The organism is Alkalihalobacillus sp. NPDC127517, assembly GCF_050276055.1.
Classification (GTDB): Bacteria; Bacillota; Bacilli; order Bacillales; family Bacillaceae_D; genus Alkalicoccobacillus.
Genome location: NZ_JBNNQX010000014.1, coordinates 1 through 55,608, shown reverse-complemented (window position 1 = coordinate 55,608; position 55,608 = coordinate 1). Strand labels below are relative to the sequence as shown.

Below are 55,608 nucleotides of genomic sequence, written 5' to 3'. Positions count from 1 at the left end.
GTGCATCTCCTCGATGTTAATGAGCGAGCGTGTACATTGGCGCGAATCAATGCACGACAAAATCGAGTGGAAAACGTTTTGGTTTTTGAGAGTGATGGGTTTGATGAGGTCCCTCATAAAGAGTATGCCGCGATAATAACCAATCCGCCGATCCGTGCGGGGAAAGCAACAGTATTCTCGATTTATGAACAAGCGCACACACATTTGAAAAATGGGGGAGAGCTTTGGGTAGTAATCCAAAAGAAACAAGGAGCTCCTTCTACGTTAGAGAAATTAGGTCAATTATTTGGTGAAGTAGAAACAATTGAAAAAAACAAGGGATATTTTATTATCCGTGCAAGAAAAAATTGACTCGCAACCTACCTTGTGGTATTATCATTTAATGCGTACAATTGCCTATTTTTCTGGTTGAAGCATGTAAAAGAACGATTTTACAAGGAATACAGCTAGATAAATTTGGTTATACTGCTATAATCAGTTTGTTCTGAATGTAGTAGGGTTGTAAAGTGAGGTCAGTTTTTTTTGAACAATGGTCATTTAATCTTCTGGTTTCAGAGATTGGATAGCCTTTTTAGATACTATAACGCGAGATTTAAGGGGTGAATCAGTTGGCAGGACAACTAATTCAGTATGGACGTCACCGCCAGCGTAGAAGCTACGCGAGAATCAATGAGGTATTGGAACTTCCTAACTTGATTGAGATTCAAACAGCTTCCTACCAATGGTTTCTTGATGTAGGTTTACGTGAGATGTTCCAGGACATTTCACCGATCCAAGATTTCACAGGGAATTTGGTTTTGGAATTTATTGATTACAGCCTGGGAGAGCCTAAGTATCCAGTAGAAGAGTCTAAAGAACGTGATGTAACGTTTGCTGCTCCACTACGGGTTAAGGTTCGTTTGATTAACAAAGAAACAGGTGAAGTCAAAGAGCAGGAAGTATTCATGGGTGACTTCCCTCTTATGACAGATACAGGTACGTTTGTCATTAATGGAGCAGAGCGAGTTATTGTATCGCAGCTGGTTCGTTCCCCAAGCGTATATTACAGTCAAAAAACCGACAAAAACGGAAAAAAAGGGTTTACTGCCACTGTCATTCCTAACCGTGGAGCGTGGCTTGAGCTTGAAACGGACGCGAAGGATATTGTTTACGTCCGGATAGACCGCACAAGAAAAATACCAGTGACGGTTCTTTTGCGTGCACTTGGTTTTGGTTCTGATCAAGAAATGATCGATTTACTTGGTGAAAACGAGTATCTTCGTAATTCTCTTGAAAAAGATAACACAGACAGTACTGAAAAAGCATTGCTTGAAATCTATGAGCGCCTTCGCCCGGGTGAGCCGCCAACAGTTGAAAATGCGAAGAGTCTACTTGATTCTCGTTTCTTTGATCCTAAGCGCTATGACCTAGCGAATGTTGGACGCTACAAGATGAACAAGAAGCTTCATATAAAAAATCGTCTCTTTAACCAACGCCTTGCTGAGACGCTAGTAGACCCTGAAACAGGTGAAATTCTAGCAGAAGAAGGTACGGTTCTTGATCGTCGTACGCTTGATCGCATCATTCCTTACCTTGAGAACAACGTTGGTTTCAAGAAAGTGTATGTAGCCGGCGGAGTAATTGATGACGAAGAAGTGACGATTCAATCAGTCAAAATCTATGCACCAAGCGATCGTGAAGGGGAGCAAGTAATTGATGTGATCGGAAACGGTATGGTTGAACGCGATGTGAAGCATATCGCACCATCAGATATCATTTCTGCAATCAGCTACTTCTTTAATCTATTACACGGTGTGGGCGATACTGATGATATCGATCACCTTGGTAATCGTCGACTACGTTCAGTAGGGGAGTTACTACAAAACCAATTCCGTATTGGATTGTCCCGTATGGAGCGTGTGGTACGTGAGAGAATGTCAATTCAAGATCCGAATATGATTACGCCTCAGGCACTAATTAACATTCGTCCGGTCATTGCGTCTATTAAAGAGTTCTTTGGTAGCTCGCAGTTATCTCAGTTTATGGACCAAACAAACCCATTAGCTGAGCTTACGCATAAGCGTCGTCTATCTGCACTAGGACCGGGTGGTTTAACGAGGGAACGGGCTGGATTTGAAGTTCGTGACGTTCACTACTCTCACTATGGTCGTATGTGTCCGATTGAAACGCCAGAGGGACCAAACATTGGTCTAATCAACTCATTATCTTCTTATGCGAAGGTCAACGAATTTGGATTCATGGAAACTCCGTACCGTAGAGTGGATCCTGAAACAGGAAAAGTAACGGCTCGAATTGATTACTTAACTGCGGATGAAGAAGATAATTATGTTGTCGCACAGGCGAATGCGAAGCTTACAGAAGATGGCTCGTTTGTTGATGATAATATTATTGCTCGTTTCAAGGGAGAAAATACGGCTGTTCCTCGTGACCAGTTAGATTATATGGATGTATCTCCGAAGCAGGTAGTTTCTGCTGCGACATCTTGTATTCCTTTCTTAGAAAACGATGACTCCAACCGTGCCCTAATGGGAGCGAACATGCAACGTCAGGCAGTGCCTTTACTTGTACCTGAGTCTCCAATCGTTGGTACAGGAATGGAGCATGTGTCTGCAAGAGATTCTGGAGCTGCAGTAGTTTCAAAATATCGCGGTGAAGTTGAACGCGTAACAGCTAAAGAAATTTGGGTTCGTCGTATTGAAGAAGTAGACGGCCAAGATGTAAAAGGCGACCTTGATAAATATCGTCTTCAGAAGTTTATCCGTTCTAACCAAGGAACAAGCTACAACCAACGCCCGATCGTTTCAGAGGGTGATATCGTTGATAAGCGCGAAATCTTAGCCGATGGCCCATCAATGGAAAAAGGTGAGATGGCGCTTGGACGTAACGTAATGGTTGGTTTCATGACTTGGGAAGGTTACAACTATGAGGATGCGATTATCCTAAGTGAACGTCTAGTTAAAGATGATGTTTATACATCTATTCACATTGAAGAATATGAATCAGATGCTCGTGATACAAAGCTTGGACCAGAAGAGATTACGCGTGACATTCCAAACGTTGGGGAAGATGCACTACGTAACCTGGATGAGCGTGGAATTATTCGTACAGGTGCAGAAGTAAAAGACGGAGATATTTTAGTTGGTAAGGTTACGCCTAAGGGAGTAACAGAATTAACTGCTGAAGAACGTCTATTACACGCGATCTTTGGTGAGAAAGCACGTGAAGTTCGTGATACTTCACTACGCGCACCTCACGGAGGAGACGGAATTGTTCTTGACGTTAAAATCTTCAATCGTGAAGATGGAGACGAATTACCACCTGGAGTGAATCAGCTTGTGCGTGTGTACATTGTACAAAAACGTAAGATTCATGAAGGGGATAAAATGGCCGGTCGTCACGGTAACAAAGGTGTTATCTCACGTATCCTTCCTGAGGAAGATATGCCTTACCTTCCTGATGGCACGCCAATTGACATTATGTTAAACCCACTAGGGGTACCATCTCGAATGAACATCGGACAAGTGCTTGAGCTACATCTTGGTATGGCGGCTCGTAAGCTTGGTATTCATGTTGCTTCTCCTGTATTTGATGGAGCGCGTGAGGAAGATGTTTGGGGTACTCTTGAAGAAGCGGGAATGGCTCGTGATGGTAAGACTGTCCTTTATGATGGCCGTACTGGGGAACCATTTGATAACCGTATCTCTGTAGGGATTATGTACATGATCAAACTTGCTCACATGGTTGATGATAAGCTACATGCTCGTTCAACTGGACCTTACTCACTTGTTACACAGCAGCCACTAGGTGGTAAAGCACAATTCGGTGGACAGCGTTTTGGTGAGATGGAGGTTTGGGCACTTGAGGCGTATGGTGCTGCTTATACACTTCAGGAAATCCTTACAGTGAAATCAGATGATGTAGTTGGTCGTGTGAAAACATACGAAGCGATTGTAAAAGGGGAGAACGTACCTGAACCAGGTGTTCCTGAATCCTTTAAAGTTCTAATCAAAGAGCTTCAATCACTTGGTATGGACGTGAAAATGCTCTCAAGTAACGAAGAAGAAATCGAGATGAGAGAGCTTGATGATGAAGAAGAACAAGGGAACGATAAGTTGAATTTGAACTTCGAGCCAAGCGCTAAGGCGTAAACGAATAATAAGCAACCGGGAGAGCGATAACGACTCTCCCTGTTGCTTTCATTTTCTGCATTGTCAGGATTTATAGATAGACATTCGTACAGATACGGAAATCAAAAGGGAGGTTGACCCCTTGCTAGATGTAAATAACTTCGAGTATATGAAAATAGGCCTTGCATCACCGAACAAGATTCGTTCTTGGTCTAGAGGTGAAGTAAAGAAGCCGGAAACCATTAACTACCGTACATTAAAACCAGAGAAAGATGGTTTGTTCTGTGAGCGTATCTTTGGTCCAACAAAAGACTGGGAATGTCATTGTGGGAAGTATAAGCGTGTTCGCTATAAAGGCGTTGTTTGTGACCGTTGTGGTGTTGAAGTAACACGTGCTAAGGTACGTCGTGAACGTATGGGTCACATTGAGCTTGCTGCTCCTGTTTCTCACATTTGGTACTTTAAAGGAATTCCGAGTCGTATGGGACTAGTGCTTGATATGTCTCCACGTTCGCTTGAGGAAGTCATTTACTTCGCATCTTATGTGGTTACAGATCCAGGCGATACACCTCTTGAAAAGAAACAACTTCTTTCTGAGAAAGAATATAGAGCGTACTACGATAAATACGGTCGTGGCTTTACTGCACAAATGGGAGCAGAAGCGATCCGCAAACTACTAGCTGATATTGATCTACAAAAAGAAGTGGGTCTTCTTAAAGAAGAGCTGTTAACAGCTCAAGGTCAGCGTCGTACACGTGCGATCAAGCGTTTAGAGGTTCTTGAAGCGTTCCGTCACTCAGGTAACGAGCCTTCTTGGATGGTTCTTGATGTGCTGCCGGTTATTCCACCTGAGCTGCGTCCAATGGTTCAGCTAGATGGTGGCCGTTTTGCTACATCTGACTTAAATGACTTGTATCGTCGTGTTATTAACCGTAACAACCGCTTGAAGCGTCTACTAGACCTTGGAGCACCTAATATTATCGTTCAAAACGAAAAACGTATGCTTCAAGAAGCAGTTGATGCGTTGATTGATAACGGCCGTCGTGGAAGACCTGTTACGGGTCCAGGTAACCGTCCGTTGAAATCTCTTTCTCACATGCTTAAAGGAAAGCAAGGTCGTTTCCGCCAAAACTTACTAGGTAAACGTGTTGACTACTCTGGTCGTTCGGTTATCGTAGTAGGACCTCACTTGAAAATGTATCAGTGTGGACTTCCAAAGGAAATGGCACTTGAGTTATTTAAGCCGTTTGTTATGAAAGAGCTTGTTAGCAAGGGTCTTGCACACAACATTAAGAGTGCAAAACGTAAGGTAGAACGTGTTCAGCCGGAAGTCTGGGATGTCCTAGAAGAAGTCATTCGCGAGCATCCAGTTTTACTTAACCGTGCACCAACACTTCACCGTCTTGGAATTCAAGCGTTTGAACCAATTCTAGTAGAAGGTCGTGCAATTAAGCTTCACCCACTCGTATGTACAGCATATAACGCTGACTTTGATGGTGACCAAATGGCTGTTCACGTACCTCTATCTGCAGAAGCACAAGCAGAAGCTCGTCTACTAATGCTTGCGGCTCAAAACATCTTGAATCCGAAAGATGGTAAGCCAGTTGTTACACCGTCACAGGATATGGTACTAGGTAACTACTACCTAACTCTTGAGCGTGCGGATGCAAAAGGTCAAGGCTCTACATTTAAAGATACGAACGAAGCTATCACTGCTTATCAGAATGGATACGTTCATCTTCATACACGTGTAGCTGTGCCAGTTTCTTCTCTAGGGAAGTCAAACTTCACAGAAGAGCAACAAAGCATGCTGATGTTAACTACAGTAGGTAAGCTAATCTTTAACGAAATTCTACCGGAGTCATTCCCGTATATGAATGAGCCGACAGATTACAACCTAGCCGTAGCTACACCAGCTAAATATATCGTACCAAGCACAACGGATGTGAAAAGTGAGCTAGCTGAACGTGAAGTTATTCTTCCGTTTAAGAAAGGGTTCCTTGGAAACATCATTGCTGAGGTATTTAAGAAATTCAAGATTACAGAAACATCTAAAATGCTTGACCGCATGAAGGATCTTGGATTTAAGTATTCTACTAAAGCTGGTATTACTGTAGGGGTAGCGGATATCGTTGTACTTGCTGAGAAGAAAGTTATTCTAGCTGAAGCAGAAGAAAAGGTTGAACGCATTCTTAAGCAATTCCGTCGTGGTCTAATCACAGAGGAAGAGCGTTATGATCGTGTTATCTCCATCTGGAGTGAGGCGAAGGATGTTATCCAGAACAAGCTAATGGGTACACTTGATCGAAGCAATCCAATCTTCATGATGAGTGACTCAGGAGCGCGTGGTAACGCCTCTAACTTTACGCAGCTTGCGGGTATGCGTGGACTAATGGCGAATCCATCTGGACGTATCATTGAGCTTCCAATCAAATCGAGTTTCCGTGAGGGTCTGACAGTACTTGAGTACTTCATCTCTACACACGGAGCGCGTAAAGGTCTTGCGGATACAGCCCTTAAAACAGCTGACTCAGGTTACCTTACTCGTCGTCTAGTTGACGTAGCACAGGATGTTATTGTCCGTGAAGACGATTGTGGTACGGACCGTGGTCTAGAAGTTGCGGCGATTAAAGAAGGAAACGAAGTCATTGAAGGTTTATACGATCGTTTAGTTGGTCGTCTAGCATTCAAAAAGGTTCGTCATCCAGAATCAAATGAAGTTCTTATTGATAAAAACGAGCTAATCGGTGAAGATACAGCAAAAGCGATTTTAGATGCTGGTGTTGAAGCTGTAACGATTCGTTCTGTATTTACGTGTAACACGCGCCATGGTGTGTGTAAGAAGTGTTACGGCCGCAACCTGGCAACAGGAAGCGACGTTGAAGTGGGAGAAGCAGTTGGAATCATCGCTGCCCAATCAATCGGTGAGCCGGGTACACAGCTTACAATGCGTACGTTCCACACAGGTGGGGTAGCAGGAGACGATATTACACAAGGTCTTCCACGTATCCAGGAGCTATTTGAAGCACGTAATCCGAAGGGTCAAGCGGTTATCTCTGAAGTAGATGGTGAAATCATCGACTTTAAAGATGGAGATAAACGTGAAATCACAATCAAGAGTGAGCTTGAATCAAAAGCATACGCAATTCCTTATGGAGCTCGAATCAGAGTGTCTGTAGGAGATCATGTTGTAGCTGGTGAAAGCATCACTGAAGGTTCTGTAGATCCTAAGGAACTTCTGAAGGTCAAAGGTATGAATGGTGTACAGGAGTATCTTCTTAAAGAAGTACAGAAGGTATACCGTATGCAAGGGGTAGAAATTGGAGACAAACACGTAGAAGTAATGGTACGCCAGATGCTTCGTAAGATCCGTGTGACCGATGCTGGCGATACGAAAGTCCTGCCAGGTGCTCTTATTGAAATTCAGAAATTTAACGACGAGAACAGAAATGTTCTAATCAATGGTGAAAACCCGGCAACTGGCCGCCCTGTTCTACTTGGTATTACCAAAGCATCACTTGAGACAGATTCATTCTTATCGGCTGCATCATTCCAAGAAACAACTCGTGTTCTTACGGATGCTGCAATCAAAGGTAAGCGTGATGAGCTACTTGGTCTTAAAGAGAATGTTATCATTGGTAAGTTGATTCCAGCAGGAACGGGTATGCAACGTTACCGTAACTTAAACATTCATTCTGAGCATACGCAGCAGTCGCAGCAAGAACAAGCGGAAGCAATGCTTGAGGAAATGATTTCACAGGACTAAAAAAATGCTATAGGTGGTTGACACGCATATGCACGGGTGTTAAGATATCAAAGTGTGCCTGAAGACCTGTTGCTTTGGAGGATATCGTATGTCTTATGAAAAAGTTGAACAGGGTTCAAACCCATTTGTTGGTATAAAACAGACACTTAAAGCGCTCGACAATGATCTTGTCAGTGAACTGGTGATTGCCAGTGATGCTGATCCACACATTGTCACTCAGGCTGAGCAGCTTGCTCAGGCAAAGCGCATTCCGATTGTATATGTCGATTCAATGAAGAAGCTTGGAAAAGCTTGTGGAATTGATGTCGGCGCAGCCACTGTAGCGTTAAGGAAGTAATATAATGTTTTTGCCGATCGGTGACTTCCGTTTGGCAAAAACATTACTTTTGCCTAAACATGAACCACCAGGATCAGTGGTCTTATTTTAGAGGGAAGGGGGATCATCATGCCTACTATTAATCAGTTAATCCGTAAAGGCCGTGAAGCAAAAGGGAAGAAATCAGATTCTCCAGCGCTTAACAAAGGATTCAACAGCTTCAAAAAGTCCCAAACAGACGTATCTTCACCACAAAAACGTGGTGTTTGCACACGTGTGGGTACTATGACTCCGAAGAAGCCGAACTCGGCGCTTCGTAAGTATGCGCGTGTTCGTTTAACGAATGGAATTGAAGTTACAGCTTACATTCCTGGTATCGGACACAACCTACAAGAGCACAGTGTAGTACTTATTCGTGGCGGACGTGTGAAAGACTTACCAGGGGTACGTTATCACATCGTTCGTGGCGCACTTGATACAGCTGGTGTACAAAACCGTATGCAAGGACGCTCGAAGTATGGTACGAAAAAGCCAAAAGAAAAGAAATAATCATTTAACTTATTGATAATTTGAAAGGAGGGGAGACTATGCCTCGTAAAGGTCCAGTCCCACGTCGTGACGTATTGCCAGATCCGATCTACAATTCTAAACTTGTTACTCGTCTAATCAACCGTATTATGATTGACGGAAAGAGAGGAATTGCTCAAACCATTCTTTATAATGCGTTTGACACAGTGAAGGAGCGCAGCGGTAACGATCCTATGGAAGTTTTCGACCAAGCTCTTAAGAACATCATGCCAGTTCTTGAAGTTAAAGCCCGCCGTGTTGGTGGTACAAACTATCAAGTACCGATTGAAGTGAAACCAGAGCGTCGTACAACTTTAGGATTACGCTGGTTGGTAAACTATGCACGTCTACGCGGAGAGAAAACCATGGAAGAGCGTCTTGCTAATGAAATCCTAGATGCTGCTAACAACACTGGTTCTTCTGTTAAGAAACGCGAAGACACGCACAAGATGGCTGAAGCAAACAAAGCATTTGCTCACTATCGCTGGTAAGATTAAAACTACTAATAAGGTGTTTCAAAAAGCAGGATTAAAGAGCGTAGCGATTTAACCTGACTTTTTGTACATCATCTAACCGTTGAGGAAGGAGAAATACACTATGGCAAGAGAGTTCTCCTTAAAAGATACGCGTAATATCGGAATCATGGCTCACATTGATGCCGGTAAAACAACTGCAACTGAACGTATCCTGTTTTACACAGGGCGTGTTCATAAAATCGGTGAAACTCACGAAGGTGCTTCTCAAATGGACTGGATGGCGCAAGAGCAAGAGCGTGGTATTACAATCACGTCTGCTGCGACAACAGCTCAATGGAAAGGCCATCGTATTAACATCATCGATACACCAGGACACGTAGACTTCACAGTTGAGGTTGAACGTTCACTTCGCGTATTGGATGGGGCTGTCGCGGTACTAGATGCACAATCAGGTGTTGAACCGCAAACAGAAACTGTATGGCGTCAAGCAACTACTTATGGTGTTCCTCGTGTTGTATTCGTCAATAAGATGGATAAAACCGGTGCAGATTTCATGTACTCTGTTGGAACACTTCGTGACCGTTTACAAGCAAACGCTCACCCGATCCAATTACCAATCGGTGCAGAAGATGATTTCACTGGAATCATCGACCTAATCGAAATGGAAGCTCACATCTACAAAGATGACCTTGGTAAGGAGTGGGAAACAACTGAAATTCCTGCTGAGTATAAAGAACAAGCAGAGAAACTTCATGAATCATTAATCGAAGCAGTAGCTGAGCTTGATGAAGAATTAACGATGAAGTATCTTGAAGGTGAAGAGATTACAAATGAAGAGCTTAAAGCTGCAATCCGTAAAGGAACTTGTAACGTTGAATTCTATCCTGTAATCTGTGGTTCGGCATTTAAGAACAAAGGTGTTCAGCTTATGCTAGATGCTGTTCTTGCTTACCTACCATCACCACTTGATGTTCGTGCGATCACTGGTCACATTCCTGATTCTGAAGAAGAAGTTACTCGTGAGCCAGGCGATGATCAACCGTTCTCTGCACTTGCTTTCAAAGTAATGACGGATCCTTATGTTGGTAAACTAACATTCTTCCGTGTTTACTCTGGTACGCTTGATTCTGGTTCTTATGTTAAGAACTCTACAAAAGACAAGCGTGAGCGCGTAGGTCGTATCCTACAAATGCACGCAAACTCACGTGAGGAAATCTCTACGGTTTACTCTGGTGATATTGCTGCTGCTGTAGGTCTTAAAGATACGACTACTGGTGATACACTATGTGATGAGAAGAACCTTGTTATCCTTGAATCAATGGACTTCCCAGAACCAGTTATTCACCTTTCTGTTGAGCCTAAGTCTAAAGCTGACCAAGATAAAATGGGTATGGCATTAGCTAAACTTGCAGAAGAAGATCCAACATTCAAAACGCACACTGACGAAGAAACGGGTCAAACAATCATCGGTGGTATGGGTGAGCTTCACCTTGATATCATTGTTGACCGTATGAAACGTGAATTCAAAGTAGAAGCGAATGTTGGTGCACCTCAAGTTTCATATCGTGAAACGATTCGCCAATCTGCACAGGTTGAAGGTAAGTTTGTTCGTCAATCTGGTGGACGTGGACAGTTCGGTCACGTATGGGTTGAGTTCTCTCCTAACGAAGAGGGCGCAGGCTTTGAGTTTGTGAATGGAATTGTTGGTGGAGTTGTTCCTCGTGAATACGTACCAGCTGTTCAAGCAGGTATTGAAGAAGCACTTGATAACGGTATGATTGCTGGCTTCCCTGTAATCGACATTAAAGCTCGTCTTTTTGATGGTTCTTACCATGATGTCGATTCCAATGAAATGGCCTTTAAGATTGCTGCATCAATGGCTCTGAAAAATGCCAAAACCAAGTGTAACCCGGTTCTTCTTGAGCCACTTATGAAGGTAGAGATTGTTGTACCTGAAGAGTACATGGGTGACATTATGGGTGATGTTACAGCTCGTCGTGGACGTGTTGAAGGAATGGAAGCGCGCGGTAACGCACAAACCGTTAAAGCGTTTGTACCTCTTGCAGAAATGTTTGGGTATGCAACATCTCTTCGTTCACGCACACAAGGACGCGGTACGTACTCTATGTTCTTTGATCATTATGAAGAAGTACCGAAGAGTGTCGCAGCTGAAATTATCAAGAAACAAACTGGAGAGTAATCGTTCGCGATTGTTTCCAAAACATTTTTGTTGTAAGCTAAGGATGATGTACAACCCTTTACGGGCGAACCATCTTTCTTGTTAAAAAATAAATGAATTGTTCAATTAAAGGGAGGAAATGAATCATGGGTAAAGAAAAATTCGATCGTTCCAAAACACATGCCAATATTGGTACTATTGGACACGTTGACCATGGTAAAACGACACTAACTGCTGCAATTACAACTGTACTTGCTAAGCGTTCTGGTAAAGGTCAAGCAATGGCGTATGACGCTATTGATGGAGCTCCAGAGGAGCGCGAGCGTGGAATCACAATCTCTACTGCTCACGTTGAATACGAAACTGACAGCCGTCACTACGCACACGTAGATTGCCCAGGACACGCTGACTATGTTAAAAACATGATCACTGGTGCTGCACAAATGGACGGAGGAATCTTAGTAGTATCTGCTGCTGACGGTCCAATGCCACAAACTCGTGAGCACATCCTTCTTTCTCGTAACGTAGGTGTACCTGCACTTGTTGTATTCTTAAACAAATGTGACATGGTAGACGACGAAGAACTTCTTGAGCTTGTAGAAATGGAAGTACGTGATCTTCTTTCTGAGTATGACTTCCCTGGTGATGACGTTCCAGTTATCCAAGGTTCTGCACTTAAAGCCCTTCAAGGTGATGCAGACTACGAAGAAAAAATCATCGAGCTTATGAACGCAGTAGATGAGTACATTCCTACTCCTCCACGTGACACTGAAAAACCATTCATGATGCCTGTTGAGGATGTATTCTCAATCACTGGTCGTGGTACGGTTGCTACAGGTCGTGTAGAGCGTGGTCAACTTAACGTTGGTGACGAAGTAGAAATCATCGGTATTGCTGAAGAAGCTAAGAAAACAACTGTAACTGGTGTTGAGATGTTCCGTAAGCTTCTTGACTATGCTGAAGCTGGTGACAACATTGGAGCACTACTTCGTGGTGTATCTCGTGATGATATCCAACGTGGTCAAGTACTTGCTAAGCCAGGTACAATCACTCCACACACAAACTTCACTTCTGAAGTTTATGTATTATCTAAAGATGAGGGTGGACGTCACACTCCATTCTTCACAAACTACCGTCCTCAGTTCTACTTCCGTACAACTGACGTAACGGGTGTTGTACACCTTCCAGAAGGCGTTGAAATGGTAATGCCTGGTGATAACACAGAAATGACTGTTGAGCTTATCGCTCCAATCGCGATCGAAGAAGGAACTCGTTTCTCTATTCGTGAAGGTGGACGTACAGTTGGATCTGGTGTTGTAGCTTCTATCCAGAAGTAATTTCACTAAAGAACAAAGCATCCCTCTAAGGGGTGCTTTTTCTTTTCTCTAAAATACGTTTGAATAGATTCCGTTTCGTCCATCATTACAATAGAAGAAACACGGATTTACATCTAACCAAATCTCTACTATAATACGTAGAATTGAACGATCGAGCAGAGTAAAAAATCAATACAGGCTATAGATACTCTGCAGCAAAAGAGCGGAGATAAATCAACTTTCGCAAAGCTGGTATTGTTCATTCTTCTTCTTAACTGTTAATGTAACTCTATCTAAATCATACTAATGAAGTTCTTATCAAGATGACGTTTCTTCTATATATAACGTAAAGCACAAAAACAAAGCGAACGGGAAGGGAGGCCGACTCCTGTGGGACAAAAAGGTGAGGTTGAAATAAGGCTGGCGTTAGCCAGTTTAGTTCAACGCCTCCCACGGATAGCGTGCCCCCATCCCGGTAGTGAATGTCTGGTCTGCCCACTCTTTTTAATCAATTGACAGCAATGATCATACGTATTCAGAAAAACCCTGCTCTATCAACAAATTTCTTTTTAAAAAGCCTTGCAATTACAAGTCTTAGTCTTTATAATAGTAGAAGTGTGCCCAAACTATATTTATCTTGTTCGGTTGAAGAAGAGAAGAAAGTGTAAGTGCATTGACATCGATGATGCGGAAGGTTGCTGATACACCCGGCCCCATTGCCATGGCAGAGTGTATGAAATTTTCGCGGAGTATGTCTGTTTATAAAAATGGACGAAAAAGGAGGGGCTATAATGGCAAAGCAAAAGATTCGTATTCGTTTAAAAGCTTATGATCACCGTGTTTTGGACCAATCAGCAGAGAAAATCGTAGAAACGGCTAAACGTTCGGGTGCAAGTGTATCAGGACCGATTCCGCTTCCAACTGAGAGATCAGTGTACACGGTTCTTCGTGCTGTTCATAAGTACAAAGATTCTCGTGAACAATTCGAGATGCGTACACATAAGCGTTTGATTGATATCGTTGAACCAACACCACAAACTGTGGATGCGTTAATGCGTTTAGACTTACCGTCTGGCGTAGACATCGAAATCAAACTATAATAGCTAACTTGCTTTTTGGCGGCTAGGTCGCTCTTGATAAATGGCAAACTAATAAAATGATTTAATTATATAGGAGGTGTAACGGATGACCAAAGGAATCTTAGGTAGAAAAATCGGTATGACTCAGGTATTTGCTGAGAATGGCGAAGTCATCCCAGTAACAGTAATTGAAGCTGAACCAAACGTGGTTCTGCAAAAGAAAACAGTTGATTCTGATGGTTACGAAGCAATCCAACTTGGATTTGCTGACCAGAAGAAAAACAACACTACAAAACCGTCTGAAGGGCATGCAGCAAAAGCTCAAACGACTCCTAAGCGCTACATCAAGGAAATCCGTAACGTTACTCTAGATGACTATGAAGTCGGACAAGAGCTTAGCGTAACAACTTTTGCAGAAGGCGATGTAGTAGACGTAACAGGAACATCTAAAGGGAAAGGTTTCCAAGGTGCTATTAAGCGTCATAACCAATCTCGCGGACCGATGTCCCATGGTTCACGTTACCACCGTCGTCCTGGTTCAATGGGTCCTGTTGCTCCAAACCGTGTATTCAAAGGGAAACTTCTTCCTGGACGTATGGGTGGAGAAACAATCACGATTCAGAACTTGGAAATCGTAAAAGTAGACGCTGAACGTAATCTTTTACTAGTAAAAGGAAATGTTCCTGGAGCAAGAAAAGGTTATGTAGCAATTCAGTCCGGAGTTAAAGCTAACTAATCGATTTATAGAAGAAAGGAGGCCACATCATGCCGAAAGTTACAGTATTTAATCAAACTGGTTCAGAAGTTGGCGATATCGAGCTTGCTGATTCCGTTTTCGGAATTGAACCAAATGAGAGTGTGTTACATGACGCAGTAGTAATGCAACAAGCATCTCTACGTCAAGGAACTCACAAAACAAAAGGACGCTCTGAAGTTCGCGGAGGCGGTCGTAAACCATGGCGCCAAAAGGGTACAGGACGTGCTCGTCAAGGTTCTATCCGTTCACCACAATGGGTTGGCGGTGGAGTTGTTTTCGGACCTACACCACGCAGCTACAGCTTCAAACTTCCTAAGAAGGTTCGTCGCCTAGCGATCAAATCTGCGCTATCAAGCAAAGTTCAAGCTTCTGAGGTTGTTGTACTTGAAGATCTTAAATTTGACGCAATCAAAACTAAAGACATGGCAGCTGTCCTGTCTGGACTTTCTATTGCGAAAAAAGCTCTAGTTGTTGTTTCTGACTACAACGAGAACGTAGAACTTTCAAGTCGTAATCTTCCAAATGTAACAGTCTTAACTGCTGACGCTGTTAACGTACTTGATGTGCTTAAGCACGACAAGCTAGTTCTAACAAAAGCGGCTGTTGAAAAGGTAGAGGAGGTGCTTGCATAATGTCAAACGCTCGTGATATCTTAAAGCGCCCTATCATTACTGAACGTTCAACTGATTTGATGGAAGAAAAGAAATACACTTTCGAAGTTGATGTTCGTGCGAACAAAACTCAAATCAAATCAGCTGTAGAGGAAATCTTCGAAGTTAAGGTTTCTAACGTAAATACAATTAACTCCAAAGGGAAGTCAAAACGTTTCGGACGTTACACTGGCTACACGGCTCGCCGTAAAAAAGCTATTGTTACATTAACGCCTGAAAGTAAAGAACTAGACTTCTTTGAAGGGTAACATTAACAAAGAAGGAGGGAATTAAAGATGGCTATTAAAAAGTATAAACCAACCAGTGCCGGTCGTCGTGGCATGTCAGTTTCTGATTTCGCTGAACTAACGACGGATAAGCCGGAAAAGTCGTTACTAGCTCCTTTACACAAAAAAGGCGGCCGTAACAACCAAGGTAAATTGACTGTACGTCATCAAGGTGGCGGACACAAACGTCAATACCGTATCATCGATTTCAAACGTAATAAAGATGGTATTCCAGGACGCGTTGCTACGATCGAATACGATCCAAACCGTTCTGCTAACATTGCGTTACTTCACTATGCAGATGGTGAAAAACGTTACATCTTAGCTCCAAAAGGCCTTAAGGTCGGAACTGTTGTTGAATCGGGTGTTGAAGCGGATATCAAAGTAGGTAACACATTACCACTTAGCAATATTCCAGTAGGTACTATCATTCACAACATCGAGCTTCGTCCTGGTAAAGGTGGTCAGCTTGTTCGTTCTGCTGGTGCAGAAGCTCAACTTCTTGGTAAAGAAGGTCAATATGTACTTGTTCGTCTGAACTCAGGTGAAACTCGTTACATCCTATCTACTTGCCGCGCTACAATCGGTCAAGTTGGTAACCTTGAGCACGAACTTGTGAACATCGGTAAAGCCGGTCGTTCTAGATGGTTAGGTAAACGTCCTACGGTTCGTGGATCTGTAATGAACCCGAACGATCACCCACACGGTGGTGGTGAAGGTAGATCTCCAATCGGACGTAAATCTCCAATGTCTCCTTGGGGTAAACCAACTCTTGGATACAAAACACGTAAGAAGAACAACCCATCTGACAAGTACATTGTACGTCGTCGCAAAAAATAACGCGATATGGCTTCGGTTCTCAAACCAGGGAGCCGGTTGCCAATCACGGAAGGAGGAAATCTCATGAGCCGTAGTTTAAAAAAGGGACCTTTTGTTGATGATCACTTGATGAAAAAAGTTGAAGCTCTTAACGAGACTAACGATAAGAAAGTTATCAAGACATGGTCTCGCCGTTCAACGATCTTTCCTGATTTCGTCGGTCACACATTTGCAATTTATGATGGTCGTAAGCACGTACCGGTATACGTATCCGAGGATATGGTAGGACACAAGCTTGGCGAATTCGCACCAAGCCGTACTTACAAAGGTCACGCTGCTGACGATAGAAAAACTAGACGTTAAGGATTGAAGAGAGGAGGTTTAAGACCATGCAAGCTAAAGCTGTAGCAAAACAAATTCGTATTGCTCCTCGTAAAGTGCGTTTGGTTATAGACTTGATTCGTGGCAAAAATGTTGGAGAAGCAGTGGCTATTTTACGTCATACTCCAAAAGCTGCCTCGCCGGTAGTAGAAAAGCTATTGAATTCAGCTATTGCTAATGCAGAACACAATTACGAGATGGAGCCTAATAATCTTGTTATTAGTGAAGCCTTTGTTGATGAAGGTGTAACTCTTAAACGTTTCCGCCCTCGTGCGATGGGACGTGCAAGCAAAATTAACAAACGTAGTAGCCATATTACGATTGTTGTAACTGAGAAGAAGGAGGGATAACGCATGGGTCAAAAAATTAATCCGATAGGTCTTCGGGTTGGTGTTATTCGTGACTGGGAGTCTAAATGGTACGCAGATAAAGACTATGCAAACCTACTTCACGAAGATATTAAAATCCGTGATTATATCGAAACTCGTTTAAAAGAAGCATCCGTTTCTAAAGTAGAAATCGAGCGTGCTGCTAATCGTGTGAATATCACAATCTCTACTGCAAAGCCAGGAATGGTAATCGGTAAAGGTGGATCAGAGGTTGAAGCTCTTCGTAAAGCGCTAAACGACCTAACTGGTAAAAGAGTTCACATTAACATCTTTGAAATCAAGCAAGCTGATCTTGATGCGAAGCTTGTTGCTGAAAATATTGCTCGTCAACTTGAGAACCGTATCTCATTCCGTCGTGCAATGAAACAATCTATCCAACGTACTATGCGTTCTGGAGCAAAAGGTATTAAAACGCAAGTATCTGGCCGTCTTGGTGGAGCAGATATCGCGCGTGCTGAGCACTACAACGAAGGAACAGTTCCACTTCATACTCTTCGTGCTGACATCGACTACGGTACAGCTGAAGCAGATACTACTTATGGTAAAATCGGTGTGAAAATCTGGATTTACCGTGGTGAAGTCCTTCCAACGAAAGGAACTAAAAAAGAGGAAGGAGGCAACTAATCATGTTATTACCTAAACGTGTTAAATATCGTCGCGAACATCGCGGAAAAATGCGTGGACGTGCAAAAGGTGGTACTGAAGTTCATTTCGGTGAATTCGGACTACAAGCTACGGAAGCTTCTTGGGTGACTAACCGTCAAATCGAAGCTGCTCGTATTGCAATGACTCGTTACATGAAACGTGGTGGTAAGGTTTGGATTAAGATCTTCCCTTCTAAACCATACACTGCTAAGCCTTTAGAAGTACGAATGGGTTCTGGTAAAGGGGCACCTGAAGGATGGGTTGCCGTTGTGAAACCGGGTAAGGTTATGTTTGAAATTTCTGGAGTATCTGAAGAAGTTGCTCGTGAAGCTCTTCGTCTTGCCTCTCACAAATTACCGCTCAAAACTAAGTTTGTAAAACGTGAAGAACTGGGTGGTGACGCAAATGAAAGCTAATGATATCCGTAATTTAACCACTGCTGAGATTGAAAAACAGACTCAAACATTGAAAGAGGAGTTATTTAACCTTCGCTTTCAACTAGCAACTGGTCAATTAGACAATCCTTCTCGTATCCGTGAGGTACGTAAAGGCATTGCTCGTACAAAGACCGTTTTGCGTGAGCGTGAGCTTGGAATTAATAACGGCTAAAGAGGAGGTTTGCTAAATGGAACGCAACCAGCGTAAAGTATATCAAGGTCGCGTTGTTTCCGACAAAATGGATAAAACCATTACGGTACTTGTTGAAACATACAAGAAAGATCGTTTGTACGGAAAACGTGTTAAGTACTCAAAGAAAATGAAAGCCCATGATGAAGAGAACACTGCGAAAACTGGTGATATCGTTAGAATCATGGAAACTCGTCCGCTTTCAAAGGACAAACGTTTTCGTCTAGTAGAAATCGTGGAAGAAGCGGTTATTATTTAATAAAAGCTTTTGATTTGAAGGGAGGTAAACTCATATGATTCAACAAGAATCCCGTTTAAAGGTTGCAGATAACTCTGGTGCTCGTGAAGTACTATGTATTAAAGTACTAGGTGGATCAGGCCGCAAAACAGCTAACATCGGTGACGTTATCGTTTGCTCGGTAAAACAAGCAACACCAGGTGGCGTTGTCAAAAAAGGTGAAGTTGTTAAAGCTGTAATCGTACGTACAAAAACTGGTGCTCGTCGTGCTGATGGTTCATACATCAAATTTGATGAGAACGCAGCTGTAATCGTACGTGATGATAAGAGCCCACGTGGAACTCGTATCTTTGGACCAGTTGCTCGTGAACTTCGTGATAACCAATTCATGAAGATCGTATCTCTTGCTCCAGAAGTTCTATAAGTAACGATTATCGCAAGATCCAGGGAGGTGCAAATATGTCAAACATGCATGTCAAAAAAGGTGACACAGTTATCGTGATCGCTGGTAAAGACAAAGGTAAGCAAGGAGTTGTTCTTGAAGCTTTTCCTAAGAAGAGTCGTGTGCTTGTTGAAGGTGTAAACCTTGTTAAGAAACACGCGAAGCCATCTCAGGATAATCCACAAGGCGGCATCCTTAACCAAGAAGCATCAATTCACTCATCTAACGTGATGCACGTTGATCCTAAATCAGGAGAGCGCACACGTGTCGGATATAAAGAAGAGAACGGTAAAAAAGTACGGGTTGCAAAACGTTCTGGCGAAGCGCTAGACAAGTAATCAACACGTCTGAAAGGAGGACCTTTAAATGAGTCGTTTAAAAGAAAAGTACTCTCAGGAAATCGCTCCATCTCTAGTTGAGAAGTTCAAATACAGCTCAACTATGGCGGTTCCGAAACTTGATAAGATTGTCATCAACATGGGTGTTGGTGAAGCTGTTTCAAATGCAAAAGCACTTGATAAAGCTGTTGAAGAACTAACTGAGATTGCTGGTCAAAAGCCAGTTATCACAAAAGCAAAGAAATCTATTGCTGGATTTAAACTACGTGAAGGTATGCCAATCGGCGCTAAAGTTACACTTCGCGGACAACGCATGTATGATTTCCTTGATAAATTAGTTAGTGTTTCTCTTCCACGTGTACGTGACTTCCGTGGGATCTCAAAGAAAGCATTTGATGGTCGTGGTAACTACACACTTGGAGTTAAAGAACAACTAATTTTCCCTGAAATTAACTACGATAAAGTAGATAAAGTGCGTGGAATGGATATCGTCATCGTAACGACAGCTCAAACAGATGAGGAAGCACGTGAGTTGCTAACTCAAATGGGTATGCCGTTTCAAAAGTAATTAAGTCTTCTTGATTAGGAGGGAACACATTGGCGAAAAAATCAATGATCGCAAAACAAAAGCGTAAGCCAAAATTCAAAGTGCAGGAATATACACGTTGTGAAAAATGTGGACGTCCGCATTCAGTTATTCAGAAATTTAGACTTTGCCGTATTTGCTTTAAAGAACTCGCTTATAAAGGTCAAATTCCTGGCGTTAAAAAAGCAAGCTGGTAATACCTAGAACGGGAAGGAGGTAATTAAACATGGTTATGACAGATCCTATCGCAGATATGCTTACTCGTATTCGTAACGCGAACCTAGTTCGTCATGAGAAGCTTGAGCTGCCTGCTTCAACAATCAAGAAAGAAATTGCCGATATCTTGAAGCGTGAAGGTTTCATTCGCGATTTTGAATATATCGAAGACAGCAAACAAGGTGTGATTCGTATTTTCCTTAAATACGGTTCGACTAACGAGCGTGTAATCACAGGCCTTAAACGTATCAGCAAGCCAGGACTTCGTGTTTATGCTAAAGCTGAGGAACTTCCTCGCGTACTTGGCGGACTTGGTATTGCGCTTGTTTCAACATCAAAAGGCATTATGACAGACAAAGATGCTCGTCAACAGCAAGTCGGTGGAGAAGTACTGGCTTACGTTTGGTAAGAGTGTGTTTGAATCGAATGGAGGTGTAATGTATGTCCCGAGTTGGTAGAAAACCAATTGAAGTTCCTGGTGATGTTACAGTTACACTAGAAGGTACTTTTATTAAAGTAAAAGGTCCTAAAGGTGAACTGAGCCGCGATTTGCACCCGGACATGAAAGTAAATGTTGAAGAAAAAGAGATCACGGTTGAACGTCCGTCTGATCAAAAAGAGCACCGTGCTCTTCACGGAACGACTCGTAGCCTAATCAACAACATGGTTGAAGGAGTTACTAAAGGCTTCGAGCGTGGGCTTGAGCTTGTAGGTGTAGGTTACCGTGCATCTAAATCAGGAAACAAACTTGTTCTTAACGTTGGTTACTCTCACCCAGTTGAGATCGTACCAGCTGAAGGTATCGAAGTTGAAGTTCCTTCTAACACAAAAGTAGTTGTCAAAGGGATCGATAAGCAAGCTGTTGGAGCACTCGCTTCTAACATCCGTGCTGTTCGTCTACCTGAGCCTTACAAAGGTAAAGGAATTCGCTATGAAGGTGAAAATGTTCGCCGCAAAGAAGGAAAAACTGGTAAATAATTAATTAGCTAGCGAAAGGAATGACGTTTAATGATTACGAAGCCGAACAAAAATCAGGCACGTAAGAAAAGACACGCTCACGTTCGTCGCGCCATCACTGGTACGTCTGAACGTCCACGTCTTAACGTTTTCCGTTCTTCTAAACACATTTACGCTCAATTAATTGACGATGTAAATGGTGTGACAGTGGCTCAAGCTTCTTCTCTTGATAAAGAACTTGGCCTAGAGAACGGTGCGAACAAAGAAGCAGCTGAAAAAGTTGGTTCTCTAGTAGCAAAACGTGCAGTGGAAAAAGGACACGAGACAATCGTCTTTGACCGTGGCGGATATATCTATCACGGACGTGTACAAACTCTTGCAGATGCAGCGCGTGAAGCTGGTCTGAAATTCTAAGAAACAGATAAGGAGGGAAAATAAATGCGTCGTATTGACCCTAATACGTTAGAGCTTGAAGAAAAAGTCGTTACGGTTAACCGTGTAGCGAAAGTTGTAAAAGGCGGACGTCGTTTTCGCTTTGCTGCACTTGTTGTAGTTGGCGACAAAAACGGACACGTTGGTTTTGGTATGGGTAAAGCTCAGGAGGTTCCTGAAGCAATCCGTAAAGCTGTTGAGGACGCAAAAAAGAACCTTATCGAGGTTCCAGTTGTAGGTACAACAATTCCTCACCAAATTCTAGGACATTTCGGAGCGGGTAAAGTATTCCTTAAACCAGCTTCTGAAGGTACTGGAGTTATCGCTGGTGGTCCTGTACGTGCAGTACTTGAACTTGCTGGTGTAGGCGATATCCTATCTAAATCATTGGGATCTAACAACCCAATTAACATGGTACGTGCTACAATCCAAGGGCTATCAAACCTAAAACGTGCTGAAGAAGTTGCAAAACTTCGTGGCAAATCCGTAGAAGAACTCTTAGGATAAGGAGGGACATTAAATGGCTAAGCAATTAGAAATTACCCTCACGCGTAGTTTGATTGGTCGCCCTGAAGATCAGCGCGTTACCGTTAACACGCTAGGCTTACGTAAAATGCACCAAACGGTTGTTCAACGAGATAACGTTGCAATCCGTGGTATGGTTAACAAAGTAAGTCACTTGGTAACTGTTAAAGAAATCGAAGCATAATTAGCAATTTTTGAAAGAGGAGGTGTCGACATTGAAACTTCATGAGTTGAAGCCTGCAGAAGGTTCTCGTAAAGTTCGTAATCGCGTGGGCCGAGGAATTGGTTCTGGAAATGGTAAAACATCTGGTAGAGGCCATAAAGGTCAAAATTCACGTTCTGGTGGCGGAGTTCGTCCAGGATTTGAGGGTGGACAAAATCCACTTTACCGTCGTTTACCGAAACGCGGATTTACTAACCGTACTCGTAAAGAGTACTCAGTAATCAGTCTTGATGTACTTAATCGTTTTGACGCTGGTACAGAAGTTACTCCGGAACTTCTTATCGAGTCTAAAACAGTTAAGAACGTAAAAGACGGAATTAAAGTACTAGGTAATGGTACGCTAGATAAAAAGCTAACTGTGAAAGCAAACAAGTTTTCAGCATCAGCAGTTGAAGCGATTGAGGCAGCTGGCGGAAAAACCGAGGTGGTTTAATGTTCCGGACGATCTCCAACATTTTCCGAGTGGGTGATCTGCGCCGTAAGGTTATTTTCACCCTTCTTATGCTCATCGTTTTTCGTATCGGAAGCTTCATTCCAATCCCAGGTTCAAATAGTGACGTATTAACCTTCTTTGATGAAGCAAATGCGTTTGGCTTTTTGAACACCTTCGGGGGAGGGGCTTTAGGAAACTTCTCGATCTTTGCAATGGGCATTATGCCATATATTACAGCATCCATCGTTGTACAATTGTTACAAATGGACGTGGTACCTAAATTCACCGAGTGGGCAAAACAAGGTGAAGCGGGCCGCCGTAAGCTGGCACAGGTAACTCGTTATGGAACGATCGTTTTAGGTTTTGTTCAAGCACTAGGGATGTCAATTGGATTCAACTCGCTTGCACCTGGTTTGATTGAGAATCCAGGCATGACGACATATCTGTTTATTGCTTTGGTTCTTACAGCAGGTACAGCCTTTCTTATGTGGCTGGGTGAGCAAATCACCGCAAATGGTGTTGGAAATGGAATCTCTATTATTATATTTGCAGGTATTGCAGCAGGGATTCCAAATGGTCTTAACCAGTTATATACATCACAGATCGAGGGTGCGGGCGATGGATTATTCCTAAGCATTATCACACTTCTTGTTCTGGCAATTGCAGTTCTTTTGATTATCGTAGGAGTTATTTATATTCAACAGGCTCTTCGTAAAGTTCCTGTTCAATATGCAAAACGTCAAGTGAATAATCGTGCGACTACAGGTGGCCAATCGACTCACTTACCATTAAAGGTAAATGCGTCAGGGGTTATTCCAGTTATCTTTGCATCCGCACTTTTCTACTTCCCTGGAACCATTGCTGGTTTCTTTGGAGGAGAGAATGAGTTTGCAAGATCGGTAGTGAATATTTTTAAACCTAGTAACCCGTATGGTGCGATTGTTTTCGTGGTGTTAATTATTGCTTTTACGTACTTCTATACATTCATTCAGGTTAATCCAGAAAAAATGGCAGAAAATCTTAAGAAGCAAGGTGGATATATCCCTGGAATTCGTCCTGGAAAAACCACACAAAATTACTTAACACGCATCTTATATCGTTTGACTTTTGTTGGTTCATTGTTCCTTGCTGCAGTTGCAATTATCCCTGTTATTTTCATTCAAGTAATGAATCTGCCTGAAGCAATTCAAATTGGCGGTACAGGTTTACTGATTGTTGTTGGTGTAGCACTAGATACAATGAAACAGATAGAAGGGCAGTTAATCAAACGCTCATATAGAGGCTTCATTAAGTAAACATGCATCGGGGGTTAAACCCCGTTCGCTTGTTGTCGGGAGAACGGATGAGAGGGGACTCGTAATGAATCTAATGTTAATGGGACTGCCGGGTGCTGGTAAAGGGACTCAGGCAGAAAAAATCTCTAAGAAATATGAGATTCCTCATATTTCAACGGGAGATATGTTCCGAGCTGCGATCAAAGATCAGACTGAACTGGGAATGGAAGCTAAGTCCTTCATGGATGCAGGCAACCTTGTACCAGATGAAGTCACAATCGGTATAGTACGCGAGCGATTATCTCAGGATGATTGCAAAAAAGGGTTTCTATTAGACGGTTTCCCAAGAACAGTCGCTCAAGCAGAAGCGCTTGAAAACATTTTAGCTGAACAAGGACGTACGTTGGATTACGTACTATATGTTCACGTTCCTGAGCAATTGCTTATGGATCGTCTTACAGGACGTAGAGTGTCTACTTCTGGCCGCACATATCATGTTCTTTTTAACCCACCAAAGGTTGAAGGCAAAGATGATGTGGACGGTAGTGAACTGATTCAACGGGAAGACGACAAACCAGAAACTGTTAAAAAGCGTCTAGAGGTAAATATTGCGCAAACACAGCCGCTTATTGACTTCTATACTGAGAAAGAGTATCTTCAAACGATACACGGTGATCAAGAGATTGATCTTGTGTTTGAAGAGATTGATTCCCTGATTAAGGGACTCCATGCATGATTATTCTAAAAACCGAAAGGGAAATAGAAATTATGCGCGAAGCTGGTCGAATTGTGGCACTGACTCATCAAGAGCTTAAGCCACATATTAAGCCAGGAGTTACTACAGGTGAACTCGATCAAATTGCTGAGAGATTCATTCGCTCTCACGGAGCAACTCCTTCATTTTTGGACTATAACGGATTTAAAGGCAGTGTATGTGCTTCAGTAAATGAGGAACTGGTACATGGTATTCCCGGTGAGCGGGTCTTAAAAGATGGCGATATAATCAGTCTGGATATTGGTGCCTACCATAATGGATATCATGGTGACTCAGCATGGACATATGCCGTTGGCTCTGTTAGTGCTGAAGATTCGCAGTTATGTGATGTAACGGAGGCTGCACTTTATAAGGGCTTAGAACAAGCAAAGCCCGGTGCAAGAATTTCGGATATCTCACATGCTATTCAGAATTATGCCGAACCTCTTGGATTTCAGATTGTAAGGGAGTATGTCGGACACGGAGTCGGGCAAAACTTACATGAAGATCCACAAATTCCGAACTACGGACCTCCTGGAAAAGGCATTCGTCTTAAGAAGGGAATGGTACTAGCAATTGAACCAATGATTAACGCGGGTTCGAGATATGTTCGAACACTTGAAGATAATTGGACGGTTGTGACTGTAGATGGCAAAAAGTGCGCTCATTACGAGCACACCATTGCAATAACAGAAACAGGCTATGAAATTTTGACAAAAGCTTGATTTTATCAGTGAATAGTCGATTTTAATAGGCTTTAATGTTATTATAGGAATGTTAGGGGTTTTTTGTTTCAAGGAGCAAAACCCTCTTTTGATGAAACGTGCAATTCTAGGAATGACGTGCTAGTTGATATAGAACGATTTACTGAAGGGAGGAACCTTAGTACATGGCTAAAGAGGATGTTATTGAAGTAGAAGGAACGGTTATTGAACCACTTCCTAATGCAATGTTTCGTGTAGAACTTGAGAATGGTCACAAAATCCTCGCTCACGTATCAGGTAAGATTCGGATGCACTTCATCCGTATTCTTCCAGGAGATAAGGTCACAATCGAGCTGTCTCCATATGATCTGTCACGTGGACGAATCACTTATAGGTATAAATAACATCAAACAAGCACTGGCTTAACAAATGTTACAGCTGTGCGCTTCCTTACAGGAGGGGGTTATCTGTTATGAAGGTCAGTCCATCGGTAAAACCAATTTGCGAAAAATGCAAAGTCATTAAGCGCAAAGGTGTCGTAATGGTTATTTGCGAAAATCCGAAACACAAGCAAAAACAAGGTTAATTTATAAGGAGGTGCAGAACGTATGGCACGTGTTGCAGGTATTGATATTCCTCGCGATAAGCGAGTAGTAATCTCTCTTACTTACGTTTTTGGAATTGGTAAAGCGAAAGCTTCTCAAGTTCTAGCACAAGCTGGCGTATCAGAAGATACTCGAGTTCGTGATCTAACGGAAGAAGAGCTTGGTAAAATCCGTGAAGCATTAGAAGCTCATCAGGTTGAAGGGGATCTTCGTCGTGAAGTTTCACTAAACATTAAACGTTTAATTGAAATTGGTTCATATCGAGGCATTCGCCACCGTCGTAGTTTGCCAGTACGTGGGCAAAACTCTAAAAACAACGCTCGTACACGCAAAGGTCCACGTCGGACTGTAGCGAACAAGAAGAAATAAGTAAAGGAGGTCGAGGATAACTATGGCTAAGAAAACGAATACTCGTCCAAAGCGCCGGCAGAAGAAAAATATTGAATCTGGTGTGGCTCATATCCGCTCTACATTCAATAACACAATTGTGACTATCACAGATACGCAAGGTAACGCGATTTCATGGGCTAGTTCAGGAGCTCTTGGATTCAAGGGATCTCGTAAATCTACTCCATTCGCTGCTCAAATGGCTGCAGAAGCTGCTGCTAAAACGGCAATGGAACACGGAATGAAAACAATTGAGGTTTCTGTTAAAGGTCCTGGAGCTGGACGTGAAGCAGCAATTCGTTCTTTACAGGCAATTGGACTTGAAGTTAACATGATTAAAGATGTTACTCCAGTTCCACACAACGGCTGCCGTCCACCAAAACGTCGCAGAGTGTAACAGAATCACTCATTTGTATAGATTTCCTGTAAGTGTCAATAATGGATGAGACGATCACAATCCGATTGACCTGAAGGTGAAAGTTTGGATTTGCCTATGGGAGACCATTTAGGCAATCCATGCGGTCTACCGGAGTTCGACGTTTTGAAGGAGGGTTTGTTTAATGATCGAAATTGAAAAGCCAAATATTGAAACGGTTGAAGTTAGCGAAGACGCAAAATACGGTAAGTTTGTAGTAGAGCCCCTTGAAAGAGGATATGGTACAACACTAGGTAACTCTTTGCGCCGTATTCTATTATCATCTCTTCCGGGAGCAGCAGTTACAGCTGTTCAGATCGATGGTGTGTTACATGAATTCTCAACGATTGAAGGCGTTGTGGAAGACGTAACAACGATCATTCTGAACCTGAAAAAGCTTGCTCTTAAGATCTACTCTGAAGAAGAGAAGACGTTAGAGATTGATATTCAAGGTGAAGGAGTTGTCACTGCTGGTGATTTAACTCACGATAGTGATGTTGAAGTACTAAACCCAGATCTTCATATTGCTACATTGACAAAAGGTGCAAACCTGCACATGCGTCTATTAGCTAAACGTGGTCGTGGGTACGTATTGGCTGAAGGAAACAAGAATGACGATCAGCCAATTGGTGTTCTTCCAATCGACTCTATTTACACACCTGTTGCACGTGTAAACTATCAAGTTGAAAATACACGTGTGGGTCAAGTAACTAACTATGATAAACTAACCCTTGATGTTTGGACAGATGGAAGCACTCGTCCCGAGGAAGCTGTTTCTCTTGGTGCTAAAATCTTGAATGAACATCTCAATATTTTTGTAGGATTAACTGATCAAGCGCAAAATGCTGAAATCATGGTTGAAAAAGAAGAAGACCAGAAGGAAAAAGTACTTGAGATGACGATCGAAGAACTTGACCTATCTGTTCGTTCTTATAACTGTTTAAAACGTGCTGGCATTAACACGGTTCAAGAGCTAACACACAAAACAGAAGAAGACATGATGAAGGTACGTAACCTTGGTCGTAAATCATTAGAAGAAGTGCAAGAAAAGTTGGGTGAGCTAGGTTTAGGTCTTCGTAACGAAGAATAAGCCAGCCCCGGCCGTTTCTTTTACGGCTTCTATCTTTAATAAGCAACCGATACAATGGCAGTGATATGCTGTTGTTAGGTGATTTTTTCATGTTAAGGACTCTGCTCCAACGAGCAGGCTAAGGGAGGGAAATACACATGGCATACGCAAAACTTGGACGTGATAGTGCTGGTCGTAAAGCATTATTCCGTGATCTTGCTACAGATCTAATTATCAACGAGCGCATCGAAACAACGGAAGCAAAAGCGAAGGAGCTTCGTTCAATCGTTGAGAAAATGATTACTCTTGGTAAGCGTGGAGACTTGCATGCTCGTCGTCAGGCAGCTGCATTTGTTCGTCGTGAGGTAGCTGATACAGAAACGAATCAGGATGCAATCCAAAAGTTATTCGCTGATATCGCACCACGCTACGAGGAACGTCAAGGTGGATACACTCGTATTCTTAAAATTGGACCGCGTCGTGGAGACGGTGCACCAATGGTATACATTGAGCTTGTATAACTTGTAACGTTTATATGAGGCGACTAAGGGCAGAAGAGACTGTGAGCATTATTGCTCTGACTCTATTGCCCTTTTTTGTATTCAAAAAAGGGAGTTGAGTGGATGGCTGTACTCATTGATATCCAAGATCTGCACTTTCAGTACCCCGGGGCGAAGAGTCCTGTGATATCCGGTCTAGATCTAACGATTGAAGAAGGTGAGTTTGTTGCACTTGCCGGGCGAAATGGTTCTGGAAAATCAACGTTGGCACGTATCTTAAATGGGCAACTTCAAGGTACGGGTGGTTCCATTCTACTCGGTGGGGAACCACTCACTCCCACATCAGACAAGCAAGCCCAGCGACGGCGTATTGGCTACGTTTTTCAAAACCCTGATCATCAGTTTATTGGGGCAACCGTCTGGGATGATTTAGCATTTGGACTAGAGAATCACTCTGTTTCTCGTGAAAAGATGATTCAGCGTATGAATCACTATGTGAGTTTGCTCCGCTTAGAGGACTTACTTCATAAGGCTCCTCATCAGCTATCGGGGGGACAGAAACAGCGTGTCGGTCTGGCGGGAATTCTTGTTCTGAAACCAGCCATCATTATTTTAGATGAAGCGACAAGTATGCTTGATCCTAAAGGACGTCATGAGGTCATGGGGGCATTAAAAGAGATCTCTAATCAAGGCATCACGATTTTAATGATTACTCATGATATGGAAGAAGTCCTGGAAGCGGATCGGTTTGTTGTAATGGATCAAGGGGGAATTGTCGCTGACGACATTCCACTTGCGGTGTTTGATGATGAATCCTTACTTGAAACCACAGGTTTGAAACGACCGTTTGTTGTGGAGTTGCAACAAGAGCTTAGGAAGGCTGGTATACCATTCGATCGAGCCTGTCACTCTGAAAAGGAGTTGATTGATAGCCTATGCAGATTCAATTTACCGGTGTAAATCATCTGTACATGCCCAAAACACCTTTTCAGCACCTTGCCTTGAAACAAGTAAACCTGGAAATTCCTTCAGGTAGCTTTACCGTAGTAGTGGGTCCAACTGGCTCAGGTAAATCTACGCTCGTGCAGCATGTGAATGGGTTGCTCCATCCAACAGCAGGCGACGTTCAAGTAGGGGAACACCGATTAACATCTAAAAAAGATAAACGCTCTCTTCGCGCACTAAGGGAATCAATCGGCTTTCTTTTTCAATATCCAGAGCATCAGTTATTCGAAGAGACGGTTGAAAAAGAAATAATATTTGGTCCGATGAATTTCGGTGTGTTAAAAGAGGAGGCTGAAATCCGGGCAAGAGAGGTCTTGCCACAGGTTGGCCTTTCGACTGAGTTGCTTGCAGATTCCCCACTGAATCTATCAGGTGGGCAAATGCGTCGAGTTGCCATCGCATCGATTCTAGCGCAGCATCCTGAGGTTTTAATCCTAGATGAACCAGCAGCGGGACTTGATCCGGAAGGCAGGCAGCTCATACTAGATATGCTCTATACCTATCATACAAAGCATTCCCTTACCTCCATACTCGTTACACACCATATGGAAGACGCTCTACGATTCGCAGAGTATATGGTTGTCATGAATAAGGGATCAGTTTACTTGAGTGGCAAGCCAGAAGATGTATTCGGGCAGGCCTCTGCAATTAAGTCGATTGGGCTCGAACTGCCTGAAACCATTCGATTTATGCAGCAATTTAAACTGGCTACGAATCAACAAGAAGTCCCTTTTTTAAAAACGAGGGGTGAGGTCGTTGATTATATCGCTGAGTGCAGGGGGCGTGTGAAGTAGTGGCTTATTCAATTATTGGTCAATACGTACCAACTGAATCCTTTATTCATCGTCTTGATCCTCGTTCAAAGATTATTAGTGTCTTCACATTGGCGATCGTATTATTTTTAGCAGGAACGTTCCCGACCTTACTTTTTATGGCAGGGGTTAGCTTGATCCTAGCTTATCTTACACGTATACCATTCTATTACTATGTAAAAAGTATAAAACCGATTCTCGTCCTTATTAGCTTCTTTTTCCTCTTTCATTTGGTTTTTACTCGTGTTGGGACAGAGTGGTTTTCACTAGGAGCAATTGGGATTTACTCAGGCGGGGCAGTAAAAGGAGCGTTTGTTGCTTTGCGGATCCTGACGTTGTTAATGTTTGCCTCTTTTCTGACGTTAACAACAAAGGTTACCGACCTGACAGATGGGTTAGAATGGTTACTTTCTCCTCTGACACGACTGAAGATCCCTGTTCATGAAATGGTTTTGATGATGTCGATTGCCTTACGTTATATTCCGATCTTAACAGAGGAAACCGATAAGCTGACAAGAGCACAAGCAGCAAGGGGAGCTGATATTAAATCTGGACCGATTGTATCAAGACTTAAAGCATTACAGCCTTTGCTTCTGCCCCTTATCATTCAGTCGTTTAAGCGTGCGGATACAATGGCTCATGCGATGGAGGCACGTGGCTATCAACTTGGTGGGAAGAGAACATCACTAAGGGAGTTAACGTGGAAACGGCTTGATACGTGGACTCTCGGCTTCACTTTTTTTGCGGCAATTGGAATTATTTTATGGAAGTAAGGAGCAGGACTTATGCAACGGATTGCGTGTAAGGTTGAATACATTGGAACATCTTTTGCTGGGTATCAGGTGCAGCCAAATGGACGGACGGTGCAGGAAGAGCTTGAGCGTGCTCTTACGAAGCTTCATCGAGGCACACAGGTTAAGGTAGTCGCATCTGGTCGAACGGATGCAGGCGTCCATGCGGTGGGTCAGGTGATTCACTTTGACAGTCCAATGAGGATCCCAGGGGATCGGTGGTCAAAGGCCCTTAACCCATTGCTTCCTGCAGATATTCGTATCGCAGCAAGTCAACATGTCCCAGAGTCCTTTCATGCTCGATTCACCACAACGGGGAAACAGTACCGATACAAGGTCATCACTCGCGAAGACGTATTTATGAGAAACCGTGCGACGTATGTACCTGTACCTCTTGATCTTAACGCGATGAGAGAGGCTGCCGAACAGATTGTCGGGACCTATGACTTTAGTTCATTTTGTGCTGCAAACACATCTGTTCAGGACAAAGTTCGTTCTGTGACAAGATGTGAGATCATCCAAAGTGGACGCGAGCTTGAATTTATTCTCGAAGGTAATGGCTTTCTATACAACATGGTTCGAATTGCAGTTGGGACGTTACTTGAGGTTGGGGAAGGAAAGAGGAGTTCTGCTGATATGGAAGGAATCATTGCAGCAAAGGATCGAAATGCAGCAGGGAAAACCGCATCAGCGGACGGACTTTACTTATGGTCTGTAACGTATGCGGAGCCTTTGTTTCAACAGACTCACAAATAATGAAACACCCGGCAGAGTTTTTACAAGATGGTATTGACTTTGCCCGCTAGATATTATATGATGTTAAATGGTAATTCTTAAGACCCACTAGCCCCGGGTTACGGAATGGTAAGTAACCAATATACATTCAATGAACAACGAATAAAGAAAAATACGTTCTTAGGAGGGACAATCCATGCGTACAACATATATGGCAAAGCCAGGTCAAGTCGAGCGCAAATGGTATATCGTAGATGCAGAAGGACAAACACTTGGTCGTTTGGCTTCTGAAGTAGCATCAATTCTACGTGGTAAAAACAAACCAACTTTCACACCTCACATCGATACAGGTGATTTCGTGATCGTTATCAATGCTTCAAAGATTGAACTAACAGGTAACAAACTAAACGGTAAGATCTACTACCGCCACACAAACCACCCAGGTGGTCTTAAGCAGACAACTGCTAACGACATGCGTAACAACAAACCAGAGCGTATGATCGAACTAGCTGTTAAAGGAATGCTTCCGAAAAATACTCTTGGCCGTGCTCAAGGTATGAAGCTTCACGTTTATGCAGGTAACGAACACAAACATCAAGCTCAAAAACCAGAAGTTTACACACTTCGCGGTTAATCGATAGGAGGGTATTACATTGGCTCAAGTACAATATTATGGTACAGGTCGCCGCAAGCACTCTACTGCTCGTGTACGCCTTGTTCCCGGTGATGGAAATATCGTAGTAAACGGACGTTCTCTAGATGAGTATTTTGGTCTTGAAACACTAAAGCTTATCGTTAAACAACCACTTAACGAGATCGACGTAGTAGGACAATATGATGTACACGTAAACGTAGACGGCGGTGGATTCACTGGTCAAGCTGGTGCAATTCGTCACGGTATCTCACGTGCACTTCTAAAAGTTGATCCTGACAACCGTCCAGCTCTTAAAGCAGCAGGATTCTTAACTCGTGACGCACGTATGAAAGAACGTAAAAAATACGGTCTTAAAGCAGCACGTCGCGCACCTCAGTTCTCAAAACGTTAATATACTTGTTATATCAATGTTTACCCTCTTTGCTCATTGGAGCAGAGAGGGTTTTTTGTTTGTCTAGGAATAGAGTAGTTCTAGCATTAAAATAGATTACTTACTATGAAAACATAATAATCGATTAATAATCTTAATACTCATATATCTCATCTCTTATTTGATTAATAATCTCTACTTCATCTTTCTCAAACCAACCTTCTCTTATAACATGAGTTTTTACTGCTTCCGGATTAGATGAATAAGCGACAATTGCAAGACTTTTTTTTGCACGGCTGCATGTGACGTAAAATAATCGCCTTGTTCTATCAATACCAGTATCTTTTCCTTCACTTTCGTTTTTAATATCTGTCTCTGTTTTTTCTTTTACTCCAAATAGTTTTTCGTAACTGAATAAGAAGCCACGTGCACTGTTATCGTCGATTATTACCATTACTCTTGAAAACTCCGACCCCTTTACACCTTGGTGTGTCATAAAATTTGATTTTCCGTTTACGTATTCATCATATTTAACAATTTGACTAAATGGCACTTTTAAACTTTCACTCCAAGTCTTATATAACTCTTTATTATCATTAACTAAATCTTCTTTTTCATCTAGGGTATCCTCTAAAAGAGAAATAGGGTATAAACTATCTGGGATATCAAAGAGGTTTAACTTTGCTACACAACGCAAAACATCTGAACAAAGGGGATCCTCTTCTTTATCCCATAAAGAAAAAAATTCGCTTACACATTCTTGAGTTTTTTTAAATTGCAGTAATTGATCTTTTTCGTCTCTTATTGAATTTATTAAAGGAGAGTACTTTCGTATAATCCTAGTGATTTTAAACGTATCTTTATTTTTGTAAGCATTCAACATCGGCAAAATAATCTTTGTGAAGAAATTTATTTCCCTAAGTGAACCTTCTAATAAACCAGTTTTTAATTGCTCTACTTCATAAATTGGCCTGAATAAATCAGAAAACCCTAACCTATCTGCAGCCATGTGATGTTCTAGAATTAATGACGTATAATTTGCAGCGGGACCAGTCCAATCAAGATCTTTAGTATAGTCAGCCATCAGCTTTGCTGCTATAGCTTCTGCACTTCTCTGATTAGTTGTTGTAGGAAAGATAAACATACGTACAAAACCATCTTCTTTGTCAGTTCTTTCTTTCTGTCTTTGGTCATCAATATTGGAACGAATTTTATTAATTAACTTAACAACTCTTGGTGGGCAACGATGATTCATAACTTTAGCTGGCTTAACCCAACGTGCAGGTAAATCAATACCTAAGTCTTCTTTGCCATCGGAATAAATTCTTTGCATTGTATCACCAAATAATCCTAATATAAATGAGGTGCTGTGCTCATTTTCAACTTTAAAAAGTGCATTAATAAGATTCTTGTTAGTATCTTGACTCTCATCAATTAAAAGAACTGGATATTTCTTTATTAATATCTTTTGCATTAGAGGTTTTAAAGCTAAAAAATAAGTTCCGATGCTAATGACCTCATGATGGCTTAATGAATCTCTTCTTATGTTTTCTCCATTTGGATTATAGGTAAATTTATTTATTTCTTTTAGAGAATTCAAACGTCTAGCTTTTTTCTCAATGCTTCTTTTTCTATTTGCAAATGCTTGTGTACCTAGTCGTCCGGTTAATTGTTTTTTTTCTAATTCTTCTATTTGCTCTCGAAGAGTGTTATATAACCAGTCTTTAATATCTTTATTAAAATCCCTAATTAAATCCCATACAAACGAATGTATTGTAGAAACAGAAAAAAGGGGATCAAAGTCTAGACGACTTTCAATTTCGTTGCATGCATTATTTGTGTAAGTGATAATTGCAACTCTTTGACCTTTATTTTGCAGTTGTTTGTAATTTTCATTTCGAAACTTACTTAATACGGTTACTAAAGAGCTTGTTTTTCCTGAACCAGCACCAGCAAATAAGAAAAAGCTTTTAGGATTCTGTAAATTTAAGCAATTAATAATCTCATCATCTACATGAGCGTCTATTAAATCATTAGTATTTTCATCTGAATTTCCCATTAAACTTTCACCTCATCTGCAACATCATCATAAGTATTAGAGTCTTGGATAACATAATCTGCTTGTCCAGACTTTAACTTCTCATCTAACCAAGACAGTCCTTCTTTAATATATTCTGGCATTTTTAATTTTTTTGGATCCTCTAAGTAAATTAATTCTAGAGCAAATTCTGCTTTCTTTCCGCCTCTTAAATCATCGAAAAATTGTCTTCCTAAGTCAGATATAGAGCCTTTATTGTTAATTGCATTATTAAATTTTTTTATTAAACCATTCCCCTTAAGGTTCTTAAAGAGAGATAAATTCTCATAAACTATTGCATCTTCAAAGGTATAAGGAATTACTTCTACTTTGTCTTGATTTAAGAATGAGATTTTCTGTGGATATTGATAAGCTACTCTAACAAGAAAAGTACCATTAGAGTAGTTCTCAACTTTTTTTTCATATTCTAAGTTCAGTAAATCATCAAGATTAGTTTTTTTTGGTAACCAGCTTTTTAATGTATCGTTTGCCGTTATATAACCCTTATTCCTATCAGGGAATATAGCTTTATTACTGTTAGTTGGATCCGCTGAATCTATATCAGTTATTATTAGAGTAGTTAAGCCTAGATGTTCAATTAATGATCTTAAAGTGTGAGCATGACTTCCACCAATTTCGAGTAACGAAATATATTTTTGATTTAATTCATTAAAATGATTTCGAATAAAGTGGGGAACCAACATTCTTTCTGCAGGACCTTCTACAAGGATCGCGGCATCTGCAAAAAACAGGTCACAATGAGTTGATTGAAGATATCTTGTTACAAATCGCTCTGTAACATTACCTTCTCCAAAGACTTTTGAAAGGTTAACAACTGTAGATGTTGGTATTTCGGTCTGACTTGTTGATTGTTTTCTTCGGAAATATCTCAAACAAGAAAAAGGCATTTCATGAGCAATATGACCTGAATGCGTACTAACAATTAATTGAGTTTGAAGATTCTTTGAATCCCCTAGATCAGGGTGGTTTCTTAAGACTGTGTAAGCTTGGCGTATAAAAACTTGTTGTACTTGAATGTGTAAGTGAGCTTCAGGTTCTTCTACTAACACAAGATGTAGCGGGGGCATGTAGAATTCTTCTAAATTACTTGGCATTTCCCTTGAGACCTTTCCTACTTGCATCCATTCATCTCTAAATCGCATTAGTTTAAAAATCATAGAGATTAAATTTTGATAACCTAATCCATTATAATTTTCAGGTAATCTCAATTTTGGATTATTTAACGAACTATTATACGGCATTAAGTCAAATTGAACAGCTGAGCTATGATTAAGTCCATCTACGGGCTTTATCTTAGTTGATATGGTTATTTTAGGATTTGAAAACCCAGGATAACCTAATGTTTCAAGTTCATCTAACGACTTTTTAAATCCTTGCTCTAATTTAGTATCAAAACTTTTCTGAGCCGCTTCTATAGCTTGTAGAGCTCCTAAATCAGTAGATTCTGGAGATCTCTCTGGATTTAAATGGACATTATAGTACCGTCTCAACTGTGACGAGAGATTTCCTGCTAAAATACTTGAATTTTCGTCTTCGTCTGCTTTATTTACCGAGTCTGAAAAACCTCTTTGTGCATTTATATGATGTACAAGGAATAATTTTTTAAATGGATCGCCTTCTATAGGTTCACTTCCTAAAGGTAAAACTTGCGGATAAGCATAACCATCTATAGGAGAATTACATTTTTGGGGATCAAGTATATATGCTTTAACTGTGAAATGAGAATGAAATTTTCGGTTCAGGTAATCTTGTAAATCTTTCGGCCATAAGGTTAATTTGCTTCCTGATGTTAACTCCGCTTTTCCTAATAGATCTGCTATAGATTTTTTATTATCTTTGAAACTTCTATAAAGTTCTTTAATATCTTTAGGCTCAAGCTTTAAACGAACACCAAGGAGCCCTCCTTCCCAATCTAATGAAGGGATCAGGTTGGTAACGTAATGTACTTCATCTTCTTCAACATGTAACCAAACATCCATAGTTGGTGATAAACATCCTAATTCGTCATTAGACAATTCATAATTGGTTTCTGAATCAGTAAGCCACCTTTCTCCTATTTTATTAATTTCAATCCAATTTGATAATGTGAAGTCATTAATAGTGAATTGATTTTTTTCATCTAAAAATTTTACTAGAGCATTCATAGCGGTGGTTTTTCCACTATTATTTGCACCAACAAACAATGTTGTTTGATTAGTAAATTCAATTCGACAGGACTTTAATCTTCTGTAGTTTTGAACTTCCACAAAATTAATTTTCATTTCTTGGCCTCCTGAAATAAATTAATCGATAGAGTATAATGTGGTTAACTATTCTAATTATATAAACCATGTAATTTACTTATTTACCTCTAGAACTTTCTAAAATATATAATTCGACTGTGATTAATAAAATCCTACAAAAATTTATAATTTTATCTAGGGTTTTTAGTTTATTGAAACAGTTTCTAACTCGGTTTTCAGTCGACTTTCGACATAGACTTACATACTTTTAACATCATCCCTACATTCCATTTACATACAGTCTCTAAACTTTATAGTGGATAAACGTATTCATTATAAAAGGAGAGATAATCAAAGGATATGAAATCAACTAAAAAAAGATCGGCGCTCTTTCTACTTTCAGTCTTAACAATGGGATCGTTTGGGCTCACAGCCGAGGCCAGCGCTCAATTCGCAAAACCTTCAAAACCACAGGGAACATCGGATGAGTGGAAAACCGATGCACTGGAAGAAGAACAAGCATTATCAGCAGTAGATCACGGAGGAAATGCGGACGATGATCAATTAAAGAATATTGCTGCGACTAACCCTTTTATACATATTTTAGATGGCTTTGAGCATGTTTGGTCTATGAACCAGCCAGCTTGGAGAGACGGTACAGCTTTAACTGAACCAGGTGAAAATGGTGAGGTTGCTGATTATGGTGATGGACCAACAGTTTATTTTGATGGGTACAAAAATGATCAGTCAAAGGTAGTAGCAGATAAGAAAACCTTTGCGAACACTGAAATTAGAGATGCAGCTACGTGGGAAGCGAATATTCGTTATGTTGAGCAAGTAACGAATAATCGAACGACTGAGGAAGCGTTAGCGGCGTATTATGATGATCAACGAGATAAGATCTACAGTATGATGGATGGGTTTGGACCTTTAGCCAATACATATGTCGATATTGTTAACCCAAAAACAAATGTAATCCGGTCAGCTGAAGAGATGGATAAGCTGTTGGAGGAAACAACAGTTGAAGATGAATCCCAGGGGATGGGCATATGGGAAGGGACTAAGCTAGAAGATACATTGGATCTAGTAGATTTAATTCGATTTAGGAACCCTTCATCTTCTAACCCTTCTAAATACTTTTACTCCTCTCCAAGACCATACAGAATGAATTCAAATGGTGAAGTCATTGAGGTCGTTGATGAAAATGGTTTGGCTGTGTGGGACACAATCGGTAGTGGGGAAGGCTCGGAGGAAGAGCTCCCATCTGGCGGTAAAAAAGAGACAGGGGAACGACACTACCAGCAGTATGAGACCAAGGTAAACGTCATTCCCGCACTTGAATATGTGAAGAGAATTGCAGAGGACGGAATTGGCAAAGATGGAGCCTTTCCGAGTGGACATACGAGTGCCGCTTATTTATCATCCTTTGGATTTGCGTACTCAACACCAGAACGATATGCGGAGTTTTTAACAAGAGCAGCTCAAATGGGAGAAAATCGAATTGTGACTGGTATGCATTCTCCTCTTGATGTCATCGGAGGAAGAATTCAATCGACCGCAATGACTGCGTATGCCTATAATCTAGAGGAGAACCAAGAGGTATTGGATAAGGCATATCAAAATACAGGTGACGTATTCGGAGCATTAGCTGAATCAAACGATGTGAGTCTTTACGAATATGCGCATACTGTTACAGAGGATTATACGTTTGAAAATGCATACGATGAAGAGGCTTGGGAGGATCATGAAGCCAATAAAGCATTTTATCGTGAGAAGCTAACATACGGGTTACCTCAAACGGGTACAAAAGGATTAGATCCTGTTGTACCTAAAGGGGCAGAAGTATTACTTGAAACCCGTCAGCCTTATTTAGATGATCAACAACGTAGAGAAGTGTTGTATACAACAGAAATAGATTCAGGCTATCCAGTACTAGATGAATCCTATGGTTGGGGTCGAATAGATTTGGTTACAGCGTCTGATGGTTATGGTGCATTTCTCGGCAACGTAACTGTAGACATGGATGCAACAAAAGGAAGATTTCATGCGCAGGATTGGTGGAGAAATGACATCACTGGCGACGGGATGCTCACTAAAAAAGGAACTGGAACCCTCACATTAACAGGAGATAACAGCTATGCTGGAGGAACATTACTGCAGGGAGGAACCCTCGAAGCTACTTCTGAGGCAGCTTTTGGTGCGGGCGACCTTTATATTGAGGATGGGACGGTTTTAGTGAATGGAGAGAAGCCTCTGAATGTAGCGGGGAATGTAACCATGGACGCTGGAAACTTAGAAATCGTAATGGATGATAATACAACGCCACTCACTGTAGATGAAGTGTTATATCTTGATGGTGGAGATCTAGAACTCAACCTAGCTAATTATGAAGCAGGTCACGACACTAAGGTGACATTAATTACTGCTGATAAAGTAGAAGGTTCATTTGATCAAGTAGTAGCACCTGGATATAGTGTTACTGTAATGTATGAAGAAGATCGAGTGATTGCTCATCTGTTAGCAGACGATAGTAACAAACTCCCTGACACGGCCACAACAGTTCCAACGTATTTGCTAGTAGGAATTTTGATTACGTTAAGTGGTGGATTCTTACTCATTACAAGAAGAAGAACAGCATAACGTTTAGTCTAAAGCATCGGTTTCTTGCCGGTGCTTTTTTCTAATATGATTCTTGCTATAATAATAAGAAATGATTTTTTCTAGAAGTAAGGAGTTGTATTAAATGGATATCCAAAAAAGCTCATCAAATGCAGAAACCATTCTATCTCAAATCAATGACCAGACAAAGCTTGGCGATCTACGAAAGATGGCAAAGGATATTAAAAAAGACCATGGATTAGCAATGGAGCTATGGTCATCTGGAAGGTTTTCAGCCAGACTGTTAGCTGTTTTAATCATGGATAAGAAGCTCCTTTCACAGGATGTGCTCGATAAGCTTGATACGGATATGCAGACTCATCCCTTAGATGAACGAAATAACTTAGTGGATTGGTTAATGGCGAATCAGCTTTCAAAAGACAAGAAGACTATAGCTTTGATGGAATCATGGGAGCATAGTCCTTCTGCTCTTCAAAGGAGGATCTTCTGGTATTATCAAGCGCGATTAAGGTGGACTGGTAAAACGCCACCGGATAACACCGAAGAGTTACTTTCTGCAATCGAAGCAAATATGGAAGAGGAAGAGCTGGAAGTACAGTGGGCGATGAATTTCACTGCAGGCTGGATCGGCATTTATGATGAAACGTACAGAGAACGTTGTATAAAAATAGGCGAGCAAACAGGTCTATATAAGGGTGACGTGGTTTCAAAAGGATGTACGCCTAATTATTTGCCGGAGTTCATATCGATTGAAGTGGATAAACGAATGAATAAATGACGTTTACGAAAAACCTTCTTTGCGTGTTAGAAAAAGGAGGATTTTTTGTATAGCAAAAAATTTTATAAAAAAAGATGAACGATTCCCCAAAGCTATTCGTATTACAACTAGACTATGAGTGTATGGAGTAGATCTGATGGATGAAAAGGACTTGATACAAAAGGCGAAAAAGGGAGATTCACTGGCACTCTCAACCTTATTGCAGCAAAATTACTCGTTTCTCTTAAAGTATTTAATGAAAGTGACCCTTCATCCACAAATGGCCGAGGACCTAACACAGGAAACGATGATGAAGAGTGTGGAGAAGATTCACCTCTATAACGGTGAGTCCAAATTCTCTTCCTGGCTTATGACCATCGCGTCCAACCTGTTCATTGATCTCAAACGAAGGAAAAAGCGTGAGAGGCAATGGCTTGAACAGGAGCAGGTGATTCGGCAAATGAAATGGAATGCGGCTAACCAAAATGACGAGTGGACGGACGTTCTTGATGTTCTTGCCGAGCTTAGTGGAGAGATCCGTATGCCGATTGTGTTAAAGCATTACTATGGATATTCCTATGAGGAGATTGGAAAGATGATGGGTATTGCAGAGGGGACCGTTAAATCGAGGGTGTCCAATGGGTTAAAGCGTGTGCGAAAGGAGTTGGATCGTCTTGAAGAATGATAAGAATAGCCAGGAACCATACGAGAGCGAAGAGGCCAAGATGGCTAAGCAAGTGAATGATGGCTTGGAGAAAGTAGACAAGTGGCATACCGTATCCACGCCAAATCTTCAGTGGTTTCAGCAACAAGTGGAACTCGAGAAAAAAAGAGTTCACAAAAAACGATGGAAAGAGTTAATTGTGTTTATCTTTATCGCCATCTTTATTTTGTCAGTTGGAATGGCCGTTGTCTATCGTGAGCCAATCGTCTTTCTGTATGTGCAGCTGATTGGACTGATTCTCTTACCGATTGCTCTGTACAAGCCAAGAAGGAAGGTTAGTCACGAATGAATACGAATGAATTAAGTAGTATCCCGCCGTGGTTAGCCATTCTTATCGCACTCACTCTCATCTGCCAGGGTTCCTGGATGTTTTGGGATGCAAGGAAGAGGGGTCACAATGCATGGCTTTGGGGCTTTTTGGGTCTGATTCAATTTCCAACGTATCTTGTGATTTACCTTATTTTCGTACGAAAGCTATTAAAAAGAAAGACTTCAGGACCTGGATCCTGAAGTCTTTTTTGTTGCTAGTGAACGATTCCCTTGATCTATTCGTATTAAAGGTAACAAAACAAGATGGAGGGATTACATGAATGAGCTATTGAATGGAATACCGTGGGGAGCAATTGTACCAATCATCGTTTTACAATTTGTATTGATGGTCATTGCACTCGTGTCATGTAGTAAGGATGCGAACACAAATGGACCCAAGTGGATATGGGTTTTAGTTATTATCTTTGTTAACCTTATCGGTCCCGTTCTTTATTTCGTTATTGGAAGGAGAGCAGAGTAATGGAATTAATGAGAATAAGAGATCTGACAAAAAGGTTTGGACGTATGGATGCGGTGAAAGGCATTGATTTTGAACTGCAAGAAGGCAATTGTGTCTCTTTACTTGGTCCAAACGGGGCAGGGAAAACAACAACGTTAAAAATGCTATCAGGACTGCTCGCGCCAACAGCAGGCAACATCACCTTCAAAGGTGACAAGGTTTCTGACTTAAGACCGTTTATTGGCTATTTGCCTCAGTATCCTACGTTTTTTCCATGGATGACTGGTAAGGAATTTTTAGTATTTGCAGGTCAGTTAGCTAAGTTGAACCGGAAAGAAGCAGAAAGGAGAAGTGCTGAGTTACTTGAACGAGTTGGACTCACTCATGCAATGAAACGAAGGATTGGTGGGTATTCGGGAGGAATGAAGCAGCGACTTGGTTTAGCACAAGCGCTAATTCATCGGCCAAGCTTACTCATCTTAGACGAACCTGTTTCAGCACTTGATCCACTTGGGAGGCGTGAGGTGTTGGACATGATGAGAGAGATTAAAAAGGATACAACCATCCTATTTTCCACTCATGTTCTTCATGATGCAGAAGAAATAAGCGATCATATTCTAATCATGCATGATGGAGACATTGCAGTATCAGGAGAATTACGTGAGGTCATGAATTCGCACCGGCAGCCAATGATCGAAGTCGAGTTTGAATCTCAAGAATCCGAATGGCTAACAAGTATTGAGGAATATAGCTTTGTGTCTGAGGTGAATAGCCAGGGAAACACAGCGACCATTCTCTTGAACGATCTAATAAAAGGAAAACAGATTTTACTAAAAGAGATTGTGGAGCGAAATCTTCCTGTTCGTAAATTCGAAACAGCTCACACGACACTAGAAGACCTGTTTATGAAAGTGGTGAAGGCATGAGGCAAGGGATCGTTCTTTACCAAAAAGAAATGCTTGAGATGGTACGCAATTATAAGATGATTTGGATCCCCATTGTTTTTATCTTACTTGGTGTGATGCAGCCAATCAGTTCGTATTTCATGCCTGAGCTGTTAGATACCTTTGGGGGACTACCGGAGGGAACGGTTCTTCGGATGCCGACCCCCACTGGTGCAGAGGTGTTTATCCAAGTTGTATCAAATTATGGCCTGCTTGGGGTGCTCATTCTTGTCTTAAGTGCGATGGGTGTGGTTTCTGCGGAAAAACAGTCGGGAGCTGCAGCGATGGTTATGATCAAACCCGTCTCCTATACAGCCTACATCTTGTCTAAGTGGGCAGGGTTAATCACGATTACGTTGGTCTCATTAATGATTGGATCGATTGCCTCCTGGTATTATACAAATCTCCTGATAGGAACAGTTCCTTTTGATCGGATGGCTCAAAGTGTCCTAATCTATAGTCTATGGCTTGTTTTTGTTGTAACCCTTACACTCTTTTTTAGTACAGTCATGAAAGGGAACGGCAGTGTGGCGTTCTTAACGATTCTGGTTGTCTTTACCCTGTCAGCACTCACTTCGTTTATGGGGGAAAAGATGAGCTGGAGTCCGGCTGCAATGACAGAGCACTCAGGAAAGATTCTATTAGTGGGAGAATTAGGATCCACGTTTATCCCCGCTCTTCTAGTTACGCTGATCGTTATGATCCTCATTCTATTCTTATCCGTGCAATTCTTTAAGAAAAAAGAGCTATTACAATAAAAGTGTCGATTAATTTAGCTTTTACCCACTAAATGGGTAGGAGCTTTTTTGTTTGCAGATTGGCATAACCCTTTATATATTTTGGAAAAGTAGTAAGGAGTCTAAAAGCCCTACCTTAAGCGCAGCAAGCGACGGCTTTAGAAAAACGTCACTAAAATGACCGTTGCAACGGTCAGAAAACAAGGAAGCGTTTTCTTCGGAGTCCATTATGATGAATACAAGGGAGGCGTGACTGTGAGTACTAAAGATAATCGCGAACAAGATCTCATTTTGTTCCTGTCCAAAAGCCAGGGTTACGTTACCTCAGAGGAGCTTGTAGCAGCACTCGATGTTTCTCAGAAAACCGTGTATCGGTTGATCAAGAAAATTAATGATGAATATCGGGATCACCCTTTAATCCGATCAGAGAGAGGGAGAGGATATACACTCGATTATGAGACATTCATCAATTATAAGAAAAGCAATACCAACTATAGAGGCAACCAGATCACTCCCAGTGAGCGTCGCAGTCGTGTAATGGAGGAGTTGTTGCTTTCTTCACCTAAGCCAATTCCAATCTATGATTTGTTTAGTGATTATTATATCGGGGATTCCGTCATTTCAAATGACGAACAAGTGATGAGTGAAGAGCTTAAAGCATTTAATGTGACGCTTGAACGGAAAGACCGGAAGCTCGCTGTGCTAGGCGAGGAAGCAGATATTCGAAAAGCCATTAAGCAGACGAATCCAATCTTCCATACGATTGACCTGGATGATCTGAAGAGCAATGAGGAACTTCATTTTAATAAGTATGATGTGTTGTTTATCTTAGGGCAGCTGAGAACAATTGAAAAGGAATTGGACATTACGATCCCTTATCCGTATAACGTGAACATTTTCTCTCATGTGTACATCTTGCTGAGTCGATCAAGAAAGGCCCCAGCCTTATTCTTTAGTGACAAGGTGTCTGTGATCGAGAAAGACAACATGAAAAAGGATGCCATTCTTTATCCGGTAGCAAGAGACGTTGTTCACAACATTGAGATCTACTTAAACAGCTCTTTACCAGAGATTGAGATCTACTTTTTGTATCAATATCTCGTTTCCTCAAGGATGCAGGGCTCGCTCGCCATTACCTCAACCTTTTCACCAAATGTTGTAGAGGTGACGCAAGCTTACATTGATGGAATGAGTGCGTATCTTGGAATCGACATTGAGAGCCAGTCCATTTTTGTTGATCTGGCTAACCATATCAAACCGATGCTGAATCGATTGGATTACAAGATACGAGTGAAAAATGGCTTGTTAAGTCAAATTAAAGTGACGTATGAAGATGTATTTAAAGGAGTAACAGATGTATCAGCATCTGTTAGCAGGCGGTTTGGATTACCTGAGATTAATGAAGATGAGAATGCATTTATCACTCTTTACTTTGCAAAAGTGATAGTCACGGGTCAACATCAACGCCCCATTAAAACACTGATTATGTGTACAACCGGAATCGGAACGTCGGAGCTGTTAAAAGCAAAGGTGGCCAGGAAGTTTCCGGAGCTCGACATTGTTGGACTTGTTGGTTCTCACGACATGCAACTGGTAAAGGACACGTATCCGAATGCTGAATTAATTCTGAGTACCATTCGAATCAAAGAGGAAGTGCCGATTCACCAGCTACTTGTTAGTGCGATGTTTACGTTTGATGATCAGAAGCGACTTCAAAGTAAGATTGAGGCGATCTACCATGAGTCGTAATCTTCCCATTCGCACATACGTCGATTGTACGTTGAATAATCGTGGCGAGGTCTTTAGCTTTATTGCTGATCTTGTAAGTGAGACATCCACTGGTGTCGAACAGATTATTAAGCAGTTAGAACAAAGAGAAGAGCTTGGTAGCACGATGATTGCGGAACATGTTTTGCTTCCACACATTGAAAGTTCATACGTGAGGCAGAGTGAAATTATGTTTATCCGCTTAGCTGAGCCAATCCAGAATTGGGACGAGACAACAAAAGACATTCAGTTACTGATTGTCATCTCCCTTGCCGAAAATGAAAGCGTTCAAGTAAAAAAAGACATCGCGAGGTTCACTCGGACCTTGGCCGATGAAGAGTTTGTTCAACAACTCATAACTATGAGCGAGCAGGACATTCTAAAGACAGTTAACCAAAACTAGGAGGAATACATCATGAAAATCGTTGGAGTAGCAGCTTGTACAGTAGGGATTGCACACACATATATCGCACAGGAGAAATTAGAGAACGCAGGTAAAAAGGCGGGGCACGAGATTCACATTGAAACCCAAGGAACAATTGGAACAGAAAATGAATTATCGCAGGAACAAATTGATGCAGCCGATATCGTTATTATTGCAGCAGACGTGAAGATTGCAGGCAAAGAACGCTTTGAAGGAAAACGCATGATTGAAGTAACGACTGAAATTGCAGTGAAATCACCAAACAAGCTAATTGCAAAAGCCGCTGAGGTTATCGAACAGAAATAATCATTGTGAATGGGAGTGGGAGACATGCAAGTAAAAGATATTGTCGATGTAAATACGATTAAAACAGACCTAGATGTAAAAACAAAGGATGAAGCGATACGATCACTTGCGGAGGTTCTTTTAAAAAATAACTATATCACTGATGTGGATGAATTTCTAAAGGACATTTACGAGAGAGAAGCGCAAGGGCAGACTGGGATTGGAAACTATATTGCCATTCCTCACGGAAACAGCGCAACAGTGAAAAAGATTGGTGTTGCGATTGGTATTACAAATGAAGAAATACCGTGGGAAACACTTGATGGTAAAGGGGTAAAAGGAATTATCTTATTCGCTGTTGGCAAAGAGAATGAAGGGGCGCAAACGCATCTTAAGTTACTATCCCTGTTTGCACGAAAGTTAGGAAACGATGAAGTGATTGAGGCGATGCTTCAGTCAAACAATGCAGAAGACGTGCAAGCGGCTTTATGCAACTAACATCTAAGTAGCGACCTAGGAGGATAGATTATGGGCCTTATGAAACAGTTAAATCTTAAAGGGCATTTATTGACAGCGATTTCTTATTTAATACCAATCGTTTGTGGAGCTGGTTTCCTTATCGCCATCGGTATGGCATTTGGAGGAACGAGCCAGGGTGAATTAGTTCAAGGACAATTTTCAATTTGGGATGCCCTAGCAACAATGGGTGGGGCCGGACTCGGTCTATTGCCTGTTGTTATCGCTACAGGGATTTCCTACTCCATTGCTGGAAAGCCGGGTATCGCTCCAGGTTTTATCGTTGGTCTTACGGCTAACGCAATCGGTGCCGGTTTCATCGGAGGAATTTTAGGCGGGTATATTGCCGGGTTCTTAGCACTCGCCGTGTTAAAACGAGTAATTGTTCCGAAATGGGCAAAAGGCTTAATGCCAACCCTAATTGTTCCATTCATCACATCCATCCTTGGTGGATTAATCATGGTTTACATTATTGGTGTACCAATTACAGCTCTTACTAGTTTATTGACCGGTGCTCTAAATAGTCTTGGTTCCTCATCCTTACTTGTATTTGGTGGGATTGTCGGGATTTTAAGTGGAGTAGACTTTGGTGGTCCAATTAACAAAACAGTATTTGCTTTTGTTCTGACCATGCAGGCGGAAGGCATCAACGGCCCGATCACAGCCTTGCAGCTCGTGAATACGGCGACACCAATTGGATTTGGACTCGCATACTTTTTAGCTAAAGTCTTTGGTAAAAACATCTACACACCAATGGAAAGAGAAACGTTAAAGTCTGCGGTGCCAATGGGTGTTGTGAATATCGTTGAAGGGGTTATCCCAATTGTTATGAATGACATCGTTCGTTGTGTGATCGCCGTTGCAATTGGTGGTGCAGCGGGTGGAGCTACTTCCATGGTACTTGGAGCCGATGCGACCGTACCATTTGGAGGCGTATTGATGCTACCAACCATGTCACAGCCTTGGACCGGTGCTGTAGCAATCCTAGTGAACGTTGTCGTAACAGGTGTTGCCCTAGCGCTTATTAAGAAGAACGTATCTCAAGAAGAGATGGATACACCGAAAGAAGTGGAAGAAGACGATATCGATTTTGATGACATCAAGATTACCTGATACGGATTTTTAGGAGGCTACACCAGATGAAAAAAGTTGAATTTTCCCCATCACTCATGACCATGGATTTAGATAAATTTAAAGAACAAATTACGTTTTTGAATGACCATGTGGATTCGTACCATATTGATATTATGGACGGTCATTATGTTCCGAATATCACGCTATCCCCCTGGTTTATTGAAGAAGTACGAAAAATAAGCAGATTGCCTATGTCCGCGCACCTTATGGTAACGGACCCGAGCTTCTGGGTGAACCAGCTAGTTGATCTGAAATGTGAGTGGATCTGCATGCACGCAGAAGTATTAGATGGTCTTGCGTTCCGTTTGATTGACCAGATCCATGATGCAGGTCTAAAAGCAGGAATCGTTTTAAATCCAGAAACGCCGATTGAAACGATTTTCCCTTACATTGAGCTCGTTGATAAAGTTACCATCATGACCGTAGATCCTGGATTTGCTGGTCAACGTTTTATCGAAAGCACACTTGATAAGATTGTTGCTTTGCGTGAATTACGTGAAGAAAAAGACTATCAGTATGTGATCGAGATGGATGGCTCCTCAAACCGCAAGTCATTTAAGAAAATTGATGCAGCAGGACCTGACATTTATATCGTTGGACGCAGTGGATTATTCGGATTAGATGACTCCATTGAAAAATCATGGGGAATCATGAAGAAGGATTATGAAGAAACAACAGGAAAAGCGTTAGTGTAAGGCAAAGTGGTATAGCCGCTCCGGGAGAATCCCTCCCTTTCCACGGGTACGGCCTCAGCCCCTTCCGCGGGAAAAGCGCCGCTACAGTGTCTTCACCACGCACTGTTTCCGTAGGAGTGTCGGGTTCTCCCTTCGCTAGTTTGATAAACAAACAACAGATGATTCAGCAATTGAATCATCTGTTGTTTTTGTTTTGTTTTATCAATAAAAATATATCAATTATCATAAAATGTTTATTGATAATCGATAAATGGCATGATACATTCTTAACAGATCTAATTGAACGAGGTGGATACGTTATGAAACGCGAGACTTTATTTTTAAAAATAGCGATCTTTGTGATTGGGAGTCCGATTCTTGCACTTTGTCTGTTTTGGGTGCCTGGTATCATTGGGGAGAACTCCATCATTCATCATGATTTGAGTTTGTGGAGAGCGCCAATGATGATTGGACTGTACGTCACAGCCATCGCTTTTTTTATCGCATTGTATCAGGCTTTTACGCTTTTACGGTTAATTGATAAGGAAGAAGCATTTTCAGAGGAATCGGTGGGTGCCTTGCGGGTCATTATGATCTGTGCCATAACGATCAGTGTGTTTTACGTTCTGGTCTCGCCACTGCTATATGCAATGGCGCAGCTTGAGGATGCACCTGGACTGCTGGCAATTGGATTGGTCATTTTATTTGCATCCACTGTCATTGCAGGGTTCGCCGCTGTGCTCAAAAAGCTTCTGCATCAAGCAATCGAGATCAAATCAGAAAATGACTTAACGGTTTGAGGTGAACAACATGGCAATTATTATTCATATTGATGTGATGCTCGCTAAGCGAAAGATGAGCGTAACAGAGCTAACGGAAAAGGTCGGTATTACAATGGCTAATCTGTCCGTCCTGAAAAACGGCAAAGCGAAAGCAATCAGATTCTCTACACTTGAAGCCATTTGTGAGGCGCTTGATTGTCAGCCAGGGGATATTCTTGAATATAAGAGTGACAAATAAACCTGTGGAGGAGAGGACAGGATGAACGCAACCTTTCAAAAGGTCGAGACTCAGATGCTAAAAGGTACACTTCAGCTCACCCGTTTTGGTTTTGAACAAGCGATGTCCTGTTTGTTTCCTGTTGTGATCTTTGCATCTCTTGCCTTAACACAAGTCATTCCGCTTCCATTTTTGCCTCGCTACGACTGGTTGCTTCTGATTTGTTTAGGGATGCAATGGTGGATGGTGCGAAGTGGGCTTGAAACCATGGATGAACTGAAGGTTATTACATTATTTCATCTGATTGGCCTAGCTCTAGAAGTATTTAAGGTACACATGGGCTCCTGGGCTTACCCGGAGGAAGGATTCTTTAAAGTGTTTGGTGTTCCTCTCTACAGTGGCTTTATGTACGCGAGTGTCGCGAGTTATCTTTGTCAGGCGTGGAGAAGACACGATATCCAATTAATGAACTGGCCGAAGTTCTGGCTGGTTGTTCCGCTTGCTGCGGGTATTTATTTTAACTTTTTTACACATCATTTTTGGATAGATTTGCGCTGGTGGTTATCCGGATGTGTTGTCATTCTGTTCTGGAAATCTTGGGTTACATATAAGGTAGGAGATTCCATCTACAAGATGCCGATCTCGTTATCCTTTGTCTTGATTGGTTTCTTTATCTGGGTCGCAGAGAATATTGCCACCTTTTTTGGCGCCTGGCAATATCCAAACCAAGCAGATATGTGGAGTTTAGTCCATCTTGGCAAAATCAGTTCGTGGTTATTATTAGTCATCGTCAGCTTTCTAATCGTAGCGACTTTAAAGCTCGTTAAACAAAAACAACCAGAATAAAACTGGAATGATTTCCTCTGCATGTGAAAAACCAACCCATCAAATACTAAATGTATGAGAGGGGTTATAAACAGTGGAGATTATCACAACATTGGCAGATAAACGGCGTGAGAAACGCTGGAACTTTGAACGGAAGCTCCTTCAAGAGATCTCATTGAAGGAAATTGAAAAACAATTTCACGAAACATTTGCTAGTCTCATTCCAACTGAGCATTCTAAAAGACCATTTTTAATTGATCCAAGCCTGGATATAGGCATTGATTCGTACTTACTTGGTGCAAACTATAGCCGTTTTCTTCAATATGGAGAAAGTGAACAACAAGCAAAGTCCCGCGCGGAAGATGAATTAACGGATCTGTCCTTTGATATGTTCAACCTGTTAACGTGCTGGGTGCACCAGGGTGAGAGACATGGGGATGCATTAGGGATTGCAAGTGATGTCTACGTGGATTCGTTATGGCAGCGCGGCTTTCATGCAGGGATGAAGCGCTATCGTTTAAAATTACATTAATTCCTTTGAACTCATGCTCATAATTTGATTCTTGTCCCAATATACTTTTACGGAACGGGACAAGGAGGATGAGGCATGCAGGTAAAGTGGATGAAAGTGATTATTGGATCGTTGTTCGCAGCGGCCCTCTTTTATATGATACAGGATCAGCTTCAAAGTGATCGTTCTATTGGATGGCATATGCCCCTATCACAGAGAGTTATTGTGATTGATGCAGGTCATGGTGGAATGGACGGTGGAGCTGTATCTGAATCAGGATTACTCGAGAAAGAAGCCACACTTGAGATTGCCAAAAAGGTTCGTGACTATTTGCAGGAAGCTGGGGCCATTGTTCTCTTAACGAGGGAAGAGGATACAGACTTAGCAGACGAAGGAACGAAAAAAATTCGGACACGAAAGACTGAGGACTTAAAACGTAGAGTAGAGATCGTAAATGAATCAGATGCGGACTTATTTATCAGCATTCACATGAACGCGATTCCTTCTCCTAAATGGAGAGGCGCGCAGACGTTTTATCATTTATCTAACCCACAAAATCAAGTGGTTGCGAAGCTCATCCAGGATGAGCTAGTGCGAAATCTTGAAAATACAAACCGAATAGCCAAGCCGATTCAGCATGTCTACTTGTTGAAGGAAGCAGAAGTTCCAGGCGCACTAGTTGAAGCCGGATTCCTGTCAAACCCGGAGGAAGCTGAACTTCTAAACACAGAGGAATATCAGGAAAGTGTGGCAGCATCCATTTACCAAGGAATTCTGCGTTACTATTCTGGTGAGGAAGCCCCGAAATAGAGAGCCAAATTGGTTTAAGCCACTTTGGCTTCTATGCTATACTGTGTCTAGAGACAGGTATTAGGAGAGGGGATCAATCATGTTAACAGAATCAGCAATTATGGAAGCGCTAAACCGCGTGAGAGATCGCGATCTGAATAAAAGCATTGTTGAAACAGGCGGCGTTAAAGAAGTCACGATAAAAGAAAATAATGTCAGTTTGAAAATTGCCTTAGCTCGAACAGGAACATCGGACCAGATGGAGATCCAGCAAGAGGTTGTCGGAATCCTAAAAGGAGAGGGCGCAGATTCTGTTGGCTTGCGATTTACTGAACTAACGGAAGAGGAAATCCAGGCACAGGGCGGATTTGGTGAAGAGGCGTTTGAAGGCCCAGCTTTGCTTTCACCTGGTAGTAAAACGACGTTCATTTCCGTAACAAGTGGAAAAGGCGGAGTTGGAAAATCAACCGTTTCTGTTAACTTAGCTGTGTCCCTTACTCGTCTAGGGAAGAAAGTCGGCATTATTGATGCGGACATCTATGGCTTTAGTGTGCCCGACATGATGGGAATTGAAGAGCGTCCCGTTGTACATAACGAACGTATTTTCCCGGTTGAACGATTTGGCGTTAAGGTCATCTCGATGGGATTCTTTGTAGAAGATAATGCTCCAGTCATTTGGCGTGGACCAATGCTTGGGAAAATGATCAACCAATTCTTTAGCGAGGTTGAATGGGGAGAACTCGATTATCTCATTATGGACTTACCACCAGGTACAGGGGATGTAGCTCTTGACTTGCATACAATGATTCCACAATCAAAAGAGATTCTTGTCACGACTCCTCATGCTACAGCTGCGTTTGTTGCAGCGCGTGCTGGAACGATGGCGATTAAGACAAACCATCAAATCTTTGGTGTCGTTGAAAATATGGCATACTTTGAAAGCCAGACAACAGGTGAAAGAGAATATGTCTTTGGCCGTGGTGGGGGAACAAGACTTGCTGAAGAACTAAAAACTGAGGTTCTTGGGCATGTACCACTTGGACAACCGGACATTGATGAGAATGATTTTGCCCCATCAATCTATGGACCGGAGCATCCAATTGGAATTATCTATACTGAGATTGCTAAAAAGGTATTAGACAAGCCGCTGCGTTAATAGGAAAAGCAACAAAATCGCTAATGATTTTGTTGCTTTTTTATTATCCTTTTGACTCATTATTGCCTTCTTTTTCGGATGCTTTATTTTCTTCAGCAATCTTTTTAAGCATTTCATTCAGCTTTTCTTGAAAATAAGGACTATCAAAATTCTCCTGCATCACGGTATTCAATTGCTCACGATATTCCTTTGTTTTCATTAGTTCTAAGCTCGCTTTTTCCATTTCAGGATCTTTTAATATATCAATGAGCATCGTTTGGTACTCAGGATCTTTCATAAGAGCTTTAAGTATTTTCTCGTTTTCTTGCTGCATGCTTTGGGCGAAGGTTTTAGCAAACTCAGGATCCTTCAAGATCTCCTGCCAGTACTTTCTTCCTTCTTCTGACGTTAATGTATCCTGGATCGTTTTTTTGACCATGTCCTGATCCATGACAAATTCCTCGCGCATATCTTCTTCTGTCATTAACTCATGAATCGCTTCTTTTCCTTCATCGGTTTTAAGCATATCCACCATCATTTTTTTCGTTCCATCATAGCTGGGTTGTGATCCTTCACTATTTTGTTGGGCGCAGCCAGAAAAAAGTAGAAGGATACCAAGTCCAAGCGCCATGTATCGTATTCTCATCACACATATCTCTCCCTTTTAGGATCTACTATGCTTAATGTGAGGAAAAACAAAAAAGATTATGCATTGGTTCCGGATTAGATGTGGAAACAATCAAAGGTCGTTGGTACAATTAAAGGAGAGGAGCAACATAGACATTGGGGGATATCGAGTGAATAGCCGTAAAGTTGTTTTTTTATTTTGGAGTACACTGCTAGTTGGAAGTTTAACCGGAGGTATTGTTGGTAGTATCTTAAACGCCGATCGCTTACTTGGCGGAGGATTTGCGAACTTCTTTTGGGGAGCAGTCTGGGCTATTGGAATCAGTGCAGCCTTTAGTTTAATTTCACAAATGGGGTTCTTTGCATATTTAACCTTACATCGATTTGGACTCGGTATTTTTAAATCAGTCCGTTTATGGAACCGGATTCAAATGATTGTTATTGCATTTGTTGTTTTTGATTTATTTTATTTGCGTTATGCAGCCTTTGCGGAAGCCGGGGAAAGTATATGGTCCTATATGATCATTCCAGTCCTGCTTCTTCTATATGGAATGGCCATTGCCGCACTGAAAGCAAAGGCGACAAACCGCCAAGCGTTTATCCCTGCACTATTTTTTATCGTTGTGGTCACAACCATTGAGTGGGTACCTGCACTCACGGCAAACGATCCGAAGTGGTTATGGATTTATTTCACGCCGCTTCTTGCAGCAAATACATGGCAGCTATTGATCTTGCATCGACTGACTGGGACAGACCAAAAAGCATAAGGAGTTAACAGATAAGCCCGCTTCCCCGTGTGAAATTGGAGAAGCGGGCTTTTTATTATTCTACTTCTTCACTATCAGGCTCTGCACCAGTCATTAAGGTTTCAACGGAGGAGAAAGTGAATCCGCTGTTTCTTAGCCCTTTAATAATATCCGGTAGCGCATTCTCCGTTTGTTTTGCAGAATCCGAAGCATGGAGGAGAATCACATCACCAGCTTCTGTTTCTTCTAAGACATTTTTAATGATTTGATCTGTTCCCGGGTTTTGATAATCCTTAGAATCTACACTCCAATGAATAATGCTTAACCCCTGCTTATCTGCAATACCTAATACCTCTTGATTAAATGCTCCATTCGGAGGACGAAGAAGAACCGGTCTTTCCTCAGCGAATTCAGTTAACACTTGCTGACCTCTCTGAATGTCCTGACTTACCTTTGTCGCATCCCATGTATCATAGCTTTTGTATTGGTAGCCATGATTTCCGATCGTATAACCGCTCTCATGAATGCTGCTAGCAAGCTCCGGATAGCGTTCTGCCCAAGAAGCAGAGAGGAAGAAGGTAGCTTCTTCTACCTTTTCATTTTTAAGTGTCTCAAGTATAGGAAGGAGTCGTTCCTCCCCCCAACTAACATTAAACGTTAGAGCGACGTTCTTTTCATCTGTTTCTGATTTGTAAAAAGCTTGTGGTCCGTTGTCTGTTGTAAAGACACTCATGGTGTGTCGTTCTAGATAAATCCAACCAGCTGCAAAAAAAGCAGCGACTAATATAATAGATAAAGACTTCCACTTTCTCGCTTGAATAACCCAGATTCCCCTCACCAACCTCGCTCCTTCTCGTCGTTTATACTCAATTTATGCGGAGCGGGACAAGATATGAATAAAAAGCGAAGAAATAGAAAAGACTGAATGCTATTGTGTAAGAAGTTATGTCAATGGGTGAGGTGCTGTTTTATGCTGGGTGTTGTATTGCAGAGTAAGGAAGCTCAAGAAGTTGAATACTTACTAAAGAGAGAGATGGAAGAAATTCTATTAGATCTATCAGATCCTCGGATTGATGATATCGTCAAACATGTGATGAGAGAAAAGTACCAGCTCATCTATGGTTTATATAAACGGTTTGTCTCACCAAAAGACCGTATTAAATATGCATTAGCCATTGCTGAACGAAAATAATAATATGTTTTTAAAATAATTTTTTGAAAAAACATTGACGGTTTTAATCGGACCGTGTTATATTCTTAACTACCGCCACTGAGACACACATTGTTGGCAAAAACATTTCGAAAAAAGATGTTGACTTTCAAAGTGAGTTGCGGTAAAGTATTAAAGGTCGCCACAAGCGATCACAAGTTCTTTGAAAACTGAACAAAAGCCAAGCGTACGAAGAGATACACGATATCTCATAAGTATAAAAAAGTCGTAGTGTAAGCTACGCAATTG

The 55,608-nt window shown here is 41.7% G+C and carries 70 protein-coding genes (1 of these 70 only partly in view); 66 read left to right on the top strand and 4 right to left on the bottom strand.

The features are described 5' to 3' along the window. The 44 genes from ACQKKO_RS17700 to rpsI form a co-directional block, all read left to right on the top strand. Positions 1-351, top strand: the 3' portion of a protein-coding gene (locus ACQKKO_RS17700) for a class I SAM-dependent methyltransferase (RefSeq protein WP_498649524.1). Its footprint begins 252 nt before the window's first position; the window shows 351 of its 603 coding nt (coding positions 253-603); the start codon falls outside the window, past its left edge; it ends in the stop codon at positions 349-351. Positions 352-608: 257 nt separating this feature from the next. Then, complete coding sequence (gene rpoB, locus ACQKKO_RS17695; RefSeq protein WP_498649523.1) at positions 609-4,148, top strand: DNA-directed RNA polymerase subunit beta; 3,540 nt, start codon at positions 609-611, stop codon at positions 4,146-4,148. Positions 4,149-4,269: 121 nt separating this feature from the next. After that, positions 4,270-7,893 (top strand): DNA-directed RNA polymerase subunit beta', encoded by a 3,624-nt coding sequence (gene rpoC, locus ACQKKO_RS17690; protein WP_498649519.1) that lies wholly within the window; start codon positions 4,270-4,272, stop codon positions 7,891-7,893. Positions 7,894-7,981: 88 nt separating this feature from the next. After that, a complete protein-coding gene (locus tag ACQKKO_RS17685; RefSeq protein ID WP_498649517.1) occupies positions 7,982-8,230 on the top strand; it encodes a 50S ribosomal protein L7ae-like protein in 249 nt (82 codons plus the stop codon). Positions 8,231-8,338: 108 nt separating this feature from the next. Next, entirely contained in the window at positions 8,339-8,758 is a 420-nt protein-coding gene (gene rpsL, locus ACQKKO_RS17680; protein WP_203090881.1) for a 30S ribosomal protein S12, read from the top strand. A 38-nt stretch (positions 8,759-8,796) separates the two neighbouring features. Further along, a complete protein-coding gene (gene rpsG, locus ACQKKO_RS17675) occupies positions 8,797-9,267 on the top strand; it encodes a 30S ribosomal protein S7 (RefSeq protein ID WP_498649514.1) in 471 nt (156 codons plus the stop codon). 106 nt (positions 9,268-9,373) lie between these two features. Beyond that, positions 9,374-11,452, top strand: coding sequence for an elongation factor G (fusA, locus tag ACQKKO_RS17670; RefSeq protein ID WP_498649512.1), 2,079 nt, complete (start codon positions 9,374-9,376; stop codon positions 11,450-11,452). 125 nt (positions 11,453-11,577) lie between these two features. Continuing rightward, positions 11,578-12,768: an elongation factor Tu gene (gene tuf / locus ACQKKO_RS17665; RefSeq protein WP_440162164.1), complete on the top strand. Its 1,191-nt coding sequence runs from the start codon at positions 11,578-11,580 to the stop codon at positions 12,766-12,768. A 770-nt stretch (positions 12,769-13,538) separates the two neighbouring features. After that, complete coding sequence (rpsJ, locus tag ACQKKO_RS17660) at positions 13,539-13,847, top strand: 30S ribosomal protein S10 (RefSeq protein WP_479826963.1); 309 nt, start codon at positions 13,539-13,541, stop codon at positions 13,845-13,847. Between the two features lie 85 nt (positions 13,848-13,932). Further along, entirely contained in the window at positions 13,933-14,562 is a 630-nt protein-coding gene (rplC, locus tag ACQKKO_RS17655; RefSeq protein ID WP_479826965.1) for a 50S ribosomal protein L3, read from the top strand. 29 nt (positions 14,563-14,591) lie between these two features. Next, positions 14,592-15,215 carry a 50S ribosomal protein L4 gene (rplD, locus tag ACQKKO_RS17650; protein ID WP_498649510.1) on the top strand — a complete coding sequence of 208 codons (624 nt, stop codon included), beginning with the start codon at positions 14,592-14,594 and terminating at the stop codon, positions 15,213-15,215. Further along, positions 15,215-15,502, top strand: a complete 288-nt coding sequence (gene rplW / locus ACQKKO_RS17645; RefSeq protein WP_203090888.1) for a 50S ribosomal protein L23 — start codon at positions 15,215-15,217, stop codon at positions 15,500-15,502. The genes rplD and rplW overlap by 1 nt, the downstream gene beginning before the upstream one ends. A 27-nt stretch (positions 15,503-15,529) precedes the next feature. After that, entirely contained in the window at positions 15,530-16,360 is an 831-nt protein-coding gene (gene rplB / locus ACQKKO_RS17640) for a 50S ribosomal protein L2 (protein WP_498649509.1), read from the top strand. Between the two features lie 63 nt (positions 16,361-16,423). Beyond that, on the top strand, positions 16,424-16,702 hold the full coding sequence (gene rpsS, locus ACQKKO_RS17635) for a 30S ribosomal protein S19 (protein WP_203090890.1): 279 nt from the start codon (positions 16,424-16,426) through the stop codon (positions 16,700-16,702). A gap of 26 nt (positions 16,703-16,728) precedes the next feature. Then, entirely contained in the window at positions 16,729-17,070 is a 342-nt protein-coding gene (gene rplV, locus ACQKKO_RS17630; protein ID WP_251611488.1) for a 50S ribosomal protein L22, read from the top strand. A gap of 3 nt (positions 17,071-17,073) precedes the next feature. Next, positions 17,074-17,733, top strand: coding sequence for a 30S ribosomal protein S3 (gene rpsC, locus ACQKKO_RS17625; protein ID WP_203090891.1), 660 nt, complete (start codon positions 17,074-17,076; stop codon positions 17,731-17,733). A 2-nt stretch (positions 17,734-17,735) separates the two neighbouring features. Beyond that, on the top strand, positions 17,736-18,170 hold the full coding sequence (gene rplP / locus ACQKKO_RS17620) for a 50S ribosomal protein L16 (RefSeq protein WP_203090892.1): 435 nt from the start codon (positions 17,736-17,738) through the stop codon (positions 18,168-18,170). After that, entirely contained in the window at positions 18,160-18,363 is a 204-nt protein-coding gene (gene rpmC / locus ACQKKO_RS17615) for a 50S ribosomal protein L29 (protein ID WP_203090893.1), read from the top strand. The genes rplP and rpmC overlap by 11 nt, the downstream gene beginning before the upstream one ends. Before the next feature lie 16 nt (positions 18,364-18,379). Beyond that, positions 18,380-18,640 (top strand): 30S ribosomal protein S17, encoded by a 261-nt coding sequence (gene rpsQ / locus ACQKKO_RS17610; RefSeq protein ID WP_203090894.1) that lies wholly within the window; start codon positions 18,380-18,382, stop codon positions 18,638-18,640. Between the two features lie 34 nt (positions 18,641-18,674). Continuing rightward, positions 18,675-19,043: a 50S ribosomal protein L14 gene (gene rplN / locus ACQKKO_RS17605; RefSeq protein WP_498649505.1), complete on the top strand. Its 369-nt coding sequence runs from the start codon at positions 18,675-18,677 to the stop codon at positions 19,041-19,043. A gap of 44 nt (positions 19,044-19,087) precedes the next feature. Continuing rightward, a complete protein-coding gene (rplX, locus tag ACQKKO_RS17600) occupies positions 19,088-19,399 on the top strand; it encodes a 50S ribosomal protein L24 (RefSeq protein WP_343132048.1) in 312 nt (103 codons plus the stop codon). 28 nt (positions 19,400-19,427) lie between these two features. Then, on the top strand, positions 19,428-19,967 hold the full coding sequence (gene rplE / locus ACQKKO_RS17595; protein ID WP_203090896.1) for a 50S ribosomal protein L5: 540 nt from the start codon (positions 19,428-19,430) through the stop codon (positions 19,965-19,967). A gap of 29 nt (positions 19,968-19,996) precedes the next feature. Beyond that, positions 19,997-20,182: a type Z 30S ribosomal protein S14 gene (locus ACQKKO_RS17590; RefSeq protein WP_498649500.1), complete on the top strand. Its 186-nt coding sequence runs from the start codon at positions 19,997-19,999 to the stop codon at positions 20,180-20,182. A 29-nt stretch (positions 20,183-20,211) separates the two neighbouring features. Continuing rightward, complete coding sequence (gene rpsH / locus ACQKKO_RS17585; RefSeq protein ID WP_203090898.1) at positions 20,212-20,610, top strand: 30S ribosomal protein S8; 399 nt, start codon at positions 20,212-20,214, stop codon at positions 20,608-20,610. 32 nt (positions 20,611-20,642) lie between these two features. Continuing rightward, positions 20,643-21,179, top strand: a complete 537-nt coding sequence (gene rplF / locus ACQKKO_RS17580; protein ID WP_497939171.1) for a 50S ribosomal protein L6 — start codon at positions 20,643-20,645, stop codon at positions 21,177-21,179. Between the two features lie 30 nt (positions 21,180-21,209). Next, positions 21,210-21,572 (top strand): 50S ribosomal protein L18, encoded by a 363-nt coding sequence (gene rplR / locus ACQKKO_RS17575; RefSeq protein WP_498649497.1) that lies wholly within the window; start codon positions 21,210-21,212, stop codon positions 21,570-21,572. Between the two features lie 24 nt (positions 21,573-21,596). Next, the gene (gene rpsE, locus ACQKKO_RS17570; protein WP_498649495.1) at positions 21,597-22,097 is read left to right on the top strand and encodes a 30S ribosomal protein S5; all 501 of its coding nucleotides are present in this window, start codon (positions 21,597-21,599) and stop codon (positions 22,095-22,097) included. A gap of 13 nt (positions 22,098-22,110) precedes the next feature. Continuing rightward, positions 22,111-22,299: a 50S ribosomal protein L30 gene (gene rpmD, locus ACQKKO_RS17565; protein WP_203090902.1), complete on the top strand. Its 189-nt coding sequence runs from the start codon at positions 22,111-22,113 to the stop codon at positions 22,297-22,299. 31 nt (positions 22,300-22,330) lie between these two features. Next, positions 22,331-22,771, top strand: a complete 441-nt coding sequence (rplO, locus tag ACQKKO_RS17560) for a 50S ribosomal protein L15 (RefSeq protein ID WP_343128931.1) — start codon at positions 22,331-22,333, stop codon at positions 22,769-22,771. After that, positions 22,771-24,066 (top strand): preprotein translocase subunit SecY, encoded by a 1,296-nt coding sequence (gene secY, locus ACQKKO_RS17555; RefSeq protein ID WP_498649492.1) that lies wholly within the window; start codon positions 22,771-22,773, stop codon positions 24,064-24,066. The genes rplO and secY overlap by 1 nt, the downstream gene beginning before the upstream one ends. Before the next feature lie 64 nt (positions 24,067-24,130). After that, positions 24,131-24,781 carry an adenylate kinase gene (locus ACQKKO_RS17550; protein WP_498649490.1) on the top strand — a complete coding sequence of 217 codons (651 nt, stop codon included), beginning with the start codon at positions 24,131-24,133 and terminating at the stop codon, positions 24,779-24,781. Then, the gene (gene map, locus ACQKKO_RS17545) at positions 24,778-25,524 is read left to right on the top strand and encodes a type I methionyl aminopeptidase (protein WP_498649488.1); all 747 of its coding nucleotides are present in this window, start codon (positions 24,778-24,780) and stop codon (positions 25,522-25,524) included. Before ACQKKO_RS17550 ends, map begins: the two co-directional genes overlap by 4 nt. Before the next feature lie 164 nt (positions 25,525-25,688). Next, entirely contained in the window at positions 25,689-25,907 is a 219-nt protein-coding gene (gene infA / locus ACQKKO_RS17540; protein WP_498649486.1) for a translation initiation factor IF-1, read from the top strand. Between the two features lie 68 nt (positions 25,908-25,975). Continuing rightward, positions 25,976-26,089: a 50S ribosomal protein L36 gene (gene rpmJ, locus ACQKKO_RS17535; RefSeq protein WP_143850501.1), complete on the top strand. Its 114-nt coding sequence runs from the start codon at positions 25,976-25,978 to the stop codon at positions 26,087-26,089. A gap of 22 nt (positions 26,090-26,111) precedes the next feature. Then, positions 26,112-26,477: a 30S ribosomal protein S13 gene (gene rpsM, locus ACQKKO_RS17530; protein WP_203090907.1), complete on the top strand. Its 366-nt coding sequence runs from the start codon at positions 26,112-26,114 to the stop codon at positions 26,475-26,477. 22 nt (positions 26,478-26,499) lie between these two features. Then, complete coding sequence (rpsK, locus tag ACQKKO_RS17525; protein WP_203090908.1) at positions 26,500-26,892, top strand: 30S ribosomal protein S11; 393 nt, start codon at positions 26,500-26,502, stop codon at positions 26,890-26,892. Between the two features lie 163 nt (positions 26,893-27,055). Further along, positions 27,056-28,000 carry a DNA-directed RNA polymerase subunit alpha gene (locus tag ACQKKO_RS17520; RefSeq protein ID WP_203090909.1) on the top strand — a complete coding sequence of 315 codons (945 nt, stop codon included), beginning with the start codon at positions 27,056-27,058 and terminating at the stop codon, positions 27,998-28,000. 137 nt (positions 28,001-28,137) lie between these two features. Then, the gene (rplQ, locus tag ACQKKO_RS17515; RefSeq protein ID WP_343128935.1) at positions 28,138-28,500 is read left to right on the top strand and encodes a 50S ribosomal protein L17; all 363 of its coding nucleotides are present in this window, start codon (positions 28,138-28,140) and stop codon (positions 28,498-28,500) included. A gap of 102 nt (positions 28,501-28,602) precedes the next feature. Then, entirely contained in the window at positions 28,603-29,439 is an 837-nt protein-coding gene (locus tag ACQKKO_RS17510; protein ID WP_498649483.1) for an energy-coupling factor transporter ATPase, read from the top strand. Further along, the gene (locus ACQKKO_RS17505; protein WP_498649481.1) at positions 29,415-30,278 is read left to right on the top strand and encodes an energy-coupling factor transporter ATPase; all 864 of its coding nucleotides are present in this window, start codon (positions 29,415-29,417) and stop codon (positions 30,276-30,278) included. Before ACQKKO_RS17510 ends, ACQKKO_RS17505 begins: the two co-directional genes overlap by 25 nt. After that, the gene (locus ACQKKO_RS17500) at positions 30,278-31,069 is read left to right on the top strand and encodes an energy-coupling factor transporter transmembrane component T family protein (protein WP_498649479.1); all 792 of its coding nucleotides are present in this window, start codon (positions 30,278-30,280) and stop codon (positions 31,067-31,069) included. The genes ACQKKO_RS17505 and ACQKKO_RS17500 overlap by 1 nt, the downstream gene beginning before the upstream one ends. A gap of 12 nt (positions 31,070-31,081) precedes the next feature. Then, positions 31,082-31,843: a tRNA pseudouridine(38-40) synthase TruA gene (truA, locus tag ACQKKO_RS17495; protein ID WP_498649477.1), complete on the top strand. Its 762-nt coding sequence runs from the start codon at positions 31,082-31,084 to the stop codon at positions 31,841-31,843. 175 nt (positions 31,844-32,018) lie between these two features. Next, positions 32,019-32,456, top strand: a complete 438-nt coding sequence (gene rplM / locus ACQKKO_RS17490) for a 50S ribosomal protein L13 (RefSeq protein ID WP_203090915.1) — start codon at positions 32,019-32,021, stop codon at positions 32,454-32,456. A 19-nt stretch (positions 32,457-32,475) separates the two neighbouring features. Beyond that, complete coding sequence (gene rpsI / locus ACQKKO_RS17485) at positions 32,476-32,868, top strand: 30S ribosomal protein S9 (protein WP_498649474.1); 393 nt, start codon at positions 32,476-32,478, stop codon at positions 32,866-32,868. A 133-nt stretch (positions 32,869-33,001) separates the two neighbouring features. Here the strand turns inward: rpsI and ACQKKO_RS17480 are convergent, their stop codons facing one another. Together ACQKKO_RS17480 and ACQKKO_RS17475 are read right to left on the bottom strand one after the other, a co-directional pair. Next, positions 33,002-34,906, bottom strand: coding sequence for a UvrD-helicase domain-containing protein (locus tag ACQKKO_RS17480; RefSeq protein ID WP_498649472.1), 1,905 nt, complete (start codon positions 34,904-34,906; stop codon positions 33,002-33,004). Next, entirely contained in the window at positions 34,906-37,206 is a 2,301-nt protein-coding gene (locus ACQKKO_RS17475; protein ID WP_498649470.1) for an AAA family ATPase, read from the bottom strand. The genes ACQKKO_RS17480 and ACQKKO_RS17475 overlap by 1 nt, the downstream gene beginning before the upstream one ends. 321 nt (positions 37,207-37,527) lie before the next feature. Here ACQKKO_RS17475 and ACQKKO_RS17470 point away from each other — a divergent pair, with 321 nt between their 5' ends. From ACQKKO_RS17470 to salA, 20 genes are all read left to right on the top strand, one after another. Continuing rightward, positions 37,528-39,807: a phosphatase PAP2 family protein gene (locus tag ACQKKO_RS17470; RefSeq protein ID WP_498649469.1), complete on the top strand. Its 2,280-nt coding sequence runs from the start codon at positions 37,528-37,530 to the stop codon at positions 39,805-39,807. Positions 39,808-39,910: 103 nt separating this feature from the next. Then, positions 39,911-40,564: a DNA alkylation repair protein gene (locus tag ACQKKO_RS17465; protein ID WP_498649467.1), complete on the top strand. Its 654-nt coding sequence runs from the start codon at positions 39,911-39,913 to the stop codon at positions 40,562-40,564. 136 nt (positions 40,565-40,700) lie between these two features. Continuing rightward, a complete protein-coding gene (gene sigY, locus ACQKKO_RS17460; RefSeq protein WP_498649466.1) occupies positions 40,701-41,228 on the top strand; it encodes an RNA polymerase sigma factor SigY in 528 nt (175 codons plus the stop codon). Beyond that, the gene (locus tag ACQKKO_RS17455) at positions 41,218-41,556 is read left to right on the top strand and encodes a YxlC family protein (RefSeq protein ID WP_498649464.1); all 339 of its coding nucleotides are present in this window, start codon (positions 41,218-41,220) and stop codon (positions 41,554-41,556) included. The genes sigY and ACQKKO_RS17455 overlap by 11 nt, the downstream gene beginning before the upstream one ends. Then, positions 41,553-41,777 (top strand): sigma-Y antisigma factor component, encoded by a 225-nt coding sequence (locus ACQKKO_RS17450; RefSeq protein ID WP_498649462.1) that lies wholly within the window; start codon positions 41,553-41,555, stop codon positions 41,775-41,777. The genes ACQKKO_RS17455 and ACQKKO_RS17450 overlap by 4 nt, the downstream gene beginning before the upstream one ends. Before the next feature lie 76 nt (positions 41,778-41,853). Then, positions 41,854-42,057, top strand: coding sequence for a PLD nuclease N-terminal domain-containing protein (locus ACQKKO_RS17445; protein WP_498649460.1), 204 nt, complete (start codon positions 41,854-41,856; stop codon positions 42,055-42,057). Beyond that, positions 42,057-42,962: an ABC transporter ATP-binding protein gene (locus tag ACQKKO_RS17440; protein WP_498649458.1), complete on the top strand. Its 906-nt coding sequence runs from the start codon at positions 42,057-42,059 to the stop codon at positions 42,960-42,962. Before ACQKKO_RS17445 ends, ACQKKO_RS17440 begins: the two co-directional genes overlap by 1 nt. Beyond that, positions 42,959-43,738, top strand: a complete 780-nt coding sequence (locus ACQKKO_RS17435) for an ABC transporter permease (protein ID WP_498649456.1) — start codon at positions 42,959-42,961, stop codon at positions 43,736-43,738. The genes ACQKKO_RS17440 and ACQKKO_RS17435 overlap by 4 nt, the downstream gene beginning before the upstream one ends. 234 nt (positions 43,739-43,972) lie before the next feature. Next, positions 43,973-45,466, top strand: coding sequence for a BglG family transcription antiterminator (locus tag ACQKKO_RS17430; RefSeq protein WP_498649454.1), 1,494 nt, complete (start codon positions 43,973-43,975; stop codon positions 45,464-45,466). Beyond that, a complete protein-coding gene (locus tag ACQKKO_RS17425) occupies positions 45,456-45,887 on the top strand; it encodes a PTS sugar transporter subunit IIA (protein ID WP_498649452.1) in 432 nt (143 codons plus the stop codon). Before ACQKKO_RS17430 ends, ACQKKO_RS17425 begins: the two co-directional genes overlap by 11 nt. A 12-nt stretch (positions 45,888-45,899) precedes the next feature. Continuing rightward, complete coding sequence (locus ACQKKO_RS17420) at positions 45,900-46,214, top strand: PTS fructose transporter subunit IIB (RefSeq protein WP_203090927.1); 315 nt, start codon at positions 45,900-45,902, stop codon at positions 46,212-46,214. A gap of 24 nt (positions 46,215-46,238) precedes the next feature. After that, positions 46,239-46,691 (top strand): PTS sugar transporter subunit IIA, encoded by a 453-nt coding sequence (locus tag ACQKKO_RS17415; protein ID WP_498649450.1) that lies wholly within the window; start codon positions 46,239-46,241, stop codon positions 46,689-46,691. A 30-nt stretch (positions 46,692-46,721) separates the two neighbouring features. Further along, positions 46,722-47,822 carry a PTS fructose transporter subunit IIC gene (locus ACQKKO_RS17410; RefSeq protein ID WP_498649449.1) on the top strand — a complete coding sequence of 367 codons (1,101 nt, stop codon included), beginning with the start codon at positions 46,722-46,724 and terminating at the stop codon, positions 47,820-47,822. Positions 47,823-47,848: 26 nt separating this feature from the next. Beyond that, positions 47,849-48,538, top strand: a complete 690-nt coding sequence (gene alsE, locus ACQKKO_RS17405; RefSeq protein WP_498649447.1) for a D-allulose 6-phosphate 3-epimerase — start codon at positions 47,849-47,851, stop codon at positions 48,536-48,538. 299 nt (positions 48,539-48,837) lie between these two features. Beyond that, positions 48,838-49,317, top strand: coding sequence for a DUF2975 domain-containing protein (locus tag ACQKKO_RS17400; RefSeq protein WP_498649444.1), 480 nt, complete (start codon positions 48,838-48,840; stop codon positions 49,315-49,317). A 10-nt stretch (positions 49,318-49,327) separates the two neighbouring features. Further along, the gene (locus tag ACQKKO_RS17395) at positions 49,328-49,537 is read left to right on the top strand and encodes a helix-turn-helix domain-containing protein (RefSeq protein ID WP_479828332.1); all 210 of its coding nucleotides are present in this window, start codon (positions 49,328-49,330) and stop codon (positions 49,535-49,537) included. Positions 49,538-49,558: 21 nt separating this feature from the next. Continuing rightward, positions 49,559-50,362 carry a DUF817 domain-containing protein gene (locus ACQKKO_RS17390; RefSeq protein WP_498649441.1) on the top strand — a complete coding sequence of 268 codons (804 nt, stop codon included), beginning with the start codon at positions 49,559-49,561 and terminating at the stop codon, positions 50,360-50,362. 73 nt (positions 50,363-50,435) lie between these two features. Continuing rightward, positions 50,436-50,873, top strand: coding sequence for a DUF2521 family protein (locus ACQKKO_RS17385; protein WP_498649440.1), 438 nt, complete (start codon positions 50,436-50,438; stop codon positions 50,871-50,873). A 75-nt stretch (positions 50,874-50,948) separates the two neighbouring features. Continuing rightward, positions 50,949-51,662, top strand: a complete 714-nt coding sequence (gene cwlD, locus ACQKKO_RS17380; RefSeq protein WP_498649438.1) for an N-acetylmuramoyl-L-alanine amidase CwlD — start codon at positions 50,949-50,951, stop codon at positions 51,660-51,662. Between the two features lie 79 nt (positions 51,663-51,741). Then, the gene (gene salA, locus ACQKKO_RS17375) at positions 51,742-52,797 is read left to right on the top strand and encodes an iron-sulfur carrier protein/transcriptional regulator SalA (RefSeq protein WP_498649436.1); all 1,056 of its coding nucleotides are present in this window, start codon (positions 51,742-51,744) and stop codon (positions 52,795-52,797) included. A gap of 43 nt (positions 52,798-52,840) precedes the next feature. On the opposite strand, the gene gerD is transcribed toward salA, so the two are convergent. Then, positions 52,841-53,422 carry a spore germination lipoprotein GerD gene (gene gerD / locus ACQKKO_RS17370; protein WP_498649557.1) on the bottom strand — a complete coding sequence of 194 codons (582 nt, stop codon included), beginning with the start codon at positions 53,420-53,422 and terminating at the stop codon, positions 52,841-52,843. A gap of 151 nt (positions 53,423-53,573) precedes the next feature. Between gerD and ACQKKO_RS17365 the strand changes: the two genes are divergently transcribed. Next, the gene (locus ACQKKO_RS17365; protein ID WP_498649434.1) at positions 53,574-54,170 is read left to right on the top strand and encodes a KinB-signaling pathway activation protein; all 597 of its coding nucleotides are present in this window, start codon (positions 53,574-53,576) and stop codon (positions 54,168-54,170) included. A 55-nt stretch (positions 54,171-54,225) separates the two neighbouring features. Here the strand turns inward: ACQKKO_RS17365 and pdaB are convergent, their stop codons facing one another. After that, entirely contained in the window at positions 54,226-54,987 is a 762-nt protein-coding gene (pdaB, locus tag ACQKKO_RS17360; protein WP_498649431.1) for a polysaccharide deacetylase family sporulation protein PdaB, read from the bottom strand. 132 nt (positions 54,988-55,119) lie between these two features. Between pdaB and ACQKKO_RS17355 the strand changes: the two genes are divergently transcribed. Further along, positions 55,120-55,341, top strand: a complete 222-nt coding sequence (locus ACQKKO_RS17355; protein ID WP_203090943.1) for a hypothetical protein — start codon at positions 55,120-55,122, stop codon at positions 55,339-55,341. Positions 55,342-55,608 lie beyond the last annotated feature (267 nt).

What these genes read in the sequence shown, in the direction of transcription:
- rplC (WP_479826965.1), top strand. Translation starts at nt 13,933, where the DNA reads ATGACCAAAGGAATCTTAGGTAGAAAAATCGGTATGACTCAGGTATTT.
- ACQKKO_RS17440 (WP_498649458.1), top strand. Translation starts at nt 42,057, where the DNA reads ATGGAATTAATGAGAATAAGAGATCTGACAAAAAGGTTTGGACGTATG.
- rpsC (WP_203090891.1), top strand. Translation starts at nt 17,074, where the DNA reads ATGGGTCAAAAAATTAATCCGATAGGTCTTCGGGTTGGTGTTATTCGT.
- rpsJ (WP_479826963.1), top strand. Translation starts at nt 13,539, where the DNA reads ATGGCAAAGCAAAAGATTCGTATTCGTTTAAAAGCTTATGATCACCGT.
- rpsL (WP_203090881.1), top strand. Translation starts at nt 8,339, where the DNA reads ATGCCTACTATTAATCAGTTAATCCGTAAAGGCCGTGAAGCAAAAGGG.
- rplV (WP_251611488.1), top strand. Translation starts at nt 16,729, where the DNA reads ATGCAAGCTAAAGCTGTAGCAAAACAAATTCGTATTGCTCCTCGTAAA.
- ACQKKO_RS17450 (WP_498649462.1), top strand. Translation starts at nt 41,553, where the DNA reads ATGAATACGAATGAATTAAGTAGTATCCCGCCGTGGTTAGCCATTCTT.
- rplQ (WP_343128935.1), top strand. Translation starts at nt 28,138, where the DNA reads ATGGCATACGCAAAACTTGGACGTGATAGTGCTGGTCGTAAAGCATTA.
- rpmC (WP_203090893.1), top strand. Translation starts at nt 18,160, where the DNA reads ATGAAAGCTAATGATATCCGTAATTTAACCACTGCTGAGATTGAAAAA.
- ACQKKO_RS17685 (WP_498649517.1), top strand. Translation starts at nt 7,982, where the DNA reads ATGTCTTATGAAAAAGTTGAACAGGGTTCAAACCCATTTGTTGGTATA.
- ACQKKO_RS17470 (WP_498649469.1), top strand. Translation starts at nt 37,528, where the DNA reads ATGAAATCAACTAAAAAAAGATCGGCGCTCTTTCTACTTTCAGTCTTA.
- ACQKKO_RS17410 (WP_498649449.1), top strand. Translation starts at nt 46,722, where the DNA reads ATGGGCCTTATGAAACAGTTAAATCTTAAAGGGCATTTATTGACAGCG.
- ACQKKO_RS17420 (WP_203090927.1), top strand. Translation starts at nt 45,900, where the DNA reads ATGAAAATCGTTGGAGTAGCAGCTTGTACAGTAGGGATTGCACACACA.
- rplW (WP_203090888.1), top strand. Translation starts at nt 15,215, where the DNA reads ATGTCAAACGCTCGTGATATCTTAAAGCGCCCTATCATTACTGAACGT.
- map (WP_498649488.1), top strand. Translation starts at nt 24,778, where the DNA reads ATGATTATTCTAAAAACCGAAAGGGAAATAGAAATTATGCGCGAAGCT.
- rplB (WP_498649509.1), top strand. Translation starts at nt 15,530, where the DNA reads ATGGCTATTAAAAAGTATAAACCAACCAGTGCCGGTCGTCGTGGCATG.
- rpsM (WP_203090907.1), top strand. Translation starts at nt 26,112, where the DNA reads ATGGCACGTGTTGCAGGTATTGATATTCCTCGCGATAAGCGAGTAGTA.
- rplN (WP_498649505.1), top strand. Translation starts at nt 18,675, where the DNA reads ATGATTCAACAAGAATCCCGTTTAAAGGTTGCAGATAACTCTGGTGCT.
- ACQKKO_RS17425 (WP_498649452.1), top strand. Translation starts at nt 45,456, where the DNA reads ATGAGTCGTAATCTTCCCATTCGCACATACGTCGATTGTACGTTGAAT.
- rpsH (WP_203090898.1), top strand. Translation starts at nt 20,212, where the DNA reads ATGGTTATGACAGATCCTATCGCAGATATGCTTACTCGTATTCGTAAC.
- gerD (WP_498649557.1), bottom strand. Translation starts at nt 53,422, where the DNA reads ATGAGAATACGATACATGGCGCTTGGACTTGGTATCCTTCTACTTTTT.
- rpsS (WP_203090890.1), top strand. Translation starts at nt 16,424, where the DNA reads ATGAGCCGTAGTTTAAAAAAGGGACCTTTTGTTGATGATCACTTGATG.
- salA (WP_498649436.1), top strand. Translation starts at nt 51,742, where the DNA reads ATGTTAACAGAATCAGCAATTATGGAAGCGCTAAACCGCGTGAGAGAT.
- rplX (WP_343132048.1), top strand. Translation starts at nt 19,088, where the DNA reads ATGCATGTCAAAAAAGGTGACACAGTTATCGTGATCGCTGGTAAAGAC.
- rplP (WP_203090892.1), top strand. Translation starts at nt 17,736, where the DNA reads ATGTTATTACCTAAACGTGTTAAATATCGTCGCGAACATCGCGGAAAA.
- ACQKKO_RS17400 (WP_498649444.1), top strand. Translation starts at nt 48,838, where the DNA reads ATGAAACGCGAGACTTTATTTTTAAAAATAGCGATCTTTGTGATTGGG.
- secY (WP_498649492.1), top strand. Translation starts at nt 22,771, where the DNA reads ATGTTCCGGACGATCTCCAACATTTTCCGAGTGGGTGATCTGCGCCGT.
- rpsK (WP_203090908.1), top strand. Translation starts at nt 26,500, where the DNA reads ATGGCTAAGAAAACGAATACTCGTCCAAAGCGCCGGCAGAAGAAAAAT.
- ACQKKO_RS17480 (WP_498649472.1), bottom strand. Translation starts at nt 34,906, where the DNA reads ATGGGAAATTCAGATGAAAATACTAATGATTTAATAGACGCTCATGTA.
- rplE (WP_203090896.1), top strand. Translation starts at nt 19,428, where the DNA reads ATGAGTCGTTTAAAAGAAAAGTACTCTCAGGAAATCGCTCCATCTCTA.
- ACQKKO_RS17445 (WP_498649460.1), top strand. Translation starts at nt 41,854, where the DNA reads ATGAATGAGCTATTGAATGGAATACCGTGGGGAGCAATTGTACCAATC.
- ACQKKO_RS17520 (WP_203090909.1), top strand. Translation starts at nt 27,056, where the DNA reads ATGATCGAAATTGAAAAGCCAAATATTGAAACGGTTGAAGTTAGCGAA.
- rpsQ (WP_203090894.1), top strand. Translation starts at nt 18,380, where the DNA reads ATGGAACGCAACCAGCGTAAAGTATATCAAGGTCGCGTTGTTTCCGAC.
- alsE (WP_498649447.1), top strand. Translation starts at nt 47,849, where the DNA reads ATGAAAAAAGTTGAATTTTCCCCATCACTCATGACCATGGATTTAGAT.
- rpsG (WP_498649514.1), top strand. Translation starts at nt 8,797, where the DNA reads ATGCCTCGTAAAGGTCCAGTCCCACGTCGTGACGTATTGCCAGATCCG.
- tuf (WP_440162164.1), top strand. Translation starts at nt 11,578, where the DNA reads ATGGGTAAAGAAAAATTCGATCGTTCCAAAACACATGCCAATATTGGT.
- ACQKKO_RS17505 (WP_498649481.1), top strand. Translation starts at nt 29,415, where the DNA reads ATGCAGATTCAATTTACCGGTGTAAATCATCTGTACATGCCCAAAACA.
- infA (WP_498649486.1), top strand. Translation starts at nt 25,689, where the DNA reads ATGGCTAAAGAGGATGTTATTGAAGTAGAAGGAACGGTTATTGAACCA.
- rplR (WP_498649497.1), top strand. Translation starts at nt 21,210, where the DNA reads ATGATTACGAAGCCGAACAAAAATCAGGCACGTAAGAAAAGACACGCT.
- rplF (WP_497939171.1), top strand. Translation starts at nt 20,643, where the DNA reads ATGTCCCGAGTTGGTAGAAAACCAATTGAAGTTCCTGGTGATGTTACA.
- ACQKKO_RS17465 (WP_498649467.1), top strand. Translation starts at nt 39,911, where the DNA reads ATGGATATCCAAAAAAGCTCATCAAATGCAGAAACCATTCTATCTCAA.
- rpmD (WP_203090902.1), top strand. Translation starts at nt 22,111, where the DNA reads ATGGCTAAGCAATTAGAAATTACCCTCACGCGTAGTTTGATTGGTCGC.
- rplM (WP_203090915.1), top strand. Translation starts at nt 32,019, where the DNA reads ATGCGTACAACATATATGGCAAAGCCAGGTCAAGTCGAGCGCAAATGG.
- rpmJ (WP_143850501.1), top strand. Translation starts at nt 25,976, where the DNA reads ATGAAGGTCAGTCCATCGGTAAAACCAATTTGCGAAAAATGCAAAGTC.
- ACQKKO_RS17390 (WP_498649441.1), top strand. Translation starts at nt 49,559, where the DNA reads ATGAACGCAACCTTTCAAAAGGTCGAGACTCAGATGCTAAAAGGTACA.
- cwlD (WP_498649438.1), top strand. Translation starts at nt 50,949, where the DNA reads ATGCAGGTAAAGTGGATGAAAGTGATTATTGGATCGTTGTTCGCAGCG.
- ACQKKO_RS17435 (WP_498649456.1), top strand. Translation starts at nt 42,959, where the DNA reads ATGAGGCAAGGGATCGTTCTTTACCAAAAAGAAATGCTTGAGATGGTA.
- rplD (WP_498649510.1), top strand. Translation starts at nt 14,592, where the DNA reads ATGCCGAAAGTTACAGTATTTAATCAAACTGGTTCAGAAGTTGGCGAT.
- ACQKKO_RS17355 (WP_203090943.1), top strand. Translation starts at nt 55,120, where the DNA reads ATGCTGGGTGTTGTATTGCAGAGTAAGGAAGCTCAAGAAGTTGAATAC.
- ACQKKO_RS17550 (WP_498649490.1), top strand. Translation starts at nt 24,131, where the DNA reads ATGAATCTAATGTTAATGGGACTGCCGGGTGCTGGTAAAGGGACTCAG.
- ACQKKO_RS17510 (WP_498649483.1), top strand. Translation starts at nt 28,603, where the DNA reads ATGGCTGTACTCATTGATATCCAAGATCTGCACTTTCAGTACCCCGGG.
- truA (WP_498649477.1), top strand. Translation starts at nt 31,082, where the DNA reads ATGCAACGGATTGCGTGTAAGGTTGAATACATTGGAACATCTTTTGCT.
- ACQKKO_RS17415 (WP_498649450.1), top strand. Translation starts at nt 46,239, where the DNA reads ATGCAAGTAAAAGATATTGTCGATGTAAATACGATTAAAACAGACCTA.
- ACQKKO_RS17395 (WP_479828332.1), top strand. Translation starts at nt 49,328, where the DNA reads ATGGCAATTATTATTCATATTGATGTGATGCTCGCTAAGCGAAAGATG.
- fusA (WP_498649512.1), top strand. Translation starts at nt 9,374, where the DNA reads ATGGCAAGAGAGTTCTCCTTAAAAGATACGCGTAATATCGGAATCATG.
- ACQKKO_RS17475 (WP_498649470.1), bottom strand. Translation starts at nt 37,206, where the DNA reads ATGAAAATTAATTTTGTGGAAGTTCAAAACTACAGAAGATTAAAGTCC.
- sigY (WP_498649466.1), top strand. Translation starts at nt 40,701, where the DNA reads ATGGATGAAAAGGACTTGATACAAAAGGCGAAAAAGGGAGATTCACTG.
- rpsE (WP_498649495.1), top strand. Translation starts at nt 21,597, where the DNA reads ATGCGTCGTATTGACCCTAATACGTTAGAGCTTGAAGAAAAAGTCGTT.